The organism is Achromobacter dolens (assembly GCF_902859745.1).
GTDB classification, from domain to species: domain Bacteria; phylum Pseudomonadota; class Gammaproteobacteria; order Burkholderiales; family Burkholderiaceae_B; genus Achromobacter; species Achromobacter dolens.
This window is the reverse complement of the sequence record NZ_CADIJW010000024.1, coordinates 1-56149: the sequence shown is the minus strand read 5'-3', so window position 1 is coordinate 56149 and position 56149 is coordinate 1. Positions and strand designations below refer to the sequence as shown.

Annotated in this window: 54 protein-coding genes (1 of these 54 cut by a window edge); 14 read left to right on the top strand and 40 right to left on the bottom strand. The window is 67.9% G+C overall.

Annotated features, from left to right (window positions below):
* Nucleotides 1-341, bottom strand: the beginning of a protein-coding gene (locus HV783_RS17415; protein ID WP_175189563.1) for a VTT domain-containing protein. Its footprint begins 574 nt before the window's first position; 341 of the gene's 915 nt are visible here — the first part of the coding sequence; its start codon is at nt 339-341; its stop codon lies beyond the left edge, outside the window.
* Between the two features lie 449 nt (nt 342-790).
* Here HV783_RS17415 and HV783_RS17410 point away from each other — a divergent pair, with 449 nt between their 5' ends.
* From HV783_RS17410 to HV783_RS17375, 8 genes are all read left to right on the top strand, one after another.
* Nucleotides 791-1822: a BMP family protein gene (locus tag HV783_RS17410; RefSeq protein ID WP_175189562.1), complete on the top strand. Its 1032-nt coding sequence runs from the start codon at nt 791-793 to the stop codon at nt 1820-1822.
* Complete coding sequence (locus tag HV783_RS17405; protein WP_175189561.1) at nt 1819-3348, top strand: ABC transporter ATP-binding protein; 1530 nt, start codon at nt 1819-1821, stop codon at nt 3346-3348. Before HV783_RS17410 ends, HV783_RS17405 begins: the two co-directional genes overlap by 4 nt.
* 31 nt (nt 3349-3379) lie before the next feature.
* Nucleotides 3380-4453 carry an ABC transporter permease gene (locus HV783_RS17400; protein ID WP_049070390.1) on the top strand — a complete coding sequence of 358 codons (1074 nt, stop codon included), beginning with the start codon at nt 3380-3382 and terminating at the stop codon, nt 4451-4453.
* A 10-nt stretch (nt 4454-4463) separates the two neighbouring features.
* On the top strand, nt 4464-5414 hold the full coding sequence (locus HV783_RS17395) for an ABC transporter permease (protein WP_054418758.1): 951 nt from the start codon (nt 4464-4466) through the stop codon (nt 5412-5414).
* A gap of 16 nt (nt 5415-5430) precedes the next feature.
* Nucleotides 5431-6705, top strand: coding sequence for an amidohydrolase family protein (locus tag HV783_RS17390; protein WP_175189560.1), 1275 nt, complete (start codon nt 5431-5433; stop codon nt 6703-6705).
* A gap of 14 nt (nt 6706-6719) precedes the next feature.
* Nucleotides 6720-6938, top strand: coding sequence for a type VI immunity family protein (locus HV783_RS29660; RefSeq protein WP_144657069.1), 219 nt, complete (start codon nt 6720-6722; stop codon nt 6936-6938).
* Nucleotides 6939-7053: 115 nt separating this feature from the next.
* On the top strand, nt 7054-7416 hold the full coding sequence (locus HV783_RS17380; protein WP_049070384.1) for a hypothetical protein: 363 nt from the start codon (nt 7054-7056) through the stop codon (nt 7414-7416).
* Nucleotides 7416-8048: an ATPase gene (locus tag HV783_RS17375; protein WP_116791251.1), complete on the top strand. Its 633-nt coding sequence runs from the start codon at nt 7416-7418 to the stop codon at nt 8046-8048. Before HV783_RS17380 ends, HV783_RS17375 begins: the two co-directional genes overlap by 1 nt.
* A 214-nt stretch (nt 8049-8262) precedes the next feature.
* Here the strand turns inward: HV783_RS17375 and HV783_RS17370 are convergent, their stop codons facing one another.
* From HV783_RS17370 to HV783_RS17325, 10 genes are all read right to left on the bottom strand, one after another.
* Nucleotides 8263-8700: a hypothetical protein gene (locus HV783_RS17370; RefSeq protein WP_054504490.1), complete on the bottom strand. Its 438-nt coding sequence runs from the start codon at nt 8698-8700 to the stop codon at nt 8263-8265.
* Nucleotides 8701-9261: 561 nt separating this feature from the next.
* A complete protein-coding gene (locus HV783_RS17365) occupies nt 9262-9648 on the bottom strand; it encodes a RidA family protein (RefSeq protein ID WP_175189559.1) in 387 nt (128 codons plus the stop codon).
* Nucleotides 9645-10808, bottom strand: a complete 1164-nt coding sequence (locus HV783_RS17360; RefSeq protein ID WP_175189558.1) for an NAD(P)/FAD-dependent oxidoreductase — start codon at nt 10806-10808, stop codon at nt 9645-9647. The genes HV783_RS17365 and HV783_RS17360 overlap by 4 nt, the downstream gene beginning before the upstream one ends.
* 9 nt (nt 10809-10817) lie before the next feature.
* Complete coding sequence (locus tag HV783_RS17355) at nt 10818-12260, bottom strand: FAD/NAD(P)-dependent oxidoreductase (RefSeq protein WP_175189557.1); 1443 nt, start codon at nt 12258-12260, stop codon at nt 10818-10820.
* The gene (locus tag HV783_RS17350; protein WP_006389495.1) at nt 12257-12565 is read right to left on the bottom strand and encodes a (2Fe-2S)-binding protein; all 309 of its coding nucleotides are present in this window, start codon (nt 12563-12565) and stop codon (nt 12257-12259) included. The genes HV783_RS17355 and HV783_RS17350 overlap by 4 nt, the downstream gene beginning before the upstream one ends.
* The gene (locus HV783_RS17345; protein WP_054504486.1) at nt 12549-13706 is read right to left on the bottom strand and encodes an NAD(P)/FAD-dependent oxidoreductase; all 1158 of its coding nucleotides are present in this window, start codon (nt 13704-13706) and stop codon (nt 12549-12551) included. The genes HV783_RS17350 and HV783_RS17345 overlap by 17 nt, the downstream gene beginning before the upstream one ends.
* The gene (locus HV783_RS17340) at nt 13706-14506 is read right to left on the bottom strand and encodes an ABC transporter permease (RefSeq protein WP_054499250.1); all 801 of its coding nucleotides are present in this window, start codon (nt 14504-14506) and stop codon (nt 13706-13708) included. The genes HV783_RS17345 and HV783_RS17340 overlap by 1 nt, the downstream gene beginning before the upstream one ends.
* Nucleotide 14507: 1 nt before the next feature.
* Complete coding sequence (locus HV783_RS17335) at nt 14508-15374, bottom strand: ABC transporter permease (RefSeq protein ID WP_054504485.1); 867 nt, start codon at nt 15372-15374, stop codon at nt 14508-14510.
* Nucleotides 15371-16426: an ABC transporter ATP-binding protein gene (locus HV783_RS17330; protein WP_020925745.1), complete on the bottom strand. Its 1056-nt coding sequence runs from the start codon at nt 16424-16426 to the stop codon at nt 15371-15373. The genes HV783_RS17335 and HV783_RS17330 overlap by 4 nt, the downstream gene beginning before the upstream one ends.
* 56 nt (nt 16427-16482) lie before the next feature.
* Nucleotides 16483-17514, bottom strand: coding sequence for an ABC transporter substrate-binding protein (locus tag HV783_RS17325; protein WP_175189556.1), 1032 nt, complete (start codon nt 17512-17514; stop codon nt 16483-16485).
* A gap of 230 nt (nt 17515-17744) precedes the next feature.
* Here HV783_RS17325 and HV783_RS17320 point away from each other — a divergent pair, with 230 nt between their 5' ends.
* Nucleotides 17745-18542 carry a GntR family transcriptional regulator gene (locus tag HV783_RS17320; RefSeq protein WP_144656282.1) on the top strand — a complete coding sequence of 266 codons (798 nt, stop codon included), beginning with the start codon at nt 17745-17747 and terminating at the stop codon, nt 18540-18542.
* Here the strand turns inward: HV783_RS17320 and HV783_RS17315 are convergent.
* The 3 genes from HV783_RS17315 to HV783_RS17305 are packed head-to-tail and all read right to left on the bottom strand — an operon-like array spanning nt 18529 to nt 23330.
* Nucleotides 18529-20259 (bottom strand): hydantoinase B/oxoprolinase family protein, encoded by a 1731-nt coding sequence (locus tag HV783_RS17315; RefSeq protein ID WP_175189555.1) that lies wholly within the window; start codon nt 20257-20259, stop codon nt 18529-18531. The two genes, HV783_RS17320 and HV783_RS17315, sit on opposite strands and share 14 nt — an antisense overlap.
* Nucleotides 20252-22309 (bottom strand): hydantoinase/oxoprolinase family protein, encoded by a 2058-nt coding sequence (locus tag HV783_RS17310; RefSeq protein WP_175189554.1) that lies wholly within the window; start codon nt 22307-22309, stop codon nt 20252-20254. Before HV783_RS17310 ends, HV783_RS17315 begins: the two co-directional genes overlap by 8 nt.
* Nucleotides 22310-22349: 40 nt before the next feature.
* Nucleotides 22350-23330 carry a Bug family tripartite tricarboxylate transporter substrate binding protein gene (locus tag HV783_RS17305; RefSeq protein ID WP_254603928.1) on the bottom strand — a complete coding sequence of 327 codons (981 nt, stop codon included), beginning with the start codon at nt 23328-23330 and terminating at the stop codon, nt 22350-22352.
* A gap of 169 nt (nt 23331-23499) precedes the next feature.
* Here HV783_RS17305 and HV783_RS17300 point away from each other — a divergent pair, with 169 nt between their 5' ends.
* Nucleotides 23500-24396, top strand: a complete 897-nt coding sequence (locus HV783_RS17300) for a LysR family transcriptional regulator (protein ID WP_006389505.1) — start codon at nt 23500-23502, stop codon at nt 24394-24396.
* A gap of 73 nt (nt 24397-24469) precedes the next feature.
* On the opposite strand, the gene HV783_RS17295 is transcribed toward HV783_RS17300, so the two are convergent.
* The 9 genes from HV783_RS17295 to HV783_RS17255 all read right to left on the bottom strand — a co-directional run bounded on the left by HV783_RS17295 (nt 24470) and on the right by HV783_RS17255 (nt 33333).
* The gene (locus HV783_RS17295) at nt 24470-25303 is read right to left on the bottom strand and encodes an AraC family transcriptional regulator (RefSeq protein WP_064528360.1); all 834 of its coding nucleotides are present in this window, start codon (nt 25301-25303) and stop codon (nt 24470-24472) included.
* A gap of 242 nt (nt 25304-25545) precedes the next feature.
* The gene (locus tag HV783_RS17290; RefSeq protein ID WP_175189552.1) at nt 25546-26484 is read right to left on the bottom strand and encodes a 2-hydroxyacid dehydrogenase; all 939 of its coding nucleotides are present in this window, start codon (nt 26482-26484) and stop codon (nt 25546-25548) included.
* A 97-nt stretch (nt 26485-26581) separates the two neighbouring features.
* Entirely contained in the window at nt 26582-27649 is a 1068-nt protein-coding gene (locus tag HV783_RS17285; protein ID WP_054485421.1) for an ABC transporter substrate-binding protein, read from the bottom strand.
* Nucleotides 27646-28818, bottom strand: coding sequence for an NAD(P)/FAD-dependent oxidoreductase (locus tag HV783_RS17280; protein ID WP_175189551.1), 1173 nt, complete (start codon nt 28816-28818; stop codon nt 27646-27648). Before HV783_RS17280 ends, HV783_RS17285 begins: the two co-directional genes overlap by 4 nt.
* The gene (locus tag HV783_RS17275) at nt 28815-30200 is read right to left on the bottom strand and encodes an FAD/NAD(P)-dependent oxidoreductase (RefSeq protein WP_054504477.1); all 1386 of its coding nucleotides are present in this window, start codon (nt 30198-30200) and stop codon (nt 28815-28817) included. The genes HV783_RS17280 and HV783_RS17275 overlap by 4 nt, the downstream gene beginning before the upstream one ends.
* Nucleotides 30197-30526, bottom strand: a complete 330-nt coding sequence (locus tag HV783_RS17270; RefSeq protein ID WP_175189550.1) for a (2Fe-2S)-binding protein — start codon at nt 30524-30526, stop codon at nt 30197-30199. Before HV783_RS17270 ends, HV783_RS17275 begins: the two co-directional genes overlap by 4 nt.
* Nucleotides 30527-30563: 37 nt before the next feature.
* Complete coding sequence (locus HV783_RS17265) at nt 30564-31358, bottom strand: ABC transporter permease (RefSeq protein ID WP_054418835.1); 795 nt, start codon at nt 31356-31358, stop codon at nt 30564-30566.
* 15 nt (nt 31359-31373) lie between these two features.
* A complete protein-coding gene (locus HV783_RS17260; RefSeq protein WP_049070352.1) occupies nt 31374-32261 on the bottom strand; it encodes an ABC transporter permease in 888 nt (295 codons plus the stop codon).
* 1 nt (nt 32262) lies between these two features.
* Nucleotides 32263-33333, bottom strand: coding sequence for an ABC transporter ATP-binding protein (locus tag HV783_RS17255; protein WP_063584720.1), 1071 nt, complete (start codon nt 33331-33333; stop codon nt 32263-32265).
* Nucleotides 33334-33530: 197 nt separating this feature from the next.
* Between HV783_RS17255 and HV783_RS17250 the strand changes: the two genes are divergently transcribed.
* The gene (locus HV783_RS17250; RefSeq protein ID WP_116791263.1) at nt 33531-34373 is read left to right on the top strand and encodes an IclR family transcriptional regulator; all 843 of its coding nucleotides are present in this window, start codon (nt 33531-33533) and stop codon (nt 34371-34373) included.
* A gap of 471 nt (nt 34374-34844) precedes the next feature.
* Here HV783_RS17250 and HV783_RS17245 read toward each other — a convergent pair whose 3' ends face one another.
* The gene (locus HV783_RS17245; protein ID WP_054418839.1) at nt 34845-36008 is read right to left on the bottom strand and encodes an alpha-hydroxy acid oxidase; all 1164 of its coding nucleotides are present in this window, start codon (nt 36006-36008) and stop codon (nt 34845-34847) included.
* A 219-nt stretch (nt 36009-36227) separates the two neighbouring features.
* Nucleotides 36228-37124: a phytanoyl-CoA dioxygenase family protein gene (locus HV783_RS17240; protein WP_054504474.1), complete on the bottom strand. Its 897-nt coding sequence runs from the start codon at nt 37122-37124 to the stop codon at nt 36228-36230.
* Nucleotides 37125-37285: 161 nt separating this feature from the next.
* Between HV783_RS17240 and HV783_RS17235 the strand changes: the two genes are divergently transcribed.
* On the top strand, nt 37286-37570 hold the full coding sequence (locus tag HV783_RS17235) for an acylphosphatase (protein WP_054504473.1): 285 nt from the start codon (nt 37286-37288) through the stop codon (nt 37568-37570).
* A gap of 68 nt (nt 37571-37638) precedes the next feature.
* On the opposite strand, the gene HV783_RS17230 is transcribed toward HV783_RS17235, so the two are convergent.
* From HV783_RS17230 to HV783_RS17205, 6 genes are all read right to left on the bottom strand, one after another.
* Nucleotides 37639-38547 (bottom strand): EamA family transporter, encoded by a 909-nt coding sequence (locus HV783_RS17230; RefSeq protein ID WP_054504472.1) that lies wholly within the window; start codon nt 38545-38547, stop codon nt 37639-37641.
* Nucleotides 38548-38586: 39 nt separating this feature from the next.
* On the bottom strand, nt 38587-39645 hold the full coding sequence (locus HV783_RS17225; protein WP_116791265.1) for a threonine aldolase family protein: 1059 nt from the start codon (nt 39643-39645) through the stop codon (nt 38587-38589).
* A 5-nt stretch (nt 39646-39650) separates the two neighbouring features.
* On the bottom strand, nt 39651-40385 hold the full coding sequence (locus HV783_RS17220; protein WP_063580920.1) for an amino acid ABC transporter ATP-binding protein: 735 nt from the start codon (nt 40383-40385) through the stop codon (nt 39651-39653).
* Between the two features lie 51 nt (nt 40386-40436).
* Nucleotides 40437-41126, bottom strand: a complete 690-nt coding sequence (locus tag HV783_RS17215; RefSeq protein WP_049070337.1) for an amino acid ABC transporter permease — start codon at nt 41124-41126, stop codon at nt 40437-40439.
* 8 nt (nt 41127-41134) lie between these two features.
* A complete protein-coding gene (locus HV783_RS17210) occupies nt 41135-41887 on the bottom strand; it encodes an amino acid ABC transporter permease (protein ID WP_175146025.1) in 753 nt (250 codons plus the stop codon).
* Between the two features lie 103 nt (nt 41888-41990).
* A complete protein-coding gene (locus HV783_RS17205) occupies nt 41991-42899 on the bottom strand; it encodes an amino acid ABC transporter substrate-binding protein (protein WP_175189549.1) in 909 nt (302 codons plus the stop codon).
* Nucleotides 42900-43070: 171 nt separating this feature from the next.
* Here HV783_RS17205 and HV783_RS17200 point away from each other — a divergent pair, with 171 nt between their 5' ends.
* A complete protein-coding gene (locus HV783_RS17200) occupies nt 43071-44003 on the top strand; it encodes a LysR substrate-binding domain-containing protein (protein ID WP_006389526.1) in 933 nt (310 codons plus the stop codon).
* 73 nt (nt 44004-44076) lie between these two features.
* Here the strand turns inward: HV783_RS17200 and HV783_RS17195 are convergent, their stop codons facing one another.
* The 6 genes from HV783_RS17195 to HV783_RS17170 form a co-directional block, all read right to left on the bottom strand.
* Entirely contained in the window at nt 44077-44532 is a 456-nt protein-coding gene (locus HV783_RS17195) for a DoxX family protein (RefSeq protein ID WP_175189548.1), read from the bottom strand.
* Nucleotides 44533-44543: 11 nt separating this feature from the next.
* The gene (locus HV783_RS17190; RefSeq protein WP_217484235.1) at nt 44544-46439 is read right to left on the bottom strand and encodes an amidohydrolase; all 1896 of its coding nucleotides are present in this window, start codon (nt 46437-46439) and stop codon (nt 44544-44546) included.
* A 129-nt stretch (nt 46440-46568) separates the two neighbouring features.
* On the bottom strand, nt 46569-46829 hold the full coding sequence (locus tag HV783_RS17185) for a XapX domain-containing protein (RefSeq protein WP_054504466.1): 261 nt from the start codon (nt 46827-46829) through the stop codon (nt 46569-46571).
* A 22-nt stretch (nt 46830-46851) separates the two neighbouring features.
* Nucleotides 46852-47556 carry a pirin family protein gene (locus HV783_RS17180; RefSeq protein ID WP_175189546.1) on the bottom strand — a complete coding sequence of 235 codons (705 nt, stop codon included), beginning with the start codon at nt 47554-47556 and terminating at the stop codon, nt 46852-46854.
* A 42-nt stretch (nt 47557-47598) separates the two neighbouring features.
* Complete coding sequence (locus HV783_RS17175; protein WP_054504464.1) at nt 47599-49191, bottom strand: MFS transporter; 1593 nt, start codon at nt 49189-49191, stop codon at nt 47599-47601.
* A gap of 117 nt (nt 49192-49308) precedes the next feature.
* A complete protein-coding gene (locus HV783_RS17170) occupies nt 49309-49995 on the bottom strand; it encodes a hydrolase (RefSeq protein ID WP_047992354.1) in 687 nt (228 codons plus the stop codon).
* 315 nt (nt 49996-50310) lie between these two features.
* Between HV783_RS17170 and HV783_RS17165 the strand changes: the two genes are divergently transcribed.
* Nucleotides 50311-51234, top strand: coding sequence for a LysR family transcriptional regulator (locus HV783_RS17165; RefSeq protein WP_054418849.1), 924 nt, complete (start codon nt 50311-50313; stop codon nt 51232-51234).
* A 121-nt stretch (nt 51235-51355) separates the two neighbouring features.
* Here the strand turns inward: HV783_RS17165 and gyrB are convergent, their stop codons facing one another.
* The 3 genes from gyrB to dnaA form a co-directional block, all read right to left on the bottom strand.
* Nucleotides 51356-53803, bottom strand: coding sequence for a DNA topoisomerase (ATP-hydrolyzing) subunit B (gene gyrB / locus HV783_RS17160; protein ID WP_054504463.1), 2448 nt, complete (start codon nt 53801-53803; stop codon nt 51356-51358).
* Nucleotides 53804-53898: 95 nt separating this feature from the next.
* The gene (gene dnaN / locus HV783_RS17155) at nt 53899-55008 is read right to left on the bottom strand and encodes a DNA polymerase III subunit beta (RefSeq protein ID WP_024067306.1); all 1110 of its coding nucleotides are present in this window, start codon (nt 55006-55008) and stop codon (nt 53899-53901) included.
* Nucleotides 55009-55010: 2 nt separating this feature from the next.
* Nucleotides 55011-56149 (bottom strand): chromosomal replication initiator protein DnaA (gene dnaA / locus HV783_RS17150; RefSeq protein ID WP_241138089.1); only part of this gene is annotated, 1139 nt, incomplete at its 5' end.

The following is a 56149-nucleotide window of genomic DNA, read 5'->3' as shown; positions in this document are numbered from 1 at the left end:
CCGGGCAGGAACTTGCACACCAGCAGGGCGCGCACGCCGATGCGCAGGTACAGGCGCTGGGTCTGGCGGATGCAGGAATCCTGCGACAGCGACATCCTGCAGATCACGCCCAGCAGGCGCGAGCCGTAGCGCTGGCCAGCCGCGTACCAGAGCGAGTCGGCCAGCAGACAGGCGACGGTGGCCGCCAGCCACGGCACCAGCCAGCCGGCCGCGCCGGCCAGGGCGCCGGCGGCGATCAGCATGGGATAGGCGGGCACGGGCAGGCCCGCCTGCTCGACCAGCACGTTGGCGAAGACGAGCCAGCCGCCGTACTGCTCGAGCAGCAATTGAATGTCTTGCATGATGGATTCCGGCTTGCCGCGCACGGGCGCGGCGCTATGCGGGAATTTTAGGCCCGCGGCCGCGCCGATAGCCGCATGGCGATAGGCCTCCAGGGCCTTTCGGGCCCATTTCAGCCGCAACAGGCTGTTCCACGCCGAAAAGTGTCCACGCACCGCAACGGTGCGCACCATGCTGGTGCCACGCTTGGCCGCCAGGGTGCCTATAATCGCGCCCGGCCATCAGGATTCCCCCGACTTGTCGCGGGAATGCCGCATGGCATACAACTTGCTTCGCCAGGACTGGCCGCGAACCCGCCCATTCGGATGGGGCGCGCCGCCCCGGCGCTCCCCCATCCGATGACCGATCCCACGCCCTCGACCCCGCCCGCCCACGCGTGCCGCACCGCGACGCCCGGACATCGCCGCCATTCCTCCCATTCCCTTTCCATCCCCGCGAAGGAGACTTGCGCATGAAATCCCTTTCCCTCCCGGCCACCGGCGGCATCGCCCGCCGTGGCCTGCTGAAGCTGGCCGCGGCCGCCGCCGGCGCGCTGCTGCTGTCGGCTGGCGCCCAGGCCCAGGCGCCCGCCAAGACCAAGGTTGCCGCCATCTACACGGTGCCGGTGGAACAGCAATGGGTGTCGCGCATCCACAAGGCGCTGACCGCCGCGCGCGACCGGGGTGAAATCGAATACACGTTCTCGGAAAACGTCACCAACGCCGACTACGAGCGCGTCATGCGCCAGTACGCCGAGCAGGGCAACAAGCTGGTGGTGGGCGAGGCCTTCGCGGTCGAGGCCGCAGCCCGCAAGGTGGCCAAGGACTACCCGCAGACCGCCTTCCTGATGGGTTCGTCGGGCAAGCCGCAGCAGCCCAACTTCTCGGTGTTCGACAACTACATCCAGGAACCGGCCTACCTGACCGGCATGATCGCCGCCGGCATGAGCAAGACCGGCAAGATCGGCCTGGTGGGCGGCTACCCCATCCCCGAAGTGAACCGCCTGATGCAGGCCTTCATCGAGGGCGCCAAGGAAATAAACCCCAAGACCGAATTCACCGTGACCTTCATCGGTTCGTGGTTCGATCCCCCGAAGGCCAAGGAAGCCGCCTTCGCCATGATCGACAAGGGCGCGGACGTGCTGTACGCCGAGCGCTTCGGCGTGTCGGACGCCGCCAAGGAACGCGGCAAGCTGGCCATCGGCAACGTCATCGACACCCAGCCGCAGTACCCCGAGACCGTGGTGGCCTCGGCGCTGTGGAGCATGGAGCCGACCATCGACGAGGCGCTCAAGCAGGTCAAGGCCGGCACCTTCAAGGCCGCCGACTTCGGCCAGTACTCGCTGATGAAATACAAGGGTTCGTCGCTGGCGCCGCTGGGCACCTTCGAAAGCAAGATCCCCGCTGACCTGATCGCCAAGGTGCAGGCCAAGCAGAAGGCCATCCTGGACGGCAGCTTCAGCGTGCAGGTCAACGACAAAGAACCCAAGTCGTCGGCACGATGAATCAAGCGCCTCTCGCCCTGCGGCTGGCAGGGATCACCAAACGCTTCGGCAGCCTGACGGCCAATGACGATGTCTCGCTGACGCTGGCGCAAGGCGAAGTGCTGGCCCTGCTGGGCGAGAACGGCGCCGGCAAATCGACCCTGGTGTCGATCCTGTTCGGCCATTACGTGGCCGACGCCGGCAGCATCGAAGTCTTCGGCCAACCCTTGCCGCCGGGCCGGCCCGACGCCGCGCTGGCGGCGGGGGTCGGCATGGTGCACCAGCACTTCACGCTGGCCGACAACCTGACCGTGCTGGACAACATCATGGTCGGCACCGAGTCGCTGTGGAAGCTGGCCTCGGGCCGCGGCCCGGCGCGCCGCCGCCTGGTGGAACTGGGCCAGCGCTTCGGCCTGGGGGTGGATCCGGACGCGCGCGTCGGCAGCCTGTCGGTGGGCGAGAAGCAGCGCGTCGAGATCCTCAAGGCGCTGTACCGCGGCGCCAAGGTGCTGATCCTGGACGAGCCCACCGCCGTCCTCACGCCGCAGGAAGTGCAGGACCTGTTCGCCACGCTGCGCGGCTTCGTCGACGAGGGCCTGGCCGTCATCTTCATTTCGCACAAGCTGGACGAGGTCATGGCCGTGTCGCGCCGCGTCGCGGTGCTGCGCCAGGGCAAGCTGGTGGCCGAGCGCGACACCGCCGCCACCACGCCGGCCGAGCTGGCCGAGCTGATGGTGGGCCGCAAAGTCGCCATGCCGCGCGCCGAAGCCATGGCGGCGGCCGGCCAGGCCGCGCCGGTGGTGACGCTGTCGCAGGTCACCGTGCGCGACCCGCGCGGCGGCGCGCCGCGCCTGGACAGCCTGGACCTGGTGGTGCACAAGCATGAGATCGTGGCCATCGCCGGCGTCGCCGGCAACGGCCAGCAGGCGCTCGTGTCGGTGCTGACCGGCCTGCGCCAGCCCGCCGACGGCACCATCCGCCTGGGTCCGGAGCACGCGGCCGCCCCCACCACGCCGGCCGGCTGGACCGCCGCGCACGTGGGCCGCATCCCCGAGGACCGCCACGGCGAAGGCATGATCGGCGACAGCCCGCTGTGGGAAAACGCCATCGTCGAAGACCTGAAGGACCCGCGCTTCTCGCGCTTCGGGCTGATCCGCGCCAAGGCCGGCCGCGCCTATGCGGCGGCGCTGGCCAAGCAGTTCGACGTGCGCGCCGCCTCGCTGGATGTGCGCACCCGCAGCCTGTCGGGCGGCAACATGCAGAAGCTGATCCTGGGCCGCACCCTGGCGCGCGAACCGCGCTTCATCGTCGCCGACCAGCCCACCTGGGGCCTGGACATCGGCGCGGTGGCCTACGTGCGCGAACAGTTGCTGGCCGCGCGCCGGCGCGGCGCCGGCATCCTGCTGGTGTCGGAAGACCTGGAAGAGATTTTCGCGCTGGCCGACCGCATCGCGGTGCTGTGCGGCGGCAAGCTGGTCGCCGACAAGCCGGTCGCACAATGGACGCCCGCCACCGTCGGGCTGGCCATGACGGGCACGCGCGCCTGACGCCGTGCCCCCTCTACTGAGCATTTCTCGAATGAAACTGATCCTGGAACGCCGCCCCGAGCCCAGCCGCGCCGCGCTGGCCCTGGCCCCGATCGCGGCCATCCTCTTTACGCTGGCGGTGTGCACGCTGCTGGTGGCCTGGGCCGGCGCGCCGGTGGGCCGCACCTACGCGCTGCTGTTCGAAGGCGCGTTCGGCTCCAAGTTCGCACTGTCCGAAACCCTGACGCGCGCCACGCCGCTGATGCTGACCGGCCTGGCCTGCGCCGTGGCGTTTCGCGCGCGCTTCTACAACATCGGCGCCGAAGGCCAGTTGTACCTGGGCGCGCTGGCCGCGGTGGCGGTGGGCGGCCTGCATGACGGCACCGGCTTCGATCTGCCCCTGCCGGCGCTGTTCGGCGGCATGATGCTGGCGGCGGCGCTGGCCGGCGCCTTGCTGCTGCTGATCCCGGCGCTGCTCAAGACGCGCCTGGGCGTGGACGAAGTGGTGACCACGCTGCTGGGCAACTTCATCGTGCTGCTGTTCGTCTCGATGATGCTGGACGGCCCCATGAAGGACCCGATGGCGATGGGCTGGCCGCAATCGGTCGCGCTCAACCCCGACCTGGAGCTGGGCAAGCTGATCGAGCGCACCCGCGCCCACACCGGCCTGCTGTGGGCCGCCGGCCTGGCGCTGGGCCTGTGGCTGCTGAACCGCTACACGGTGTTCGGCTTCCAGATGCGCGCGGTCGGCGCCAACGCCCACGCCTCGCGCTTCCTGGGCCTGCCGGTCAACCGCGTGATGCTGGGCACGGCCATGCTGTCGGGCGCGCTGGCCGGACTGGCCGGCGCCATCGAGGTGGCCGGCCGCACCGGCTACGTCACGCTCGACATGTCGCCGGGCTACGGCTACACCGGCGTGGTGGTGGCCATGCTGGCCGGCCTGCATCCGCTGGGCGTGATCCTGGCCAGCGTCTTCGTGGCCGGCATGCTGGTGGGCGCGGACAGCATGAGCCGCGCCATCGCGGTGCCGAACTACATCGCCGACGTCATCGTCGCCACCTCGTTGCTCGCCATGCTGGTCGCGACGCTATTCGCGCAGTACCGCCTGCGCCGCAACCGGGCTTGAGGAGCACGCCATGGAATGGATGGACCTGTTGAGTTCCGCGGCCTTCTGGGTCGCGGTGTTGCGGCTGGCGACGCCGCTGATCCTGGGCACGCTGGGCGTGCTGCTGTGCGAGCGCGCCGGCGTGCTGAACCTGGGCATCGAAGGCATCATGGCCGCCGGCGCCTTCACCGGCTGGCTGGTGGTGTACCTGGGCGCGCCGCTGTACGTGGGCGTGCTGGCCGCCGCGCTGGCTGGCGCCGTATTCGGCCTGCTGCACGCGGTGCTGACGGTGCCGCTGGGCCTGTCGCAGCACGTCTCGGGCCTGGGCGTGACACTGCTGGCCACCAGCCTGAGCTACTTCGCCTACCGCGTCACGTTTCCCAGCGTGAACACGCCGCCCACCATCACGCCGTTCGCCGAAATGAAATTCCTGGACGGCATTCCGCTGATCGGCCCGGTGCTGGCCGGGCAGACGCCGATGACGCTGCTGGCGCTGGCCGCGGTGCCGATCCTGGCCTGGGTACTGAACCGCACCCCGGTCGGCCTGGCGATCCGCATGGTGGGCGAGAACCCCGCCGCCGCCGAGGGCCAGGGCCTGTCGGTGACCAAGCTGCGCATGGGCGCCATCGTCGCCGGCTCGGCGCTGATGGGCGTGGCCGGCAGCTTCCTGACGCTGGCGGCCTTCAACGCCTTCTTCTTCAACATGGTCAACGGCCGCGGCTGGGTCTGCGTGGCGCTAGTGGTGTTCGCCTCGTGGCGGCCTGGCAAGGCGCTGCTGGGCGCGTTGATCTTCGCCTTCTTCGACGCGCTGCAACTGCGGCTGCAGCAGGGTGGGGCGGCGCTGCCGGGGCTGCCCGAGCTGCCCTATCAGGTCTACCTGATGCTGCCCTATATTCTGTCCATCCTGGCCCTGGTGGTGATGGCGCGCCGCGCCGCCTACCCGCAGGCCCTGATGAAGCCCTACCGCAAGGGCGAACGGTGATCCACAAGGTTTGACTATGCTCGATCTGATCCTCAAGAACTGCACGCTGCCGGACGGCCGCCAGCACATCGACATCGGCGTGGCCCAGGGCCGCATCGCGGCGCTCGAACCGGCGCTGAAGGCCGAGGCCGCGCAGACCATCGACGCCGCCGGCCAACTGGTGACTTCGCCGTTCGTCGACGCCCACTTCCACATGGACTCGACCCTGTCGTTCGGGCTGCCGCGCGTGAACCAGTCGGGCACGCTGCTCGAAGGCATCGCGCTGTGGGGTGAACTCAAGCCGCTGCTGACGCAGGAAGCGCTGGTCGAGCGCGCGCTGGCCTATTGCGACTGGGCGGTGGCGCGCGGCCTGCTGGCGATCCGCTCGCACGTCGACGTGTGCGACCCGCGCCTGCTGGCGGTGGAAGCGCTGCTGCACGTGCGCGAGCAGGTCAAGCCGTACCTGGACCTGCAACTGGTCGCCTTCCCGCAAGACGGCGTGCTGCGCGCGCCTGGCGCGCTCGATAACCTGAAGCGCGCGCTGGACATGGGCGTGGACGTGGTCGGCGGCATTCCGCACTTCGAGCGCACCATGCAGGACGGCGCCGAATCGGTGCGCATCCTGTGCGAACTTGCGGCCGAGCGCGGCCTGCGCGTGGACATGCACTGCGACGAAAGCGACGACCCGCTGTCGCGCCACATCGAGACGCTGGCCTATCACACGCAACGCCTGGGCCTGCAGGGCCGCGTCACGGGCTCGCACCTGACCTCGATGCACTCGATGGACAACTACTACGTGTCCAAGCTGATCCCGCTGATGCGCGAGGCCGGCGTGTCGGCCATCGCCAACCCGCTCATCAACATCACGCTGCAGGGCCGCCACGACACCTATCCGAAGCGCCGCGGCATGACCCGCGTGCCCGAGCTGCTGGCCGCCGGCGTGCCGGTGGCCTTCGGCCACGACTGCGTGATGGACCCCTGGTACAGCCTGGGTTCGGGCGACATGCTGGAAGTGGCGCACATGGGCCTGCACGTGGCGCAGATGACCGGGCAGGACGCCATGCGCGCCTGTTTCCAGGCCGTCACGGCCACGCCGGCGAAGATCCTGGGCCTGGACGAGACCGGGCTGGAAGTGGGCAAGCGCGCCGACATGGTGCTGCTGCAGGCCCGCGACCCGGTCGAGGCGCTGCGCCTGCGCGCCACGCGCCTGATGGTGTTGCGCGCCGGGCAGGTGGTGGCGACGACGCCGCCGGCCACGGCGACGTTGAACCTGCCGGGGCGACCGGGGCAGGTGAGTTTTCAGGTGCGCTGAGGATGTAGGGGGGACTGGCCCATGGCGGCTTCGGCTTTGTGCTGTCCCCCTCCGAATGGAACAGCGACCAACCGACAGAAGCCTTTGCGTCAGAACAGGCCCGCGGCGTTGACGTGGGGGCACCCGTATTCTCCGCCATGGTGCTCAAACCCGACACGCTCAAGACGGTGTCTTGGGTCACCGCAACCAATCGCGACATGGTGACGCGGCACGGTTTATCCGTCCCCATATAAGAAGGGGTCCGCATGCGCGGTCCCAGAGGGCAATTAGTGATAAAAGGCCAAAAAGGGTAAAATTGACCAATAGGCCATCAAGGCCGATTCGAAAGCCCTCGTTGGGAGAACGATCATGGCTGCTTCCGCATTGCTCGCTGAACCTATCGCCCGCCTGCCGGCGAAGCCTGCTTCGGCAGTCAAGAAGGACGGCTGGCGGGGTGTCGTCCGCAGTCTTGCCGCCGCCGAAGGAAAGCTCGTCGTCACGAACCACGATGAGCCGGAGGCCGTGATCATGACGGTGGCCGAGTACACGCGCATCATAGACGCGCTGAACGCTGCCCAGGCCGCCGTGCCGGACCCGGTCGAAGAACTGCGCCGCAGCTTCGATCAACGACTTGCCGCGCTGTCCGCCCCCGACGCGGCTGAGCGCCTGCGAAGCGTTATGCGCAACCCAGGCCCGTTGGCTGGCCGAGTTAAGGCCGGCTCCACGTTTTGATGGAACGCCCAATTCTGTATGTGCTGGCGGGAGTGAATGGCGCCGGCAAAAGCTCAGTGGGCGGCCATATCCTGACTCAGGCCGGCATGGCCTGGTTCAACCCTGACACCTTCGCTCGTGAGCTTGTACAGCGCTTGGGCCGGTCCCAAGATCAGGCCAATGCGGAAGCGTGGGCGGAAGGGGTGCGGCGGCTGGACGCGGCAGTCGCGGCGGGCGGGTCGTTCGCCTTCGAGACCACCCTGGGCGGCCAGACTATCGTGGAAAAGCTCATCGCCGCGGCGTCGACCCACGATGTGCTGGTCTGGTACTGCGGCCTGCGCGACGCCGAGCACCATATTGCGCGTGTGCAGGCCCGGGTGGCGCGCGGTGGCCACGACATCCCCGAAGAACGCATCCGCGAGCGCTGTAAGACGTCCTACCGCAATCTGCTGAAATTGATGCCGCACCTGGTCAGTCTGCGGGTCTACGACAACAGCGTGGACGTAGAGCCTGGCGAGGCCGTACCTGAGCCGGCTCTGGTCCTCTACGTGGACGATGGCCAGGTGCTCTATCCCACTTCGCTAGCGGAGATGCGGGACACGCCCGATTGGGCGAAGCCGCTCGTTGAGGCCTCGTTGTCGGCCAGCGAGTAGTGCAGCCTGCGTACCGACGGTGGGGGGGCCGTGTTCTTTACCTCCCGAACATCCAGCGTGCCCGTCCCGAGCGCGTTTCGGCCTTCCAGCGCCGCGCGCTCGCTGCTGGATATCGCCGCGCCGACCAAGGTCGTGTTTCGCGCGATATCCAGTTGGAAGCCGCCGTCGCCCGCCTTCAGGCCGACCTGCTCGCTGGCGGATCGAAAGTCGCTGTTCATCCGGCCTTGGGCGACGTTGCCCGACACCGAATCCTGGCCCGCGTTTCCAGGAACTGCCCGACCTGCTTCTGAGCCTCCGACGCAATCTCGAACCCCGCCTCGATCTTCTCCTTGTCGAAGATCGGCTTGAGCGCATTCAACGTATCCGACGACGTGTCGCGATTCAGCGCGGCGACCGTTTGCACCGCCGTCATCCCCGTCAAATCCTGCTGCGCGGCCTCATCACGGATCACGACGCTGCCGCCGCTGATCGCGCTGCGCGTGGTCGAGCTGGCATTGCCGGAAGCGCGCGCGACAACAGGCAGGCCCGCCGACGCCCCGCTCTTGTCGCCCGGGTCCCGCGCCTTGTCGGCCCCGCCCGCCGCCTGGCCACCGAGATCGGCAGGGTCTGCGCCAGCACGGGAGTCCAGACCTGCGAGAAGACCACGGACCATACGATCAGGGAACGGAACTTGGACATCATGCGTACTCGGTTGAACCGAGGATGGGCTGGCGTTGTGAATGTCTCGACAACGCAAGGCGGCGGGGTTCCGGCGTCGTCCCCGCCCACATAGGCGCGCCAGCGCTTGCCCGTGCCGGGCTTGATGATGATGATGTCGGAGTCGCCCAGTTCAGGGCCGGGCGCGCGGCGGCGGCGAACCCAGGGCACAGCGTCAGGCTGGCGGCGCTGTGCGCGGCGGCCCGCTTGTGACGCCGCCAGCCTCGCCGCGCACCATGATGGCCGCGGCAAGAGGGCTCGATATTGCGGATGAAAACCTGACCGGCTGGCACGCTACGAATTCCCGAGGGCCGGACTTGCCGGCCCATCCAAAGCACTTCCTTGTCAACGCGCCGATTATCAACAGCGAGGAAGCGCAATACCGGGAAAATGCATCGCGGAGTAACGAAATAAGGCGTGTCCGAGGCCGGACCTCGCCTTCACCCGCCGCTGTCAGGGTCGCGACGGGAGGCCACTCGAAAGATCCGGCAGCACGCTGCCGGATCGTTGTGGCCGGTCAGGCTTCCGACGCCGGCCCGCCGACGTATCCCGGCCGCTTCGCGGCCGTGACGATGATCTCGACCAGCAGATCGGGCGAGGCCAGCTTGGCCTCGCAGGTCGCGCGCGTCGGCAGCGCATTGGCCGGGGCCCACTCGGCCCACACCGCGTTCATGCCGGCGAAATCGCGCTCGATGTCCTGGAGCCAGATCTGCACCGACAGCAGCCGGGTCTTGTCCGAATCGGCCCGCGCCAGATAGCCGTCGATCTTGGCCAGCACGTCGCGCGTCTGCGCGGCGATGCCGCCTTCGGCCGACGAGGTCACGCCCGCGACGTACACGGTGTTGCCGTGAATCACGATGCGGCTCAGGCGCTCGTTGGAATCCTTGCGCACGATGTCATTCATGAGTGCTGCTCCTTTGAAGTGGATGCCGGCGCGCCCGCGGCGCCGGCGAAACGATCGATGGCGAACGGCGCGATCGGTAGATCGGTCACGCCAGTGGTGATCAGATCGGCCATGATACGGCCGACGATCGGGCCCAACTCGAAGCCGTGGGCCGAGAAGCCGAAGGCGTGGAAGGCGCTGTCGTAACGCTGGCTGCGCCCGATCACCGGGATCTCGTCGGGCATGGCGGCCTCGATGCCGGCCCAGCCGCGGTTCACGACCGCTTGCCGCATGTGCGGAAACAGGTCGCAGACGGTGCGCGCGCCCTCGGCCAGTGAACGGAAGTCCAGCTCGGTCCATTCCGCGTCGCGATCGACCCAGGCGCGGCGGCCACCGCCGATCAGCACGGTGCCGTTGGCGCGCTGCTTGAACGACAGCGGCCGGCCGGTGCCCAGCACCACCGCATCCAGGAAATGATCCATGCGCAGCGTCACCAGCATCATCGGGCTGATTGCGATTAGCGGCACCGGCTCGCCCCATTCGGCGGCGATGCGGTCCGCCCAGGCGCCGGCGCAGTTGAGCACCTGCGGCGCGGTGTAGACGCCGGCGTCGGTTTCGACCCGCCATTGCCCATGCTCATGCACGGTGCGCAGCACGCGCACGCCTTCCACGAAGCGCGCCCCCAGGCTGGCGGCCTTGCGGCGGAACGCCAGCGTGGTGCGGTAGGGATCGGCGGCGGCGTCCTCGCGCGCGATCAGGCCGCCTTGCACCGTGGGCGTCAGCGCGGGAATCATCGCCAGCAATTCGTCACGGTCGATCCATTGTTCATGCGTGTAGCCATGCTGTTGCATGGTCGCCAGGCGCGCGCGCAGCGCCGCCGCGTCGGCCTCGTTCTCGGCCACGCGCACCTGCCCATGCTGTTCGAAACCGCAATCGTCATCGACCAGCTCGCCAATGCGATACCAGAGCTCGCGCGAGGCCAGCGCCAGCGGCACTTCGGCCAGGTGCCGCGCCAGGGTGCGCACGCCCCCGGCGTTCACGCCCGAGGCGTGGCGGCCGACGTAGTTCTTTTCGATCACCAGCGCCGGCACGCCGGCGCGCGCCAGGTGCAGCGCCGCCGAACTGCCGTGCAGGCCGCCGCCGATGATGATGACGGCGGCCGAGCGCGAAGCGTCCGTCATGGCGGGCTCCTATTTCTTCAGCCGCACCACCGCCTGGCGCGATTCGTCGGTCTGCGGCAGCGAGGCCAGCTCGCCCAGCGTCAACGGCTTGGTCGGGAAGCGCAGGCGGTAGTAGCCGACCTCGGGCACCGGCACGCCGCGTTCCTCGGCGATGATCTCCGACACCGTCAGGCCGCAGAAGCGGCCCTGGCACGGGCCCATGCCGCAGCGCAGGAAGGCCTTCATCTGGTTCGGGCCGCTGCAGCCGAGCTTGACGGTGTCGCGCACCTGCGCCGCCGTCACTTCCTCGCAGCGGCAGACAATCGTGTCGCCGGTGGGGCGGCGGAAAGCCTCGGGCACCTTGTACAAGGCATCGAAGAAATCGCGTCCGCGCACCGCCCGCGCCAGCGCGGCGCGGGGCGCGGCGGCCTCGCTGTCGCGCCGCGCCGCGTCGATGCGGCCCAGCAGATGCGCGGCCTGCAATGCCGCCAGCCGGCCGCGCTGTTCGGCGGCCAACGCGCCCGCGATGCCGGCGCCGTCGCCCGCCATGCCGACGCCGTCCACCGAGGTCAGGCCCCAGTCATCCACGTCCGGTTCCCAGCAATCGAGCGCCGCGTTCCAGCGATGCTCGGCGCCGATGGCGCGCGACAGGTTGACGTTGGGCACCACGCCCTGATGCAGCATCAACTGTTGCACCGGCAGCGTCTTGGTGATGCCGCCGGCGGTGTAGCGCAGGCTTTCCAGCTTGTCCTGCCCCAACGCTTCCAGCGCCGTCACGCCCTTGATGATGGGTATTGCCGCCTTGACGGCGCGCAGCAGCGACAGCCCCTTGCCCAGATAGGGCGAGCGCAGGAAGTCCCACACCTTTGGCAAGGCCTGACGCAGGCGGCCCGGCGGCGTGGTTTCGAGCAGCGCGTCGACCTTGACGCCGGCGTTCAGGTATTGCCAGGCCACCAGGTACAGCAGCGGGCCGCAGCCGGCCAGCACGGTACGGTCGGCCGGCACCACGCCGGCGGACTTCAGCAGGATCTGCGCCGCGCCGGCGGTGATGACGCCGGGCAGCGTCCAGCCCGGAATCGGGAACGGCCGTTCCTGCGCGCCGGTGGCCAGCAGCAGGCGCCGCGCATGCAGGATGCGCGCCTCGCCCGCCACCGAATACGCCACCTCGAAACCGCGCTGCGGTTCGGGCGCGGTGCGCTCGGCCACCGCCCACACGGTCGCGCCCGGCACATAACGCGCGCCCGACTGCCGGAACGGCTCGACCAGGGAGGCGCCGTGCCAGTAATCCGGTCCCAGCACCGCGCGGTCGGTGACCGGCGTGGTTGTGATGGCGCGGTAGATCTGTCCGCCCGGCGCCGCCTGTTCGTCCAGCAGCACCGTGTCCACGCCCAGCCGCGCGGCCGTGGTGGCGGCTGCCAATCCGGCGGGGCCGGCGCCCACCACCAGCAAATCGCATTGCGTCGTCTCGATCATGCCTGCACCTTGCGCGCGCCAAGCTGGCGCTCGATCTTCATGCCGTCACGCACGGCCGTCATGCAGCCCTGCTGGTTGGCCTGGCCATCGATCGTGACCAGGCAGTCGTAGCACACGCCCATCATGCAATAGGGGCCGCGCGGCACCTCACCCACCGCGGTGTCGCGACAGGCCTGCATGCCGCCGGCGAACAATGCCGCGGCCACGCTGTCGCCGGCGCGGCACTGCAGTTCGGCGCCATTCACCGTCACCCGCACCGGCGCGCCCTGCGCCTGGCGCTGCGCCTCGTCAAGCCTCTTGAACATGAAACCTCCGGGTCGAGAAGGGCGCCATGTCGTCGGCCAACTGGCCGGCGGCGATCATGGGCGCCAGTTTGAGCGCGTGCGCGGCCGCCAGGGTGACGCCGCTGTGACAGGTGGCGACGAAGGCGCCAGGGCACGTCTCGGATTGTTGATAGATGGGGAAACCGTCCTTGGACATCACCCGCAGCGCGGCCCAGCTACGCACCACCCGCACCTCGCGCAGGGCGGGCAGGGTGCGCACGGCGCGGTCGGCCAGCGTGCCCAGGATCGGCAGGCCCACCTGGTTGTCCACATAGCCGGCCTCTTCCTGCGAATCGCCGATCAGCCAGGTGCCTTCGTCGGTCTGGCGCAGCGTGGACAGTGGCGTTTCCAGCAGGCGTCGGGTGCGCTCCAGCACCACGATCTGGCCGCGCTGCGGCCGCACCGGCACCGTCAGGCCGACCTGTTCGCCCAGCGCCTTGTTCGACAGTCCACTGGCCAGCACCAGCTTGCGCGCCCGCACCGTGCCGGTGGGCGTGGTCACCTCGAACACGCCATCGCGCTGGCGGATCTGCTGCGCCGGGCAGCGCGGCAGGTAATCCACAGCCCGCTGTGCAAAACTCATGTGCAGGGCCCGCAGCAGCTTGAGCGGATTGGCGATGCCGTCGACCGGCGTCCAGGTGGCGCCGCGCACCTCGGGGCCGATGCCGGGCACCATGTCGGCAAGCTCGTGGCGGTCCAGCATTTTCCAGTCGTACTGCGCCATGCCGGGCTGCGCCAGCAGCGTGCGCATGAAGTTGGCGCGCGCTTCCATTTCCTCGTCGCTCAACAACGCGTGCAGGCCGCCGCGCTGCTCCAGGTGCACGTCCACGCCGGTCTGCTCCCGCAGCTCGGCCGCCAGTTGCGGCCAGGCGCCGGCCGAGGTCATGGTCCACACGCCGTAGCGCGGCAGGCCCATGCCCTTGCTCTGCACCCAGACCAGCCCGAAGTTGCCGCGCGAGGCGCGATAGGCCACGTCGCCTTCGTCCAATACCGCGACGTGGTCCAGTTCGCGCCGCAGCCCGTAGGCCACGGCCGAGCCGACCAGGCCGCCGCCGATCACCACGGCGTCGTAGACGCCGCGATGCGCCGGCGCGCGCGGCGCCTGTTGTATTTCTTCCGTCATTAGCGTCCCTTTCCGACAAACAGCTTTTCCAGGCCGACCAGGCGGTCCAGGATGAAGATGGCGATGATGGTCACATAGATCAGCACGGCCGACACCGCCGTCACCAGCGGGTCGATGGTGTCCTCGATGTGCAGGAAGATGCGCACCGGCAGCGTGGTGGTGGACGGCGAGGCGATGAAGATCGACATGGTCAACTCGTCGAAGCTGGTGATGAAGGCGATCACCCAGCCGCTGACCACGCCCGGCAGCAGCAACGGCAGCACCACGCGCCGGAATGCCGTCCAATGTGAGGCGCCCAACGACTGCGCCGCGCGCTCCAGCGCCGGATCGATGCCGGTGGCCGAGGCCAGCACCAGCCGCAGCGCATAGGGCATCACCAGGATCACGTGCGCCACCACCAGCCCCACGTAGGTGCCGGCCAGGTCCACCGTGGTGAAGAACTTCAGGAAGGCCAGCCCCAGCACCACGTGCGGAATCATCAGCGGCGACAGGAAGAACGCCACCAGCGCCTCGCGGCCGCGGAAGCGGTTGCGCGACAGCGCCAGCGCGCTCGGCACCGCCAGCGCGATCGCCAGCGTGGCCGACAGCGTGCCCAGCCCCAGGCTGAACCAGAACGCCTCGATGAAGCGCGGGTTGTCGAGAATGGCGCGGAACCAGCGCAGCGACAGCCCCCCGCTGGGCAGCGAAATGAAGCCTTCGGACGTGAACGCCACCGCGCACACCATCACGATGGGCGCCAGGATGAACAGGATGAAAAGCGTATGGAACAGCAGGCCGATGGGACCGTTGCGGAAGTTCATGTCAGGCCCCCGACGGATTGAAGACCGCGCCATAGCGGCGCTCGATCAGCCGGTTGGCCGACAACAGCACCACCACGGTCGCCACCAGCAGCACCACCGCCAGCGCCGCGCCCAGCGGCCAGTTGAGTGTGTTCAGGAACTCGTCGTAGGCCGCGGTGGCCACGTTCTTCAGGCGCCGGCCGCCAATAATGGCGGGCGTGGCGAAGGAACTGGCGGCCATCGCGAACACCATGATCGACCCCGACAGGATGCCCGGCATGACCTGCGGCACGATCACGCGACGGATCACGGTGAACTGGCTGGCGCCCAGCGACAGCGCGGCGGCCTCGGTCGACGGATTGATCCGCTGCAACGACGCCCACACCGCGATCACCATGAACGGCACCAGCACATGCGTGAGCGCGATGCCCACGCCCAGGTTGCTGTACATCAGGTCGATCGGCGTGGCGATCAGGCCGATGCCCATGAGCGCCTTGTTGATGAGTCCGGTGGACCCGAACAGCAGCGCCCAGCCCAGCGTGCGCACCACCACCGAGATCAGCAGCGGCCCCAGCACCACCATCAGGAACAGGCCCTTCCACGGATTGGCCATGCGCGACAGCACGTAGGCCTCGGCCGTGCCCAGCACCAGGCAGGCCAGCGTCACCAGCGCCGCCACGCCGAAGGTGCGGGCGTAGATCTCGTAGTAATAGCCGTCGCTGAAAATCTCGATGTAGTTCTTCCAGGTGAAGGTGACCTGCATGCCGCCGTAGAACTGGAAGTCGAAGAAGCTGATCAGCAGCACCAGCGCCATCGGCACCACCAGGAAGGTGGCGTACACCGCCAGCGCCGGCGCGCTCAGCAGCCAGGGGTTGGCGCGCGCGCTCATTTTGCCGGCTCCTGGCCGGCCACCGCGCACATGTCCTGCGCGCGCCAGCGCAGGTGCACGGTCGCGCCTTCGGCAGGCACCGGCACGCCATCGTTCTGGCGGATCACCATGACTTCGCCCACCGAGGTCTCGACCTGGCACAGCCAGTGGTTGCCCTGGAACACGCGCGTCTTCATGCGGCCGGGCAGGGCACAGGCGCCGGCCTCGGCGAACAGGATCTTCTCGGGCCGCACGATCACCGCGCCCTGCGGCACGGGCTGCCCGTCCATGGCGATGTGGGCCTCGCCGATGCGCGCCCGCACCTCGCCGTCATAAGACTGCGGCGTGGGCGTGAACACATTGGCCTTGCCCAGGAAGCCGCCGACGAAGCGGTTCGACGGCCCTTCATACGCGGCGAACGGCTCGGCCACCTGCTCGACCCGGCCCTGGTTCATCACCACGATGCGGTCGGACAGCGCCAGCGCTTCGGACTGGTCGTGCGTCACCAGGATGGTGGTGGTGCCGACGGTGCGCTGGATGCTGCGCAGCTCCAACTGCATTTCCTCGCGCAGCTTGGCGTCCAGGTTCGACAGCGGCTCGTCCAGCAGCAGCACGCTGGGGCGGATCACCAGCGCGCGCGCCAGCGCCACGCGCTGCTGCTGGCCGCCCGACATGCGCGCCGGATGGCGGTCGGCCAGATGCGACAGGCCCACCAGCTTGAGCGCCTCGGCCACCCGCGCCTGCCGCTCGTCCTTGCCGACCCGCTGCATCTCCAGGCCGAACGACACATTCTCGGCCGCGGTCATGTGCGGGAACAGCGCGTAGTTCTGGAACACCATGCCCAGCCCGCGCTTGTTCGCGGGCGTGCGGCTGACGTCCTTGCCGTCCAGCACGATGCTGCCGCCGCTGGGCTCGACGAACCCGGCGATCATCTGCAGCGTGGTGGTCTTGCCGCAGCCGGACGGCCCCAGCAGCGAGATGAACTCGCCGCGTTCGACCGACAGACTCAGGTCCTCGACCGCCGTCAGGTCGCCGTAGCGCTTGGACAGGCGGTTCAATACGAGATAACTCATGGATGCTCCCGCTGGCGGCGCGCCCGCGCCGCCGTTGCGTCCTGGTGTACGAAACGTCAACGCTCGATTTCACGCGTCCAGCGCTTGTTCCAGTCGTCCCGGTTCTGGTTGACCGTGTCCCAGTCGATCACGATCAGGTCGGCGGCGCGCTTGCCGATCGGCAGCGGCACGCGCGGATCGTCGGCCACCTTGGCCTGCTTGTTGACCGGGCCATAGCCGTAGGCGCTGGCCAACTGCTCCTGCACCTTCGGGCTGACCAGGTAGTTGACGAAGGCCTGCGCCAGCGGATTGGCATTGGCCTTGGCCACCGGGCATACCGACGACAGCAGCGCGTAGGCGCCTTCCTGCGGATAGACGAAGCCCACCGGGAAGCCAGTGTCGGCGAAGGCCTTGACGCGGCCACTGCCCCACACGGCGATGGTGGCCTGGCCACTGGAGAACAGCTCGGTCATCTTGCCCGGCGACGGTTCGTACACCAGCACGTTGGGGCCGACCTCGTCCTTGAAGGTCTTGAAGCCGGCGTCGATCTTCTTCTCGCCGCCGCCGCCCTCCCGGGCGTATTCCACCAGCGCGTGCAGGCCGTAGGTGTTGTTCAGCGGCGGCACCACCAATTGCTTTTTGTACTTGGGATCCTTCAGGTCCTTCCACGAGGTGGGCGCGGCCCACTTGCGCTCGTCGAAGACCTTCTTGTTGTACATGATGCCGGTGGCGACGATGCCGATGGCAACCGCCTTGTCGTCCTTGTAGCGCGCGGTGCCGTAGATGTCGTCGGCCGGCAGGCCCTGGATGGGCGCGCAGAATCCCAGCGCGATGGCCTGGTACATGGGACCGTCGTCGATGATGGCGACGTCGATCTGCTGGTTGCTTTTCTGCGCCTGCAGGCGCGCCACCGTATTGGTGGAGTTGCCGGCCACGTAATCCAGCTCGACGCCGTGCTGCTTGGCGAAGGGCGGGAAGATGTCCTTGCGCATGATGTCTTCGAACGAGCCGCCGTAGCCGGCCACCACCAACTTCTGCTGCGCCTGCGCCGTGGCGCTTACACCGACGGCCACTGTGGCCGCCGCCAGGACTGCGAGTACCTTGCCCATGAAAACCCCCGTTTATTGGAAGAGAACTGCAAGAACTGCCGGTGCTGCCTGAATCCGGGGATGGACTCGCCGCAGAAAAAAATGCGGACCCGCTTGCCCCGCGACCTCATGTCCGCCGTACAATTTGTCCGTACATGAATGTCCGGACAAATAATGGATCCGCGAGGCGGGCCCTGTCAATGGGTTATTGTCCGTACAAACCCCGATAGAACGAGAAAAGGAGCCACCCCATGACCCGATCCTCCGAACGCGCGCCCGACCCGGCCGCCGCGCGCGAGGCCCGCGGCCAGGCCACGGGGCCGGACGACGAGGCTGGCGGTCCACGCTACAAGAGCATCTACCAGCAGTTGGCGCGCGACATCGGTAGCGGCCGCTACCCGGTCATGACGTTGCTGCCGACCGAACACGAACTGTGCGAACAATTCGGCGCCAGCCGCCACACCATCCGCGAGGCCATCCGCATGCTGACGGTGGCCGGCATGGTGTCGCGGCGACCCGGCGTCGGCACGCGCGTCGAGACCGCCCACGCCAGCACCCGCTTCACCCAACGCATCTCGCAGTTTCCCGACCTGCTGCAGTACGCGCGCAACGCCGCGCTGCTGGTGCAGGACGTGCGCACCATCAAGCTCACCAAGCGGCTGGCCGAGAGCCTGGGCGCCGAAGCCGGCCAGCCGTGGCTGCACATCAACTCCATCAAGACGCTGGGCGACCAGGACACACCGGTGGCGTGCACGCTGATCTACGCCGATCCGGCGCATTCCGATCTGCGCGCCGACATCCAGCCGCGCATTTCGCTGCTGCGGCTGATCGAAGATCATTTCGGCAACCGCATCCACGAGGTCAACCAGGAATTCTCGGCCACGCCCATCGCGGCGGGGATCGCCAGACAGCTCCAGGTCGAACCGCAGACGGCGGGCTTTGTCATCACCCGCCGCTACTACGGCAGCGGCGGGGTGCTGCTGCTGGCCACGATCACCACTTTTCCGCATGACAAGATGAAGTACTCGATGTCGCTCAACGTGGCGTAGCGGGGGCTTCGTAGCCATAGGCCGCGCGCGCCGCTTCCGGGCTGATCTTGCCGTCGGCCAGGTCGCGCTCGATGCGGTTGCGGGCCCGCTCGGCCGCGGGGCCGTAGCCGCCCGCACCCGGGGTCTCGATGCGCACGCTCTCGCCCGGCGCCAGCGTAATGTTGGCGGTCTTGGAGAACAGCTCCTCTTGGGCGGGCGTGCCGAAATTGCGCACCAGCCGCGCTCGGCGGCCGTCGGCGCCGCCATCGACACCGGCGGCCACGCCCACCGTGTGGCTGTCCGAGCGCGCCGAGAAGACGATGCCGGGTCCGACCGCGCGGATCTGCTTGGCGATACCCATGCCGCCGCGGGTGCGGCCGGCGCCGCCGGAATCGGGGATCATGGCGTACTCGTCCATCAGCAGCGGATACTCGTTTTCCAGCGCTTCCACCGGCAGGTTGGACGTGTTGGTCATGTGCACGTGCACCGCGTCCATGCCATCGCTGTCGTAGCGCGCGCCGGCCCCGCCGCCCAGCGTCTCCAGGTAGACGAAGTGCCCGGCGCGCTCACGCCAGCGGCCCGAGAACACGATGGCCGGGCAGCAGTCGTTGCTGGACGCCATGGTCTTTTCCGCCGGCAGCAGGCCGCGGAACGCGCCGAAGATGGCGCCCGCGACCTTCTGCGCGGTGATCGAGCGCGCGCCCACCGCCGCCGGATGCTCGGGGTTGGTGATGGTGCCCACCGGCGCCGATACGCTGATCGGGTCGAACAGGCCGGCGTTGGGCGCCAGGTCCGGATCCAGCAGCGCCTTGACCGCGTAATACACGCAGGCCCGCAGCGCGTTGAACGGCAGGTTCATGGCGCCGCGCGCCTGCTTGCCGGAACCCTCGAAATCGAAATGCAGGCGGTCGCGGCTGACCGTCAGCGTCACCTGGATCGGCACCGGATCGCCGCCCATGCCGTCATCGTCCAGGTCGCTGCGGAAGGTGTAGCTGCCCTGCGCCAGCTCGCCGATGCGGTTGAGCAGGCGGCGGCGCGTGTAGGTGATGACGTCATCGACCGAGCGCAGCACCGCCGCCAGCCCCATCTGCCGGATCAGGCCCTGCACCGCGGCCGCGCCACGGCGGTTGGTGGCCATCTGCACGCGCAGGTCCAGCACCCGTTCCTCGGGGTCGCGGGTGTTGGCGCAGATCAGGCGCAGCAAATCCTCGTCCACCTCGCCGGCGCGCGCGATGCGGCTGGCGGGAATGCGGATGCCCTCCTCGAAGATCGACTTCAGGCCGCCGGCGATCGAGCCGGGCACCGCGCCGCCCACGTCCGAATGGTGCGCGATGTTGGCGGCGAAAAAGCGCAGCGTGCCTTCCCAGAACACTGGCGTGACGATGTTGATGTCGGGCAGGTGGCTGCCATCGGCCAGGTAGGGGTCGTTGCAGATGAACACGTCGCCGTCGCGGATCTGATCGAGCGGGAAGGCGCGCAGTATCGCGCCCATGGCGCCGTCCAGCGAGCCCAGGTGCAGCGGGATCTGCGTGCCCTGCGCCACCAGCCGGCCGGCGGCGTCGAACAGCGCCACCGAGCAGTCCTTGCGTTCCTTGATGTTGGTCGAGAACGAGGCCCGCACCAGCGTGTTGTTCATGTCTTCGGTGATCGACAGCAGGCGGTTGCAGAACACCTCCATGCCGACCGGATCGGCCAGGGCCACGCCGGTGTCTTGATTGGCTTCATGGGCTTCACGCATGCGAGCCTCCTTGCAAATGGATGATCAGGTTGCCGTAGGCGTCGACCTCGACGTCCTGGCCGGCGCCGACCACGGTGGTCGAACTCATTTCCTCCAGCAGCGCCGGGCCGCGGAAGCGCGCCCCGGTGGGCACGCGGTCGCGGTCATAGACCGGCGTGTCCAGCCAGCCGTGGCGCTCGCCGAAATAGGCGCGGCGTTCGCCGATGCGGGCGCCGTCCAGCGTGCCATCGACCTGGCGCGGCGCCAGCGGCGCCTTCACCACCTGGCCCACCGCCTGCATGCGGCAGTTGATGATCTGCACCTTGCGGTCGTCGACGGTGTAGCCGTACTCGCGCTCGTGCGCCTCGGCGAAGCGGCGCGCGAACTCGGCGTAGCCGCCGGCGCCGGTGTCGTCCAGCGCCACCTGCACCTCGAAGTTCTGGCCCTCGTAGCGCGCGTCGATGGCGCTGCGGTACAGGCGCAGCGCCGGTTCCACGCGTTCCTCCTCCAGCCAGCGCTCGGCCTGATCGCGCAGCCCGTCGAAGATCGTCGATACGCCGTCCCAGCTTTCCGCGCTGGCCAGCGCGATCTCGCTGCGCACGAAGTCGAACGAGATGTCGCTAAGCAGGATGCCGCGCGCGCACATGGTGCCCGGCTCCTGCGGCACGATCACCGTGGGGATGCCGCATTCCTCGGCCACCTCGACCGCGTGCAGCGGGCCCGCGCCGCCATAGGCATACAGGGCGAATTGCGACAGGTCGTGGCCGCGCTCGGTCGACACGGCGCGGATGGCACGGCTCATGTTGGCCGCCGCGATGCGCAGGATGCCTTCGGCCGCGGCCTCGCGCGTCAGGCCCAGCAGCCGCGCCACGCGTTCGTCGATCACCTGGCGCGCGGCCTCGGCGTGCACCGGCATGCGGCCATTCAGCAGCGCCACCGGATTCAGGCGCTGCAAGGCGATCTCGGCATCGGTGATGGTCGGCTCGGTGCCGCCGCGGCCGTAGCCCACCGGCCCCGGCACCGCGCCGGCGCTGTGCGGCCCGACCTTCAGCGCGCCCGCGTCGTCGAGCCAGGCGATGCTGCCGCCGCCCGCGCCGATCACGTGGATGTCCACCATCGGCGTCTTCACCGGATAGCCCGCCACCTGGCGGTGCGAGGTGAACAACGGTCGGCCATCGCAGATCAGCGACACGTCGGTGCTGGTGCCGCCGACGTCGAACGTCACCAGGTTCAGGCTGCCGATGGCGCGACCCACCGCGGCCGCGCCCACCACGCCGGCGGCCGGCCCCGACAGGCAGGTGCGCACCGGATACTGGCGCACCGTGGCGATCGACATCAGGCCGCCGTTGGAATGGATGGTGTGCGGCTCGTGGCCGATATCCAGCTCGCGCACGCGCTGCAGGAAGCGTTCCAGGTAACGCGCCATCTTCGGCCCCACCGCCGCGTTCAGCACCGTGGTCGACAGGCGTTCGTATTCGCGGAACTCCGGCAGCACGTCCGACGACAGGCTGATGTAGGCGTCGGGCATTTCCTCGGTCACGATGCGCGCGGCCTGCTGCTCGTGCGCGGGGTTGCGGTAGGCATGCAGGAAGCAGATCGTGACCGCGTCGATGCCGGCGGCGGCAAAGCGCCGCGCCGCCGCGCGCACCGCGTCCGCATCCAGCGGCGCCAGCACCTCGCCCTGCGCATTGACGCGTTCATTGACCTCGGCGCGGAACTCGCGCGGCACCGCCACCGGCGGCTTGCCGACGCTGTAGTCGTACAGGTGCGGCCGCGTCTGCCGGCCGATCTCCAGCACGTCGCGAAAGCCTTGCGTGGTGATCAGGCCGACGCGCGCGCCCTTGCGCTCGATGATGAGGTTGGTCGCGACCGTGGTGCCATGGCCCACGTGCGACACCTGCGACGGCGAAACGCCATGGTCCTTGAGCATCTGCCCGATGCCGGTGGCGATGGCTTCCGACGGATCGGACGGTGTCGACGGCACCTTGTGAAAATGCACGATGCCTTGATCTTCGTCGATCATCGTGAAGTCGGTAAACGTGCCTCCGACGTCTATCCCTATGCGATACATGCTTGTGCTTCCCTGAAAGAAAAGAAGGGCGCGGCGGCGCTCAGTCCAGCTTGATGCCGGCCTGCTTGACCACGCCGCACCATTTGTCGATTTCGCTCTTGATCATGGTGTCGAAGGCCGGGCCGGCCACGTCCGAGACCTGCGCGCCCTGTTGTTCCAGATAGGTCTTCATGGCGGGCGCGTGCAGCGTCTGCACCAGCGCGTCGGTGAGCTTGGCGCGCAGCGGCTCGGGCAGCTTGGCCGGCGCCAGCATGCCGAACCACACCATGGCCTCGTAGCCGGGGTAGCCGGACTCGGCCACCGTCGGCACGTCGGGCAGCATGGGCGAGCGCTGCGGCGAGGTCACCGCCAGCGCCTTGATCTTGCCGTCCTTGATGTACGGATAGGACGTCATCACCACGTCCATCATCATGTTGATCTGGCCGCCCACCAGGTCGATCAGCGCCGGGCCCGAACCGCGGTAGGGCACGTGCACCATCGACACGCCGGCGGTGCTCTTGAACAGCTCGGCGGCCAGATGGTTCGATGTGCCCTGGCCATTGGAGGCGAACGAGTATTTCTCGGGCTCCTTCTTGAGCAGCGCCACGAATTCCTGCAGGTTGTTGGCCGGCACCGACTGGTTCACCGACATGACGTTGGGAATGGTGGCGACGACGGTCAGCGGCGTGAAATCCTTGAGCGCGTCGTACGGCAGCTTCGAATACACGCAGGGCGCGCTGCCGTGCGTGCTGACCGAACCCATCAGGATGGTGTAGCCATCGGCCGGCTGGCGCGCCACGTACTCGGTGCCGACGGTGCCGCCCGCGCCGGGCCGGTTCTCGACAATGACATTGGCCGACAGGCGCTGGCCCAGGCCCTCCGCGATCTTGCGCGCGATCAGGTCGGTGGACCCGCCCGCCGCGAACGGCACCACGATGCGGATCACCTTGTCGGGCCACTCGGCGCGGGCCGGTAGCGCGGCGGCGGCCAGCGCGGCCGCCCCGAATGCAAGACAGCAACTGCGAATGAACGCTGCGTTCATGACTTCCCCTTGTTGATAGAACTTCCTTGCGGCCCGATCATGGACGCCGGACCTGAGAGGCATTGCCTCGGGTTCACTGCAACAACGGGAACATCCTAGGCCTGGCCGGCGCGCGCCAGCAGTCCTTGCGGTTTATATTGATATAGATGCCATTTATAGGTGGGCGGCGGTGAAGCATCCGGACCTGAATCTGCTTGTGCATTTCGACGCGTTGATGACCTGCCGCAATGTGTCGCGCGCGGCCGAGCAACTCGGCATCAGCCAACCCGCCATGAGCGCCGCGATGAACCGTCTGCGGCAACTGTTCGGCGATCCGCTGCTGGTGCGCGAAGGCGGCGCGTGGCAGCCGACGCAGCGCGCGCACGAACTGCACCAGGGCTTTCTGCCGCTATTGGAAGGTTGGCGCCGCGCCACCCGCACGCGCGAGGTGTTCGACCCGGCACACTCGGCGCGCAGCCTGTCGTTCTACGCCACCGATTACGTGCAGTACACGCTGCTGCCCAAGCTGATCCCGCGCCTGGCGGTGGATGCGCCGCACTTCCAATTGCTGATCGTGCCGGCGCGGCCGCAGCACGGCCTGAGCATGCTGGACACCAATCATGTCGAACTGATCGCTGGCTATTTTCCGGATCCGGCGCCGGATCTGCGCACGCGCTTCCTGTACCAGGAACCGGCGGTGTGCATCGTGCGCGAAGGCCATCCCTGTCTGCGCAAGCGCTGGAACCTGGACGCCTACCTGAGCTACGGCCACCTGGACCTGGCGGCCCACACGCGCTACTTCAGCAAGGCCATCGACCGCATCCTGATGGGACAGAACCGCAGCCGCCGCATCGTGGCGACGCTGTCGAGCTACATGGTGTGCCCGTTCATCGTCGAGGCCTCGGACCTCATCGCCACGATGCCGGTGAGCATCGCCAAGGCCATGTCGGGCAGCGCGCGCATCGTCACGCTCAAGGCGCCGCTGAGCCTGCCGGCGATCACCGTGTCGCTGTACTGGCACGAGCGCTACCAGGATGACCCGGCGCATGCATGGCTGCGGCAGTACCTGGCGGGCGTGCTGGGGTAGCGGCGGCGCGAAGCCAAGCCCGTGCCGCGCGCGACGGCCACGTCAACGCGGGCCATCGCGCGGCTTGCGGCGCTTACTTCAACGGCATGCAGATGCGCGTCTGCAATTGCGCGGGCGGCGTGGTGCGCGGATCATTCAGGTACTGCTCGAACATGGGGAAGTCCGCCGGCACCATGCCGCTGGCGGGCAGCCATTCCGAGAACATCCAGTTGTAGGGCTTGTCCATCTCGTTGTACGGGCCGGTGTAGGTCAGCATCGCACAACGGGTGGCGGGGATCTCGAAGCGTTCCAGTTCGTCGCCCAGCTCGGCGTCGGGCGCGACCGATACGCCTGCCATCGAACGCAACTGGGCCGGCGGCACCTGCTCGGGGTCGTCGAAGTAGATGCCGAAGCCGATGGCCTCGGGACGCGCCAGGCCGCGGCTGGCGGCGAGCATGAAAGCGCGGGAGAAGACCGGGCCGATTTCCTGGTAGCTGCCACGGTGCGGCAGGGCGGCCAGCACGGCGCCGGGGAAAGTCTCGATGGTGATGGGGTACATGCCTGGCTCCTTGGGGTCGAAGGGTCGGGAGCGGGTCGCGCGGTAGCGCCCCGGCGGGATGCCGAAGGTCGCGCCGAACGCGCGGTTGAAGGCGGCGTCCGACTCGTAGCCGGCGCGCTGCGCAACGTCACGCAAGGAATCCCCGGTGCTGCCCAATGAAACGGCCGCGCGGTGCATGCGGATGCGCTGCACGGTGGCGTTCACGGTTTCGCCCATCACGGCGCGGTAGACGCGGTGGAAGTGATAGGGCGAGAGGCAAGCCAGATCGGCCAACTGATACAGGTCGGGGTCGGCGTCGGGGTGGCTTGCCAGCCAGCGCAGGACGGGGTCCAGGCGGTGGGCGTAGGTGGTGCGGGTTTGGGGTTTCAAGTGCGTGGCTCCTTGGGGAGCAAATGTAGGCGGCCTTGGTTTGCAGATTTTGCGGTTTTTTTGTTGAACCGTTTTTTGCTGGCGGGGAACGGGGTTCTTTAGACGCCCGGGGCGCCGTGGCATGGCGGTGCGGGGCTACGATTGATTTCACTTCGCGGATGCTGGGGACGAAATCGAGTTTTCCACAGGCCTTGGGATTTTGGCGCAAAGCGCAAGCTGTGGACAACTGCTTTGCGGTGTTTTCAGTAGCCGCGAACGGGGTCGTAGATGTTGGGTAAGGCCTCGCCGCGTTCGTTGGCGGTGATGAGCCAGGCGGTGTGGCGGGCGCGTTCCTGGCGGTCGGGGATGGCGGCGCAATGCGGGGTGATGATGATGTTGGGGTGGGTCCAGAGGGGGGATTCGGGCGGCAGGGGTTCGGGGTCGAAGACGTCCAGCAGGGCCTGGTGCAGGTGGCCGCCGTCCAGGGCGTCGAGGAGGTCCTGCGTGACCATGTGGCTACCGCGGCCGGCGTTGATGAGGCTGGCGCCGCGTGGGAGGCCGGCAAAGGTGTCGCGGTTGAGGATGCCGCGGGTGGCTTCGGTGGCGGGCAGCAGGCAGACCAGCAGGTCGGTGCGGGACAGGAATTCGGGGAACTGGTCGGGACCGGCGTAGGAGGGCAGGCCGTCGGGCAAGGTGGTCGCGCCGCGCGACCAGCCGCTGACGGGGAAACCGACCTTGGCCAGCAGGCGGGCGGCGGCGATGCCGAGGTGGCCCAGGCCCATGATGCCGACGCGCATGTCGGCGGCCACGCGCAGCGAGTCGTACAGTTCCCAGTGGCGACGGGCCTGCTGGTCGATGGCGCGCTTGAGGTCGCGGGTCAGCATCAGGGCGCTGGTCAGCACGAACTCGGCCATCTCGGTTTCGGTGCGCGGGGTGACCATGCGCGCGATGCGCAGGTGGCGCGGCCAGGCGGGGTCGGAGACGATGTGGTCAACGCCGGCGCCGGCGCTGATGATGAGCTTGAGGTTGGGGAAGGTGGCCAGGCGGCCAGGCTCGGGCGCCCAGACCAGGGCGTAGTCGATCGAGGCGGGGTCGACGTCGTCGAACCAACTGACGATCTCCAGATCGGGCGCGTGGCGCTTGAACTGCTCGCGCCATTCTTCCATGGCCGAGTGGCCGCCAGACCTGATGATGAGCCGCATGCCTCGCTCCTGCGTGAAGGGCGCGCGCGCCCTGGGTGTGATCGGTGCCTTGCCGTCCGCGACGCGCGCAGCGTCGCGGACGAAGGCGTGCCTGTCCTCAGCGTTCGACCGTGCGGTTCCAGCGCGCGTTGAAGGCGGGACGGGTGGCGTTGATCTGGTCCCAGTCCAGGATCTTGGCGTTGGCCATGTAGCCCTGGAAGCGCTTGAGCGCCTCTTCGGTGCCGGCCGGCGGTTGAACGTTCTTATTGGACGGGAAATGGCCGCCCATTTCCAGTGCCTTGGCCTGCGCCTGCGGCGACAGCAGGTACAGCGCCAGCTTCTGCGCCAGTTCCGGCTCGCTGTTCTTGGCGATGACGCACTCGGCCACCATCAGGATCACCGAGCCTTCCTTGGGCTGGGCGTATTCCACCGGGATGTCGCGCTTCTTCAGGCGGGCGATGGCGGTGGGCGTGAGCGGGAAGATGGCGGCTTCGTTGGACTGGATCATCTCGGCCAGCTTGGCCGAGTTGGGGATGTATTCCAGCACGTTGGGGCCGATGGTGGACGGCCACTGCTTGAAGCCGGGCTCGGTGTTCTGGTCATTGCCGCCCTGGATGCGGTTGAACATCAGGAAGCCGTGCAGGCCGAAGGTGCTGCCCGAGGCCGACTGGAACACCACCTTGCCCTTGAACTTGGGATCGGCCAGGTCCATCCACGAGGTCGGCGCGGCCCAGCCTTTCTCCTTGAACAGGCGGGTGTTGTAGCCCAGGCCGGTCATGCCGATGTCGATGCCGGCGGCCATGCGGTCCTTCATGACGGCGGTGGGGTACAGGTCCTTGAGCACCGGATCGTCGTTGAGCGGCTCGCACAGGCCCATGGAGATGGCGCGCGCCATGATGCCGTCGTCCAGGAACATGACGTGCATCTGCGGCTTGTCCTTGAACGCCTGGGCCTTGGCCAGCACGTCGGTGGACGTGCCGGGCACCACCACGATCTTGACGTTGTTGGCCTTCTCGAAATCCGGGAACACGTACTGCGTGAAGGCGCGCTCCATGTCGCCGCCGTTCATGCCGACGTACAGCGTCTTCTGCTGCGCCATGGCGCCCGCCGACAGCGCGGCCAGCGCCAGGCCCAGCAGCCACTTCCCCTTGGACGGGCGGCGAACGCCCTGTTTGTTGTGCTTCATGGTGACTCCAGCGTTTGCTCACGAACAGGCCCCAACCGAGCCACGGGGCCGTGAGCGGCCCCCGTGTATCGTCCGATGCCGAAGGCGTCGATGGGAATGGAAGACCGGCCGTTAACGACCAGTTCGGAAAGCACTTCGCCCACGGCGGGGCCGATCTGGAAGCCCGCGCCGGACAGGCCGAAGGCATGGAACAGGCCCGGCACGGTGGCGCTGGGGCCCAGCACCGGGTTGTGGTCGGGCATGTTGCCCTCGACCCCGGTCCAGAAGCGGATGACCTGCGCGCCGCGCAATGGCGGCAGCAGGCGCGCGGCGTTGGCCATCAGCGGGCCCAGCGCCTCGCGGCCGGGACGGGCGTAATCGGGGCCGGCGGACACGGCGCGGCCCCCACCGATGACGCAGTTGCCGCGCGCCACCTGGCGCGCGTAGATGCCGCCGCCCTGCATGCCGAGGCTGACATCCATGAACAGCGGCAGCGGCTCGGTCACCATCATCAGCGGATGGATCGCGGTCTCGGGCACGGTTTCGCCGAAATCCTGCGCGAAGCGTCCGGCCCAGGCGCCGGCGCAATTGAGCAGGAAGCGCGAACGCACCTCCAGCGCGTCGCCGGCGCGCAGGATAAAGCGGTCGCCGTCGTGGATGGCCTGCGTGACGGGGGTGCCTTCGCGCACATCGGCGCCCAGCGCGCGGGCGGCGCGGCCGAAAGCCGGCGACACCAGGCGCGGGTTGGCGTGGCCATCCTCGGGGCAGAACGAGCCGCCCACCACGTGCGCGCCCAGCCAGCCGAAGCGCCGCGCCAGGGCGGCGCGGTCCAGCATTTCGAGGTTCATGCCGAAGCCACGGGTCTGCGCGCGATAGGCGTGCAAGGCGTCCAGGTCCGCATTCGAGCACGCCAACTTCAAGTGGCCCGAGCGCACGTATTCGCCGTCGATGCCGATCAGTTGCGGCAACTGGCCCCAAAGCTCGTGCGCGCGGCGCGCCAGCGGCATCTGCTCCAGGCCACGGCCCTGGCGGCGCACGCCGCCGTAGTTGACGCCGCTGGCGCGGGCGCCGCACAGCGCGGCCTCCAGCAGCACCACCGGCACGCCCAGCCGGCGCAGGAACAGCGCGGCGCTGCCGCCGACGATGCCGCCGCCGAGAATGGCGACTTCGGTGTCGATGCGTTCGGTCATGGCGCGGCCTTCTCCGTGCGGTCGAGACAGACGATATCCACAGGGATCGGCTTGACCGGCGGCTGGCCACGCAGGCGGCCGACGCCGTCTGGCCCGGCGCCGCAGGCCTGCGCCAGCACTTCGGCCGCGCCGGCGCCGCACATGCGGCCCTGGCAGCGTCCCATGCCGACACGCGTCAGCGCCTTCAGGCGGTTCAGTTCGCGCGCGCCGGTGCCGTGGACCGCCGCGCGCAACGTGCCGGCGGTGACTTCCTCGCAGCGGCACACCACGGTGTCGTCGGCGATGTCGGCGGCCCAATCCTCGGGAAACGGAAAGGCGCGTTCGAGCGCGTCGCGCACGCGGCCGTTGGCGGCCAGGCGGGCTTCGAGTTCGCGCGCCCGCTGCGCCGGCTGCGCATGGCCCGCATCCTCCAGCAAGGCGAGCGCGGCGCGCTCGCCGGCGAGCTCGGCCGCGTCGGCGCCGCCGATGCCGGCGCCGTCGCCGGCCACGTACACGCCGGCCACGCTGCTGCGTCCAGCCGCGTCCAGGCGCGGCGTCCAGGCACGGTCACGCGCGTTGAAAATGAACTGGCAGCCCGCCAGGCTGGCCAGTTGCGTTTCGGAGCGCAGCGACAGGCCGTAGCCCAAGGCATCGCAATCGACGCGCCGCTGCCGCGATCCCTGGCGGTAGACCAGCCCGGTGACGCGCGTCTCGCCCTCGGCCCGCACCGGCCGCACGCCGCTGGCCATCGGCACGCCATGCGCGCGCAGCCAGGCCATGTAGTACAGCCCCTTGGCCAGCAGGCCCGGCGCGCGCAACATGGCGGGCAAGGCCGCCAGGCGGTCGGCGAAGCGCGAGGTATCCAGCACCGCGACAACACGGGCGCCGGCCTTGGCGTACTGATAGGCGACCAGATAGAGCAGGGGGCCGGTGCCCAGGAACGCGACGCGCTCGCCGATGGCGCAGCCCTGGTGCTTCAACGCCACCTGCGAACCGCCCAGCGTGTACACGCCCGGCGTCAGCCAGCCCGGGAACGGCAGCACGCGGTCGGTGGCGCCGGTGGCCAGGATCAAATGGGTGTAGGGCACGGGCGCGCTCTTGCCGTCGCGCAGCACATCGAGCGTCTTGCCTTCGGCGTTCCACACCAGGCTGCCGGGCCGGTAGTCCAGTTGCGGCGCCAGCTCGTCCATCTTGCGGTGCAGCGCATCGGCCTTGCGGTGCTCGAAGCCGTACAACGCCGCCTTGGATCGCGCGAAGCCCGGCGGCGGCTGGCGGTAGATCTGGCCGCCGGCGCGCGGCGCCTCGTCCAGCACCACCGGCCGCAGGCCCTGGGCCGCCAGCGTCTGCGCGGCGCGGATGCCGGCGGGGCCGGCGCCCACGATCACGGGCAGGATCAGGTTCATGATGCCTCGCCCTCCGCCGCCAGCGTGCCCGGCACCTGCTCGGCGCGCGGCGGCGCGCTGCGCAGGCGCATGCCCGCTTCGATGTAGGTGGAACAGGCGCGCAGCCGCGTGCCGTCCTCGCGCTGCATCCAGCAGTCCTGGCAGGCGCCCATCATGCAGAAGCCGGCGCGCGGCCCGCCGCCGAATTCCGAGACGCGCAGGCGTTCGGCCTGCGTCAGCACCGCCGTCAGCACGGTATCGCCGGCCAGCGCGCTGCAGGGTTTGCCGTCCAGCGTGAAGGCGACGGCGGGCCGGGCCGATTCGGCCAGGCGTTTCAGTATTGCCATGATGGCGGGGTCTCCCGTTGCGTACCCGGCGTGATCGTCATTTCTGTCCCACCAGCACGCGGTCCAGGCCGTAGACACGGTCCAGCAGCAGCATGGTCACCGCGGTCAGGCCGATCACCAGCGCCGACACGGCCGCCATCATCGGGTCGATCGACTCGGTGGCGTACATGTACATGCGCACCGGCAGCGTGATGGTCGACGGCGCGGTGATGAACACCGACATGGTCAGCTCGTCGAAACTGTTGATGAAGGCCAGCAGCCAGCCGCCCGACACGCCCGGAATGATGAGCGGCAGCGTCACCTGGAAGAACACCGTGGCGCGGCTCGCGCCCAGCGACAGCGCGGCATGCTCGACCGAGCGGTCAAAGCCCACCAGCGCGCCGATCACCAGCCGCATCACATACGGCGTGATCACCACCACGTGGCTGAACACCAGCCAGCCGAAGCTGCCGGTCGTGCCCAACAGCGCGAAAAAGCGCAGCAGCGCCACGCCCAGCACCAGGTGCGGGATCATCAGCGGCGACAGGAACAGGCCGTTGAGCGCATCGCGTCCCGGAAAGCGGTAACGCGTAATGGCGATGGCCGCCGGCACCGCCAGGCACACGGCGATGCTGGCCGACAGGAACGCCAGCCACAGGCTGTTCTTGAACGCCTGCATGAAGTTGGGATGCTCGAACACCGCGTGGAACCAGCGCAGCGAAAACTGCGTGGTCGGCACCGTCAGCGTCGACTCGGGCGTGAACGCCACCAGGCACACGATGGCCAGCGGCGCCAGCACGAACAGCACCACCAGGGCATTGAAGAGGAGAGCGAAGGGACCGTTTTTCTGCATGATCGCTGTCCTCGCTCAACCCAGGCTGCGCCGGTAGGAACGTTCCACCACGCGGTTGTACGCCATCATGATGACGACGTTGACCACCAGCAGCACGATGGCGATGGCCGCGCCCAGCGGCCAGTTCAATTCGGTCAGGAATTCGTCGTAGACCACCGTGGCCACCATCTTCAGGCGGCGTCCGCCCAGCAGCGCGGGAATCGCGAACGAACTGGCCGACAGCCCGAACACGATCAGGCTGCCCGACAGGATGCCCGGCATGGCCTGCGGCAGCACGATGCGCAGCAGCGTCTGCAAGCGCGAGGCGTTGAGCGACAGCGCCGCGTGCTCCACGGTCGGGTCCAGCTTCTGCAGCGAGGTCCACACCGGGATCACCATGAACGGCAGCATCACGTGCACCAGGCCGATGATGACGGCGGTAGGCGTGTACAGCAACGGCCCCAGGCCCAGCGCCGCGGCCGCGCGGCCGATGGCCCCGCCCGGCCCCAGCAGCATGCTCCAGCCGAAGGCGCGCACCACCAGCGAGATCAAGAGCGGCGACAGCACCACCAGCAGGAAGATCGAGCGCCACGGCTTGCCCATGCGCGACAGGATGTAGGCCTCGGGCGCGCCGATCAGCACGCAGATCAGCGTGGTCACGCCCGCGATCCAGAACGTGCGCCAGAAGATCTCCAGGAAATAGCCGTCGGTCACCACCGCCAGGTAGTGTTCGAAGGTGTGCCCGGGCAGGATGCCCGCGCTGTAATCGAACGGACGGAACGACAGCACCAGCGTCAACGCCAGCGGCGTCAGCACCAGCGTCAGGAACACGATCGCCAGCGGAATCGAACCGAGGATGGCCAGCAGCCCGTCGGTGCGCGGCTTGGGCGCGCTGGCGGCGCCGGGTTGGGTCAGCGTCGCCATGTCAGGCCTCTTCGGCAACGGCCGCGACGGGCAGCACGCGCAGCACCCCCTCGGCCCAGTCCAGGCCGATCTGTTCGCCATCGTCGTGCGGCGGGCGGCCGTCGTTGGGCGTCAGCACCGTCAGCGCCCCCACCGGCGAATCCAGCCCGTACATCCACTGGCTGCCCAGGAAGTAGCGGGTGCTGACCACACAGGACAGCTTGCCCTGGCCCGCCGGCACCGGCACCAGCTTCTCCGGCCGCAGCGACAACTGCACACTGTCGCCATGGCGCAGCCCCGCGCCGTCGACCAGCACGCGCAGCGCGCCGGTCTCCACCTCGGCCTGCGCGCCGCAGCGCGTCACGCGGCCCGGCAGCAGGTTGGTCTTGCCGACGAAACGCGAGATGAACTCGCTCTGCGGATGCTCGTACATGCGGTAGGGCGCATCCACCTGCGTGGCGCGGCCGTCCTGCATCACCACCACGCGGTCGCTGATCGACAGCGCCTCCGCCTGGTCGTGCGTCACCATCACGGTGGTGGTGCCGATCTGCTTCTGGATGCTGCGCAGCTCGAACTGCATGTCCTCGCGCAGCTTGGCGTCCAGGTTCGACAACGGCTCGTCCAGCAGCAGCACCGGCGGCCGGATCACCAGCGCGCGCGCCAGCGCCACCCGCTGCCGCTGCCCGCCCGACAGCTCGCGCGGAAAGCGGTCGGCGTGCTTGTCCAGCTTCACCAGCGCCAGCGCCTCGCGCACCCGCGCCTGGCGCTCGGCGCGCTCGACCTTGCGCATCTTCAGCCCGAACGCCACGTTGTCCGCCACCGTCAGGTGCGGAAACAGCGCATAGCTCTGGAACACGATGCCCAGCCCGCGCGTGTTCGGCTTGGCATGGGTGATGTCGCGGCCATCGAGCGTGATGCTGCCGCGCGTCACGTCGGCAAAGCCCGCGATCATCTGCAGCGTGGTGGTCTTGCCGCAGCCCGACGGCCCCAGCAAGGACACGAATTCCCCTTTCTCGACCGCCAGGCTCAGGTCCGAGACCACCCGCAGGTCGCCGTAATTCTTGGAGACGTTGTCCAGCCGCAGAAATGACATATTCCAACCCCCTGCCCGGTAAGGCGCGGTGCGCGGGACCCGCCCGCGATGCAATCGATGCAGGGCAGTCTAGGAGGGGCCGAAAAGGCCGGTCAATTAGGGTTTTCCGAACAATCGAATTTTTTACTTATTATTTCCGTATAACTGAATTTTCTGATAAAAATACAGTCGTATATTTTGATTATCGGAATTGAACAATGAAGAAATCAGAAGCCGCCGACGACGCCGGCGCCCAGGGCGTCCTGCAACGCGCCTTCGCCGTGCTGCGTGTCCTGTCCGACGCCAAGGGCGAAAAATTGCGCCTGACCGACATCGCCGCCCGCACCGGCCAGGCCCAGGCCACCGTGCACCGCGTGCTGCAGGGCCTGGTGCAGGAGGGCATGGTCGAACAGCCCGCGCAGAGCAAGGGCTACCAACTCACCGTCGCCTTCTTCTCGCTCGCGGCCAACGCCGGCAACCACCAATCGACCCTGCGTTCGATCTACCGTCCCGCCATGCTGCGCCTGAGCGGCATGCTCAACGACACCATCTTCCTGCTGGTGCGCAGCGGCTTCGACGCCGTCTGCCTGGACCGCATCGACGGCGCCTTCCCGGTCCGCTCGCACACCGGCGACATCGGCGGCCGCGTCCCGCTTGGCCTGGGCCAGGCCGGCCTGCTGCTGCTGGCCAACCTGCCCGAAGCCGAACGCGAGGAAGTCCTGCGCTTCAACATCCCGCGCCTGCACCACCTGGGCTTCGTCGACGAAATCTCGATGCGCGCCGGCATCAAGGAATGCCAGGAACTCCAATACGCCCGCAGCAAGGGCCAGGGCATCTTCCCCAACATCGCCGGCCTCGCCGTCCCCGTGCACGACCCCAACGGCGTCACCGTCGCCGCCCTCAGCATCGCCGCCCCCGTCGAACGCATCAGCGACGAACGCCTGCCCCTCATCGTAGAGATCCTGCGCCGCGAAGCCGCCGGCATCAGCGCCCAACTCAACCCCTTCGACCCGGCGCTAAGACGCCCCAGCCAATTCCTTGGAACCGGCAACCGCGACTGAAACGGCCAGCCAAACCGCCCCCTCTCCCCCCCAAGGCCGGGCCAACCCAGCCCCGCGTCAACGCCGCGCAGCGCACATCGCGCCACCACAAGACACCGCGTAAGTCATGGCCGGCTGCCCGCGCAGCCGGCCATGACGGGCAACACACACTCTTCATGCCCCCTCCGCTCCAACAACGCCTCAACTCTCGACACCCGCAGGCCGGCGCGGCGAGGGGCGGGCGGGGCGCGCCGTGTAGATGCGCCCGAGGGAATCCGTAGGCAGCCGCCTCAGGCGGCAACGAGGATGACGATGGGGCAGTCCGGAGCGAAAGCTCCGGACCGCAATCGTAGGCGCGCCCCGCCCGCCCCTCGCCGCGCCGGCCGACCTACGAAGCACGACTCGCCAAGCAAAAACCCCAAAGCAAGAAAACAAAAAAGCCGGCAAGCCGCAATCCGCGACCCACCGGCTTCCAGCCGATCAGAGAAACGCTCAAACGGGATAAGTCCCCGGCAGCAAGATGCTCCGATCCCCGACTTCGATATTGCGCCGCCCGCAAAGCGCCATCGTCGTATCCATTTCCTTGTACAGGATCTCCAGCACGCGCTTGACGCCCGCCTGCCCATATGCGCCCAGGCCGTAAAGGAACGCCCGCCCGATCATCGCCCCGCGCGCGCCCAGCGCCACCGCCTTGAGGATGTCCTGCCCCGAGCGCACACCGCCATCCATCCACACTTCGATCTTCGACCCCACCGCATCCGCGATCGACGGCAGCGCCGCGATCGACGACATCGCGCCATCGAGCTGGCGCCCGCCGTGGTTGCTGACGATCAGCGCATCCGCGCCGCTGTTGGCCGCCAACTGCGCATCCTCGACATCCAGGATGCCCTTGATGATCAGCTTGCCGCCCCAACGCTGCTTGATCCATTCCACATCGTCCCAGCTCAACCGCGGATCGAACTGCTCGGCCGTCCACGACGACAGCGACGACAGGTCGCTCACGCCCTTGGCGTGGCCGACGATGTTGCCGAAAGTGCGGCGCTTGGTGCCCAGCATGCCCAGGCACCAGCGCGGCTTGGTCGCCAGGTTGATCAGGTTGCGGATCGTCGGCTTGGGCGGCGTCGACAGCCCGTTCTTGATGTCCTTGTGGCGCTGGCCCAGGATCTGCAGGTCCAGCGTCAGCACCAGCGCCGAGCAGCCCGCCGCCTTGGCCCGGTCGATCAGGTTGCCGACGAACTCGCGGTCGCGCATCACGTAGAGCTGGAACCAGAACGGCTTGCCGGTGGCCGCCGCCACGTCTTCCAGCGAGCAGATGCTCATGGTCGACAGCGTGAACGGCACGCCGAAATCGGCCGCCGCCTTGGCCGCCAGGATCTCGCCATCGGCATGCTGCATGCCGGTCAGGCCCGTCGGCGAAATCGCCAGCGGCATCACCGCGTCCTGGCCCACCAGCGTGGTGCGCAGCGAACGGCCTTCCATGTTCACCGCCACGCGCTGGCGCAGCTTGATCTTCTGGAAATCGCTTTCGTTGGCGCGGTAGGTGCCTTCCGTCCAGGCGCCCGAATCGGCGTAGTCGTAGAACATGCGCGGCACGCGCTTGCGCGCAATCGCACGCAGGTCTTCGATGCAGGTGATCGTGGAGAGGTCAGCGGTCATGGTTATTTTTCTGGGGAAAGTGGGACGCGATCCCGCGGCGGCCAGCCCCGCGCGAACCCGCATGCGTCGTCCAGACACCCGCCGTTCACGCCGGGCGGCAAGGCCCGCGGCGCCGCCCAGTATACGCGCCGGGGCCGGCAAGCGCCCCTTGCCGGCCCCGGTTCCCCCCTTCATCGCGACCGCTTTGCGCCGCTGCCGACGCGGCCGCCGTCCCTGCCGCTAGCGCGGCCAGACCTTGCTCACCGCCCGGATCGTGGCCCATGCCACCCAGCGCGGGCTGGTCAGGCGCGCCCCCGGCAGGCGCCGCAGCACGTCCACCGCCAGGCCGCCGCGCCGGTGCCATTCCTTCTTGCGGGTCTGGCTGTCGGTCCAGCGGCCTTCGAGCCACGGAAATTCGCGCCGCCCCGGCTTGTAGACCGGCGGCGTGTTGTAGATCAGGATGTACGCCAGCCGCGGCTGCGGCGAGGTATTGGCGCCCGTGAAATGCAGCGTGCGCGCATCGTGCACGGTGCAGCCGCCGGGTTGCAGCGGCTCGGCCACCGCCTGCTCGCGCGGAAAATCGGCGCAGCATTCAAGCGGGTGCAGCGTCTTGTCGCCGCCGGGCGAGCGGTGCTCCAGCACCTCGCCTTTGTTCGAGCCCGGGATGAACTGCATGCAGCCGTTCTCCAGCGTGGCCGGCTGCAGCGCCAGCCAGATGCTCAGTTCGTTGTAGACGAAATCGGGCGAGCGGAACGCCTCGTCCTGGTGCCACGGCGTCTCGGGGCCGACCAGCGCCGGCTTGAGCAACGCGTGCTCGCCGTACAGCGCGGCGTCCTCGCCCAGCAACTGGCGCGCCAGCTCCAGCGTGCGCTCGTGATAGGTGGTCTTCAGCAGGCCCGGGGCATAATGGCGCGGATCGTGCAAACTGGGAAACTTGGCCGGCTTGGACGGGTCGTCGCGGCTGATGAAGTCGTATTGCGCCCCCTCGTTGTAGCCCGTCTTGTTCGCGAACAGTTCCAGCAGCGTGCGCCGGATATAGCCCACTTCGTCCTGCGGGCACATATCTTGCAGAGCCAGGTATCCCTGGTCCCTGTAGCGCGCTGTTTCTGCTTCCGACAACAAACTGGTCTCTTCCATAATGGCTTCTCCAAGCTTTGCTTGCGGGCGTTCCCGTTGGCACGTTTTGACATGTGCTCTAACGTATCGCTTCGATGCCCGAGGGGCCTATCGACCATCCGCTGTAGCCGGAACCGCCTAGGTCACCCGCGCGCCGCGGCGCATCATCCGAAGGAAAACCAATGCAAGACACCCATATCGAGACCGTCCACGTCACCGTCAGCGGTACCGTGCAGGGCGTGGGCTACCGCCATGCGGCGGTGCGGCGCGCGCACCTGCTGGGCGCCCGCGGCTGGGTGCAGAACATGCTGGACGGCACGGTCGAAGCCCTGGTGCAGGGCACTCCCGACCAGGTCGATCACATGCTGGAATGGCTGCGGCGCGGCCCGCCCGGGGCCGAGGTCGTCGAAATGGTCACGCGACGGGAGTACACCGATAAGCGCTATGCCCATTTCGAACAGCTGTAGGGCGCGCGCCGCGGCCTGCGACGCTCATCCGAAAGCGGGTAGGAGACGCGGCGCGAAGAAGGATGAGCTCAGCGGTTGCGCAGCCAACGCCCGCCGACCTGGTTGATGATCAGGCCGGCGAGCACGCAGCCCGCGCCCAGCCATTGCAGCGGCTGCAGCCGCTCGCCGAAGGCGGCCGACGCCGCCCACAGGCCCACCACCGGCACCAGCAGCGAGAAGGGCGCGATCTTGGCGGCCGGATGACGCGTCAGGAGCTGCGTCCACAGCGTATACGCCAACAGCGTGGCCAGCACCGCCAGGTACAGCACCGACAGCGCCTCGCCCCAGCCGATCCCCAGGATCATGCCCGCCACCGCGTCCCAGCCGTCGGCCAGCACCGCCAGTCCCACGAACGGCAGCACCGGCGCGGCGCTGCTCCAGGCAATGAAGGCAAACGGGTCGTAGCCGGGCGCCGTGCGGCTGGCCAGCCGCACGATGATGTTCGACACCGCCCACATCGAGGCGCCGCCCAGCGTCAGCACGAATCCCAGCATGGGCATCTGGCCCGGCCCCTCGCCACGGCCGGCGGCAATCACCGCCAACCCCAGCGCAGCCACGCCCAGCCCAATCCAGTGATGCGGCCGCGCGCGCTCGCGCAGCACCGGCGCGGCCAGCAGCAGCGTGAAGAAGGCTTGGGTCTGGATCACCAGCGAGGCCATGCCCGCCGGCATGCCGAATTTCAGGGCCGTGAACAGCAGGCCGAACTGGCCCAGCCCCTGCACCAGCCCGTAGGCGGCGATCCACTGCCACGGCAGGCGCGGCGGACGCACGAACAGCACCAGGGGGAAGGCCGCCAGGGCGAATCGCAGGGCGCCCAGCATCATGGGGGAGAGGCCCTTGAGGCCGATCTTCATGATGACGAAGTTCAGGCCCCAGATCACCACCACCGTCAGGGCGCAGAGATAGTCTTTCTTGGAAAGTGGGGTAGCGGCGGACATCGCCCATTATCGCATTGCCCGCCCCCGAAAAACGCCGATTCAGCGGCTTGCCAGCACCTTTTTGAAGGCCTCGATGGCGCGGTCGATATCCTCGTCGTCGATATGGCGATGCGTCACGCAGCGCAGCCGCGTGCGGCCCCACGGACGGGTCAACAGGCCCGCGGCCTCCAGCGCGGTGACCCAGTGCGCATTGGTCATGCCGGTATCGGCGGTCTCGACCTGCACGATGTTGGTCTGCGGCACCGTCGCCGCCAAGGACGGGTCGAGCCGGTTCAGGCCATCGCTCAGGCGACGCGCGCGCGCGTGGTCCTCGACCAGGCGGTCGCCCATGGTCTGCACGCCTTCCAGCCCGGCCGCGGCCATGATGCCGGCCTGGCGCTGGGTGCCGCCAAGCATGCGGCGCAGCATGCGGGCGCGCGCCATCACCGGCCGCGCGCCGGTCAGCACCGCGCCCACCGGCGCGCTCAGGCCCTTGGACAGGCACAGCGACACCGTGTCGGCATGGCGCGTGATCTCGGCCGGCGCCACGCCCAGCGCCACCGCGGCGTTGAACAGGCGCGCGCCATCCAGGTGCACCGGCACGCCGCAAGCCTGCGCCATGCCGTGAACCGCCTGCATGTGGTCCAGCGGCAGCACCGTGCCACCGGCGTTGTTGTGCGAGGTCTCCATTGCCACCAGCGCGGTCTTGAGCTTGTGGCCACCGGACTGCAGCGCCTCTTCCAGGCGGTTCAGGTCCATGGCGCCATCGGTGCCCGGCACGCCCTGGTAGAACAGGCCGGTGAAGGTGGCGGCGCCGCGCTCGGACGTATACATGTGCGCGGCCGATTCCAGCACCACCTGCTCATTGCGCTGGGTCTGCGCCAGCACCGCCAGCAGGTTCGCCATGGTGCAACTGGGCACGAACAGCCCGGCTTCCTTGCCCAGGCGCGCGGCAACGTGGGCCTCCAACGCGCGCACGCTGGGGTCGCCATCGAGCCCGTCGTCACCGATCGGGGCGGTGCGCATGCGCTCGTACATGGCGGCGGTGGGGTGGGTCACCGTGTCGCTGCGCAGGTCGACGAGTGCGCTGGAGGAGTCGACGGAAATCCGCTGGGTCATAACAATCAGTGCTGCAGAATTTTGGAAAGAAACTGGCGCGTGCGCGGCGCGCGCGCCTCGACATCGTCGAAGAAGGCCGTCTTCGGGCAGTCTTCGACGATCTTGCCGCCGTCCATGAAAATCACACGGTCGGCGACGCGGCGGGCGAACCCCATTTCATGGGTCACCACCATCATCGTCATGCCTTCGCCGGCCAGGTCGGTCATCACGTCCAGCACTTCGTTGACCATCTCCGGATCCAGCGCCGAGGTCGGCTCGTCGAACAGCATCACCACCGGATCCATCGACAGGGCGCGGGCGATCGCCACGCGCTGCTGCTGGCCGCCGGACAGCTCGCCCGGATGCTTGTCCTTGTGCGCCGACAGGCCGACCCGCTCCAGCAGCGCCAGGGCGCGTGCGCGCGCCTCGTCCTTGCCGCGCTTGAGCACCTTGAGCTGGCCCAGGCACAGGTTCTCGGTCACCGTCAGGTGCGGGAACAGTTCGAAGTGCTGGAACACCATGCCGGCCACCGAACGCAGCTTGGGCAGGTCGGTGCGTGGATCGCCCACATGGATGCCGTTGACCACGATGTCGCCCTTCTGGAAGGGTTCGAGCGCGTTGACGGTCTTGATCAGGGTCGACTTGCCCGACCCGGACGGGCCGCACACCACCACGACCTCGCCCCGGCCAACGGTGGTGGAGCAGTCATCCAGCACCTGGAAGTCGCCATACCACTTGCTGACCTGCTTGATCTCGATCATCGGGGGTTTCGAAGAGAGTTGCATCGTTGGACCTGTGGATAACCTGGGCGCCTAGCGCAGCACCCGCACGCGCTTTTCCAGCCGTTTGACCAGACGGGATGCCGTGAAGCAGATCACGAAATACACCACCGCCACGAAGAGATAGAGTTCCACCAGCCGGCCGTCGCGCTGGCCGATCTTGGACGCCGCGCCCAGGAAGTCGGTCAGCGACAGCACGTACACCAGCGAGGTGTCCTGGAACAGGATGATGACCCGCGTCAGCAGCGCCGGCACCATGTTGCGGATGGCCTGCGGCAGGATCACGTAGCGCATGCCCTGCCAGTGGTTCAGGCCCAGCGCCATGCTGGCCGAGACCTGGCCGCGCGAGATCGACTGGATGCCGGCGCGCATGATCTCGCAGAAGTACGCGGCCTCGAACAGCGTGAACGTGACCACCGCCGAATTGAACGCTCCCACCCGCAGCGGCGTGGGCGAACCCACGATCCAGGCGGCGATGTAGGGCACCAGGAAGTAGAACCAGAAGATCACCAGCAGCAGCGGCACCGAACGCATCACGTTCACGTAGATGCCCGCCGGCACCGACAGGATCCGGAAGCGCGACAGCCGCATCATGGCCAGCACCGTGCCCAGCGCCAGCCCCATCACCGCCGCCAGCAGCGTCAGGGTCAGCGTGAAGGTCATGCCGGTCTGGAACAGGTACGGCAGCGCGCTGCCGATGACGTCGAAATCGAATTTGCCCATGTCGATTCCTAGCGCCCGTTCCTGGCCGCCGCGCCGATCAGGCCGGGAACCGCCACATGGCGTTCAAGCAGGCGCATGCCCAGGACCACGATGCCGTTCAGGATCAGGTAGATCACGGTCGCGGCCGTGAAGGCCTCGAAGATATGGAAGCTGAACTCGGCCATCGAGCGGGTCTGGCCGGTCAGTTCCAGCAGGCCGATGGTCAGCGCCACCGACGAATACTTGATCGTGCCCATGAACTCCGAGGTCAGGGGCGGCAGCACGATGCGATAGGCCTCGGGCAGGATGATGTAGCGGTACACCTGCGTCTCGGTCAGCCCCAGCGCCGTGCCCGCCTGGAACTGGCCGCGCGGCAGCGACTGGATGCCGGCGCGCAGCTGCTCGGCCACGCGCGCCGAACCGTAGAAGCCCAGGCACAGCACCGCCGGCAGGAACTGCCCCCAGGGCTGCGGCATCTGCTTCATGGCCAGCCCCCAGGCGTGCGGCAGCAGCTCGGGCAGCACGAAGTACCACAGGAACATCTGCACCAGCAGCGGCACGTTGCGGAAAATCTCGACATAGGTCGCGCCGACGGCATTGGCCAGGCGCGACGAGGCGGTGCGCATCACGCCCAGGCACGACCCCAGCAACAGCGAGAACACCCACGCCGTCAGGGCCAGCGCCAGGGTCCAGCCCACGCCGATCAGGATCGTCTCCAGGAAGGTATGCACGCCGTCGGGCGACATCTCCAGGAAGATGCTCCAGTTCCAGTTGTAATTCATGCTTCAGGACCTGTGGACAACCAAAGAAGAGGGCGCCGGCGGGCGGCGCCCCGGGTCGCGCGGCGCCGCGACGCCCATGACAGGGCCGCCGCGGCGGGCCGGCTTACTCGTAGGCCTTGGGGTCGCCGGAGTCGGTCGGATGCGCCAGCGCGCGCTTGAGCGCGTCGCTCATCGGGTACTTCAGGTTGATCTGCTTGGGCGGGATCGGCGAGTTGAAGTACTTGTCGTAGATCGCGGCGACGCGGCCGCTCTTCATCAAGTCCAGCACGGCCTCGTCCACCACTTTCTTGAAGGCCGGATCGTCCTTGGGCTGCATGATGCCGTAGGGCGCCAGTTCCAGGCCCTTGGTGCCGATCACGAAAGCGTCCGGGTTCTTGGACGAGGCCACCACGCCATAGGCGATGCCGTCATCGTTGGCCGACCCGGCGGCGCGTCCGGATTCCACCATCAGCAGCGTTTCCGCCGTATCCTTGGTGGGCGCCATGCTGATGCCCAGGTTGCCCTCGGCGTTCAGGCGCGAGATCAGCTTGAAGGTCTGGCCGCCGGCCTGCGCGGCGATGGTCTTGCCGCGGAACGACGCCAGGTTGTTGGGATCGACGCCGCCGTCCTTGCGCGCCACCAGCACCACCTGCGCCACGAACGTGGTGGGCGCGAACGACACCAGCTTGTGGCGTTCGAGGTTGTTGGTGGTGTTGCCGCATTCCAGGTCGATGGTGCCGTTGGCCAGCAGCGGGATACGGGTGGCGGACGTGGTCGGGTTGTAGCGCACGTCCAGCTTGGGCAGTTTCAGCGCGGTCTTGATGTGCTGGGCGATTTCCTGGCAGATCTCGACGGTATAGCCGATCGGCTTCTGGTTGCCGTCCAGGTAGGCGAACGGCACCGAGGTCTCGGGGTGGCCGATGGTGATCACGCCGGTGTCGCGGATCTTGTCCAGGCGGCTGGGGCCTTCGGCGTGGGCGGCGGCGCTGCCGAACAGGGCGGCGGCGACCGAAATCGCGGCAAATGCTTTCATCGTATTCCCTTGGCGCCGGTCGTGCGGCGCGTGTTTATGTTCACGAACAGCGGTGCCGGATTGCATGCGAACCGCCGCGTCCCGCGATGAGCCCCGCGGCTGGCAAAAAGTATCAACTAGCGTTATGGTTTTATCCAGTTCCAATCGGGTATTCCTCTATACGGATTTGATATGGCCATTACACGAATGGGCTTGCGACACATCGAGGCTTTCCGTGCTGTCATGATGACCGGATCCATGACGGCGGCGGCGCGACGAGTGCACACCTCGCAGCCGCACGTTAGCCGCTTAATCGCGCAATTGGAAGCAATCACCCAGTTTCCCCTGTTCGACCGCAATGGCAGCCGCCTGACCCCCACCCAGGACGGCTCGCGCTTCTTTCAAGAGGTGGAAAAGACCTTCATCGGCCTGGCCGGCCTGGAATCGGCGGCGGCCAGCATCCGCTCGTTCAGCGCCAGCCGCCTGAGCGTGGCCGCCATGCCGCGCCTGGCCGGCGGCCTGCTGGCGCGCATCGTGGCCGCCTTCAAGACCGAATACCCGGACGTCATGGTCTCGATCCACTCCGGCAACGCCAGCGCGGTGCACAACTGGATCAGCTCGGGCTTCTGCGACACCGGCCTGGCCATGCTGTCGGGCGACAGCCCCGGCATCCAGGTCGAACCGGTGCTGACCATGAACTGCGTGGCGGTGCTGCCCAAGGGCCACCGGCTGACCAAGCTGAAAAAGCTCAAGCCCGCCGACTTCGCCGGCGAACCCTTCATCGCCTTCCCCAGCGCCACGCCGCTGCGGGAGAAGATCGACGCGGTCTTCAAGGCCGCCAAGGTCGAGCGCCAGACGGTGGCCGAGGCCGGACTGGGATCGTCGGTCTGTGCGCTGGTCGGCGCCGGCCTGGGCGTGGCGCTGATCAACCCGCTGGCGGCGCGCGAGGAATACGAAGCCAACGGCGTCGAGGTCCGCCCCTTCAGCCCGGCGGTGCCGGTCACGGTGGCGCTGCTGTACCCGCCGTACCATACCCGTACCCGGCTGGTGAGCGTGTTCTCGCGCTATGCGCACCAGCTGATGCAGGAGGAAATGGCGGACCTGAAGGCGCGGCCGGGGCGGTGAGGGCAGCGGCCCCTCGCCTGGAAACGACAAGGCCCCGGAATCGGGGCCTTTTTTTGCCCACGGCGGCCCGCCGTCAGGCGGTCGCGCCTTCCGGGCGCGGCTCGCGCAGATCCAGCCACGCCACCAGCAGCAATCCCCCCGCCAGCCCAAGATGCTCATAGAACGCATTGGCGGCCATGAAGCGCTCCTGCCCGGGCGCCATTTCCCAATAGCGCAACGCAATGCCCGTGGCCACCAGCGTGAAGGCGGCCAGCGCCAGCGCCCCCAGCCAGCGCAGGCGGCCGCTCAGGATCATGGCGGAGGCCGTCAGTTCCAGCGCGATCACCAGCACCGCGAACAACGGTCCGGGCGCCAGCCCGAAATGCGCCATCTCCGCCAGCGCGCCGGGAAAGTCGGTCAGCTTGACCAGCCCGCCCTGCAGGTACGCGGCGCACAGGCCCAGGTAGGCCAGGAACCGCACGGCGCAGGAGCCGAACAGCGGCCGGGCCAGGCTGGCCAGCCGCCGCTCCCATTGAAAGGTCGCGTTCATGGCCGGCCCCCTCAGACAGCCCAGCAGGAACAACCCAGGGCGCCGAAGAAGCCCTGGAGGTCGGAACTGGGCGCGTTCGAGGCCCAGGCCTTGGCATGGTCATGCCCGTGCAGTCCGCAGTTGGTGGCGCACGCGCAGGCCGCCATGTTGCGATAGCCCAGCGAATTGCGGCCGGCGCCGTCAGGGTCGCCCCAGGCGGCATAGCCGCCGAACAGGCGCGTGGGCGACCAGTCCGGCATGGCCGGCGGCAGCGCGTTGTCGTCCTCGGCCCCGAATTCGCCCGCGCCGTAGACCACGCGGCCGCCGACCACCGTCAGGTCCGAGGTCAGGAACGAGATCTCGTCCTCGCTGCACCGGAAGTAATCCTTGCTCGGCACGATGAAGTCGGCCAACTGGCCCGGCTGGATGCGGCCGCGCTTGCCTTCCTCGTTGGCGAACCAGGCCACGTTCTCGGTCCACATGCGCAGCGCGGTCTCGCGGTCCAGGCAGTTGCGCGCCGGGTAGAGGCGGGTGCCGCCCACGGTCTTGCCCGTCACCATCCACGACAGCGACACCCACGGGTTATAGGACGCGACCCGGGTGGCGTCGGTGCCGGCCGAGACCTTCACGCCGCGATCCAGCATCTTGGCAATGGGCGGCGTGGCCTCGGCCGCGACCGCGCCGTAGCGCTCGATGAAATACTCGCCCTGGTAGGCCATGCGGTGCTGCACGGCGATGCCGCCGCCCAGCGCGGCGATGCGATCGATCGACTTGTCGGAAATGGTCTCGGCATGGTCGAAGAACCAGTTCAGGCCGGTCAGCGGCGTGTCCTGGTTGACCTTCTCGAACACGTCCAGCGCGCGCGAAATGGTCTCGTCATAGGTGGCATGCAGCCGCCACGGCCACTTGTTCTGCACCAGCACGCGCACCACTTCCTCCAGCTCGCCTTCCATCTCGGGCGGCATGTCCGGGCGCTCGACGCGGAAGTCCTCGAAGTCGGCGGCCGAGAACACCAGCATCTCGCCGGCGCCGTTGTGGCGGAAGTAGTCGGTGCCCTGCTTGTACTTCACGCTCGAAGTCCACTTGAGGAAGTCTTCCTTTTCCTGCTTGGGCTTCTGCGTGAACAGGTTGTAGGCCAGCCGCACCGTCATCTGGCCCTCGTCGGCCAGCTTCTGGATCACGGCGTAGTCGTCGGGATAGTTCTGGAAGCCGCCGCCCGCGTCGATCACGCCGGTCACGCCCAGGCGGTTCAGCTCGCGCATGAAATGGCGCGTGGAATTGACCTGGTAGTCGAACGGCAGCTTGGGGCCCTTCGCCAGCGTGGCGTACAGGATGGTCGCATTCGGCTTGGCCAGCAGCAGCCCGGTGGGGTTGCCCTGCGCATCGCGGATGATCTCGCCGCCCGGCGGATTGGGCGTGGTCTTGGTGTAGCCCACCGCGCGCAGCGCGGCGCCGTTGAGCAGGGCGCGGTCATACAGGTGCAGCAGGAACACCGGCGTGTCGGGCGCGATGGCGTTGATTTCTTCGATCGTGGGCAGGCGCTTTTCGGCGAACTGGTGCTCGGTGAAACCGCCCACCACCCGCACCCATTGCGGCGCCGGCGTGATGGCGACCTGGCGCTTGAGCATCGCCATGGCGTCGGCCAGCGAGCGCACGCCGTCCCAGCGCAGTTCCATGTTGTAGTTCAGGCCGCCGCGCACCACGTGGGTGTGGTTGTCGAACAGGCCGGGCAGGGCGCTGCGCTGCTTGAGGTCGACGCGCCGGGTGCCGGGCCCGGCCAGCGCCATGACCTCGGCGTCGGTGCCGACGGCGACGAAGCGGCCGTCCTTGATGGCCACGGCGCTGGCCAGCGGCTTGGCGCGGTCCAGCGTGGTGATGCGGCCGTTGTGGAAGATGACATCGGGAGTGGCGTTCGAGGCATTTGACATGGGGGGTTCTCCTTTGGAACGGGCAGTGGCACATCCGCCCAACAGGCTGTTCAGAGCAAGCGTGGAAGCAACACCGATAAGGTCGCGGCGGGTCGGCATACGATTATCTCCTCTGGTGCGGGAAGGGAATCAGCTATGGTCCTTGTCTTTCCCCTGTCGGCCGGGCAGTTGCCCGAATACGTGGCTGACCGCCTTCTCCTTGTCGCAGGCGGCAACGAACGCCGTGCCGTTGAGCAGTTGCTTGCCTACCGGCACGATCTGCTCGCCGACCAGGATGCCGAGCAGGCCGATCAGCGCCACCAGCGGCGGCGCGGGCGAACGCACCTGCAGCAGGCTGTACACCACGCCGACCAGCAGGCCGGCGCCCAGGGAAAGTAGATAGATCTTCATGTACGTCCTCGTGTGTGATGGGTCATGCATGGGTATCGGCCAACAGCAGCTCGGCATCGTCCAGCGCGGTGATGCGCACGTCGGTCTCGTCCAGGATCGCGGCGCCGTCGCCGCTGCCGATCTCGACATCGTTGATGGTCAGCCGTCCCTTGGAAGACACCAGGTAGCCACGGCGCCGTCCGTGCGCAAAGCGATACGTGGCGGCTTCGCCGGCCTTGAGCGCCACGGCCAGCAGCCGCGCGTCGCTGCGGATCGGCAGGGCGTCGTCGTCACCCTCGATGCCGCTGGCCAGCGTGACGAAGCGGCCGTTGCAGGCCTCGCGGGCGAACGACTTGCGGCCCCAGCTAGGCGGCACGCCGCGGCGGTCCGGCTCCAGCCAGATCTGGAACACCCGCGCGGGGCCGCCTTCCATATTGAATTCGGCGTGCGTCACGCCGCTGCCGGCGCTCATGACCTGCACGTCGCCGGCACGCGTGCGGCCGCGGTTGCCCAGGTCATCCTCGTGCGTCAGCGCGCCTTCGCGCACGCAGGTAATGATTTCCACATCCGTGTGCAGCAACGGTTCAAAGCCCGCGCCTGGCGCGATGGTCTCGTCGTTCCAGGCCCGTACCGCCCCCCAGCGCATGCGCGCGGGATCCTGGTAGTTGGCAAAGGAGAAATGGTGCTTCACGTCGAGCCAGCCACGGCGGGCATGGCCCAGGGTAGTAAGGGGACGGCGCTCGATCATGACGAGACTCCAGGTCGGGTGGATGGGTGCGGCGCGATGCGGTCAGCGTTTCAACGCCAGGAAGTGATGGACTTCGGGCTTGTCGGGGCCGATATGGAAGCGCAGCGCCTCGGCCTGCAGGTCGGCGTCGGCATGCGAGACGCGGTGATGCTGGCGCAGATGCTCGGCCCACGACTCCACGAAGAACCACTCCATCACGCGCTCCGGGTCGCCGGTATGCTCGACCACGCCCCAGGCGTAGGCGCCGTCGCGCAGTCGCTCCTGCGACAGGCGCTGCATCGCCTCCAGGAAGGCGGGACGATCCGCCTGCCGAACGCGATACTCGACCTGGATCAGCACCGGACCGCGGTCATTGGCCACCGGCGCGGACACCAGCGGCTCGGGCCAGTGGTTCGACGCCTGCAGGTCGGCCTCGCCCACCGGCAGCCGCGCCCGGTGGAACAGCAGCGCCACGGCCACCAGGCCGACCGCGCTCACCACCAGCGCATACGGCACGCCGATCTCCCGCGCCACCAGGCCCCAGCCCAGGCTGCCCGCCGCCATCGCGCCGTTGAACACCATCAGGTACACCGCCAGGCCGCGGCCCCGCACCCAGTTGGGCAGAATCGCCTGGGCCACGCCATTGAACGTGGTCAACGCGGTAATCCAGCCCATGCCCAGCAGCACCAGCATCAGCACCGCCAGCCACTTGGGCGGCGCGAACACCAGCACGCCCATCACCACCGCGCTGACGACCGAGGCCAGCAACACCAGGCCGTCCGCATTGAGCTTGGCGCCCAGCTTGGGCATGACCAGCGCGCCGATGATGGCCCCCGCGCCCACGGCGCCCAGCAGCACGCCATAGAAGCCCGAGGAGCCGCCCAGCATCTGCCGCGCCACCAGCGGCAGCAGGGCCCAGACCGCGCTGGCGAACAGGAAGAACACGGCGGCGCGCAGCAGCACGCGATGCAGTTCCTTGCTGGCCCGCGTGTAGCGCAGGCCGGCACGGAACGCGCCGAAGAAATTCTCTGACAGGGCGCTATCGACCTTGGCCGGCCGCTTCCACCACAGCAGGGCCGCGATCACGAACACATAGCTCAAGACGTCCATCCCGTAGGTCACCGCCGCGCCGAAGCTGGCCAGGATCAGGCCGCCCGCCGCCGGACCGATGGCGCGCGCGATGTTGATGCCCAGGGAATTGAGCGCCACGGCGCCCTTGAGGTCCTCGCGCGGCACCAGCTCCGGCACGATCGACTGCCACGTCGGGCCCATCAGCGCCGCGCCGATGCCGCCGACGAACGTCAGGGCGATCAGGTAGTCCACCGTCAACGCGCCAAAGTGCGACAGCAGCAGCAACGTGCCGCTGACCGATGCCAGCAGCAACTGCACGAAAATGAGGAAACGCCGGCGGTCCAGGATGTCCGACAGCACGCCGGCGGGAATCGCCAGCAGGAAGATCGGCAGCGTCGCCGCCGTCTGGATCAGCGCCACCGCCGCCGGGCTGGCCGACAGATCGGTCACCAGCCAGGAGCTGGCGACGTCGCGCATGAAGCTGCCGACGTTGCCCAGCACCGCGGCCGCCCACAGTACGGCGAAGACGGGTTGGCGCAGCGGCGCGAAGCCGCTGCCCGGGGAATGGGGGGGGTTGTTCGGCATGGAACGCTCCTGGATCGCTCGGGCTCGCCAGGGGCGTTCATCATGCCGCCTGCCGTGTTCGAAAGAGAATCACGCCGGGCCGGCCGGGGCGCTACCGCCGCCGGCCCGGCACGCGGCTTACTTGGCCGGGTTGGGGCCGATGCGTTCGCCGTGCGTCACGCGCTCGGCCAGCTTGTGCACATGGGTGACGGCGTAGTCGATGCCCATGCCGTAGGCGCCCGAGTGTTCCTTGGCGATGCCGGTCACGGCGTCATAGGTCTCCTTGCGGGCCCAGTCGCGCTGCCATTCCAGCATCACCTGCTGCCAGGTCACCGGCACCACGCCGGCCTGGATCATGCGGTCCATCGCGTACTTGTGCGCGTCGGCCGAGGTGCCGCCCGAGGCGTCGGCCACCATGTAGATCTCGTAGTCGCCTTCCAGCATGGCGCACAGGGCGAAGGTGGTGTTGCAGACTTCGGTCCACAGGCCCGCCACCACGATCTTCTTGCGGCCGTTGGCGGCCAGCGCATCGCGCACGTTCTGGTCGTCCCACGAATTCATCGAGGTGCGTTCCAGGATCTTGTTCTCGGGGAACACGGCCAGCAGCTCGGGAAAGGTGTTGCCCGAGAAGCCGTCGGTTTCCACGGTGGTGATGGTGGTCGGGATGTTGAAGGTGCGCGCGGCCTTGGCCAGGCCCACCACGTTGTTCTTGAGCGTCTGGCGATCGATCGACTGCACGCCGAAAGCCATCTGCGGCTGCTGATCGATGAAGATGATCTGGCTGTTTTGCGGGGTCAGGACTTCGAGGTACTTGTTGGCGGACATGGTGGCTCTCTCTTTCAAGGAATCGTTCAAGGAAATGCGGCTAGGTGAATTCGGGCACTGCGCAAACCGTTCCGGCCTGCCCCGCTGCCGTCGTGTCCGAATGCCGCTTGAGGGGTTTCGTTCACGTCGTCTGTCGGTATGGGCATATTAGGGATCCGCCCTTCGCCTGAGAATCCGCAACCGGGAATTGCATCCTTTCCATTTTTTGCATGATCCCCATGACCCGGGTGTTTCCGGCCCGGCCTTCCCCGGGCGTTCTTGTTCGTCACATAGCCAGCCGCTATCATCGACGCCACTTTCTTTGCGAGAATCATCATGAACAAACTGCCGGATCTGGAAGGCTGGGCGATCTTCGCCAAGGTCGCCGACACGGGCTCGTTCGCCAAGGCGGCGGCCGAACTGTCCCTGTCCCAGGCCACGGTGTCCAAGACCATCACCCGTCTGGAAACCAAGATGAAGACCATGCTGTTCCACCGCACCTCGCGCAGCATGTCGTTGACGGAATCTGGCTACGCGGCGCTGGAGCGCGCCGCCCGCATCCTGGAAGAGGGCGAGGCGGTCGAGGCCGAGGTCACGGAAAAATCCACCAGCCTGCGCGGCAAGATCCGCCTGGCCGCGCCCATGTCCTTCGGCGTCACGCACCTGGCGCCGATGCTGCCGCCCTTCATGCAGGCGCATCCCGACGTGGACCTGGAGATCGAATTCAACGACAAGCAGTCGGACCTGGTGTCCGAACGCTTCGACCTGGCCCTGCGCATCTCCAACCTGGTGGACTCGACGCTGCTGGCGCGGCGGCTGTGCTCGGTGCGCATCCTGCTGGTGGGCGCGCCCAGCTACTTCAAGCGCGCGGGCAAGCCCAAGCATCCGCGCGACCTGGCGCAGCACACCGCGCTGCAATACATGTACGCGCGCAACGGCTCGAGCTGGCGCTTCCGCCACGACAAGCACGGCGAGTTCTCGCAGTCGCTGCCGGTGCAGTTGAACGTCAACAACGCAGAAGCCCTGTCACCCGCGCTGCAGGCCGGCCTGGGCCTGGCGCTGCAACCGGAATTCCTGGCCTGGGAAGACCTGCAATCGGGCGCGCTGGAAACCGCCATGGACGACTGGCGTGTCGACCCCATCGCGCTGCACATCGTCACGCCGCCGGGCCGCCGGCGGCCGGCGCGGGTGCAGGCGCTGATCGAATACCTGGCGGAACGATTGACGGCGGAACCTTGGGCGAGTGACGTGCAGGGCTAGGCAACGGGCCGGGCTGGCGCCCCATGCAAAGGCGCCGGCAAATAAAAAAGGGGCTGCGCAAGGCAGCCCCTTTTTCATGCACGCCGCGAAGCCCCGTCGGGCTTGCGGGCAACCCTGCCGATCAAACGTCGATATTCCCCGCCGACAGCGCATGCGCCTCGATGAAGTTGCGGCGCGGCTCGACGTCGTCGCCCATCAGCGTGGTGAAGACCTCGTCGGCCGCGATGGCGTCCTCGATCTGCACGCGCAGCAGGCGGCGCACCTTCGGGTCCATGGTGGTTTCCCACAACTGATCGGGGTTCATTTCGCCCAGGCCCTTGTAGCGCTGCTTGGAGATGCCGCGTTCGGCTTCGCTGCGCAGCCACTGCATGGCCTCGCGGAAGTCGGAGACGCTTTGCTCCTTGCGCTTGTCGCCTTCGCCACGGGCGACCAGCGACTGCGGGCCGACCTTGCCGGAGAAGCTCTTGGCGGCCTTGGACAGGATGGCGTAATCCGAACCGCCAATGAAGTCGGCGTCGATGATGCTGACGCGCACGTTGCCGTGATGCATGCGCTGGATCGACAGGCGATGGCGTTCGGTGGCCGCGTCGAATTCGGGCACGACTTCGACGCCATTGCCGCTGATCGGATCGCGCATGGCATCGGCCAGGCGCTTGGCCGAATCGGCGGCGGCCTCGGCCGTGTCCAGATTGATCTCGACGCCCTCGGCCATGGCCGACAGCGCGGCCACGTCGAACACGCGCGACAGGCGCGCGATGACGCCGTCGGCGGCCACGTACTGGCGCGCCAGTTCGTTGAGCTCATCGCCGCGGATGATGTTGCCGCCCGCGATGATCTCGGCATCCTTCAGGGCCAGTTGCAGCATGAACTGCGCTTCTTCCTGGTCATCCTTCAGGTAGCGCTCTTCGCGGCCGACCTTGACCTTGTAGAGCGGCGGCTGGGCGATGTACACATAACCGCGCTGCACCAGCTCGGGCATCTGGCGGTACAGCAGCGTCAGCAGCAGCGTGCGGATGTGCGCGCCGTCCACGTCCGCGTCGGTCATGATGATCAGGCGGTGGTAGCGCAGCTTGTCGACGTTGAAGTCCGGGCCGATGCTGGTGCCCAGCGCGGTGATCAGCGTGGCGATCTGCTCGCTGGCGATCAGGCGGTCAAAGCGCGCCTTCTCGACGTTCAGCACCTTGCCGCGCAGCGGCAGGATGGCCTGGAACTTGCGGTCGCGGCCCTGCTTGGCCGAGCCGCCTGCCGAGTCGCCCTCGACGATGTACAGCTCGCACAGCGCCGGATCCTTTTCCTGGCAGTCGGCCAGCTTGCCGGGCAGGCCGGCGCCTTCCAGCACACTCTTGCGGCGCGTCATTTCGCGCGCCTTGCGGGCGGCTTCGCGCGCGCGGGCGGCTTCGACGATCTTGCCGCACAGCGCCTTGGCGTCGTTCGGATGCTCCAGCAGCCAGGTTTCGAGCGTGCGAGCCACGGCCTCTTCGACCGCGGGACGCACTTCGCTCGAGACCAGCTTGTCCTTGGTCTGGCTGCTGAACTTGGGCTCGGGCACCTTCACCGACAGCACGCAGGCCAGGCCTTCGCGCATGTCGTCGCCGGAGGTCTCGACCTTGGCCTTCTTGGCCAGTTCGTTGTCGGTGATGTACTTGTTGATGATGCGGGTCATCGCCGCGCGCAGGCCGGTCAGGTGCGAGCCGCCGTCGCGCTGCGGGATGTTGTTGGTGAAGCACAGCACGCTTTCGCTGTAGCTGTCGTTCCACTGCATCGCCACTTCCACGCCCACCGGCACGCCGCCGGCGGTGGACTCGGTGGTGACCGAGAACACGTTCGGGTGCAGCACCGTCTTGGCGCGGTTGATGTATTCGACAAAGCCCTTCACGCCGCCGGAGAAGGCGAAGTTCTCTTCCTTGCCCTGGCGCTGGTCGATCAGGCGGATCTTGACGCCGTTGTTCAGGAACGAGAGCTCGCGCAGGCGCTTGGAGAGGATCTCGTAGTGGTATTCGACGTTGGTGAAGATGATCGGGTCGGCCAGGAAGCGCACTTCGGTGCCGCGCTTGTCGGTCGTGCCGGTCACGGCCAGGGGCGCGACGCGCTCGCCCTGGCGGAATTCCATCTGGTGCACTTCGCCGTTGCGGCGGATGGTCAGGCGCAGCCACTCGGACAGCGCGTTCACGCACGACACGCCCACGCCGTGCAGGCCGCCGGACACCTTGTACGAGTTCTGGTCGAACTTGCCGCCGGCGTGCAGTTCGGTCATGACGATTTCCGCCGCACTGCGGTGGAATTCGTCGTCCTTGTGGATATCCGTGGGAATGCCGCGGCCGTTGTCGGTGACCGAGATCGAGTTGTCGGTGTGGATGGTGACGACGATGTCGTCGCAATAGCCAGCCAGAGCTTCGTCAATGGCGTTGTCGACGACTTCGAACACCATGTGGTGCAGACCGGTGCCGTCCGATGTGTCGCCGATGTACATGCCGGGGCGCTTGCGCACGGCCTCCAGCCCCTTGAGCATCTTGATCGAGTCGGCGCCGTAGCCGCCGTTCTCGGGAGTGGTGTTCTGCTGATCTGACATGTCTGTATCGATAACGCTTTAAAGAACGGCCTGGCGGCCGGACCGCCGGCGGGCCATCGGGCCCGCAGGCGGCACAAACCCACGGTTGCGCGGACTCAGATCCGCATGGGCATGACGACGTACTTGAACTGGTCGTCTTCGGGCAGGGTGATGAGCGCCGACGCGTTGGCATCGGGCATGACCGACCACTGGATGTTGTCCACCTTGACGTTGGACAGCACGTCGAGCAGGTAGCCGACGTTGAAGCCCACGTCCAGCGGCTCGTGGCCGTAATCGATGTCGATTTCTTCCTGCGCCTCTTCCTGCTCGGCGTTGGAAGAAGAAATCTTCATCTGGTTCTGCGCCAGTTGCAGGCGCACGCCCTTGAACTTGTCGGTGGTCAGGATGGCGGCGCGCTGCAGGCTGCCCTGCAGGGCTTCGCGGCCCACCAGGAAGTGGCGCGTGTAGTTGGTCGGGATGACGCGGGTGAAGTCGGGGAACTTGCCTTCGACCAGCTTGGACACCAGCTCGACGTCGCCGAAGCGGAAACGGATCTGGCCCGGCGCCACGTCGATCGAGACGGGTTCGTCGGAGTCTTCCAGCAGGCGCTGCATTTCCAGCACGGTCTTGCGCGGCACGATCACTTCGTGGCGCTCGCTGATGCCGTCGGCTTCGGTGGAGCAGTGCGCCAGGCGGTGGCCGTCGGTGGCGACCGCGCGCACGCGGCCCGGTTCGAACACCAGCAGCATGCCGTTCAGGTAGTAGCGGATGTCCTGTTGCGCCATGGCGAAGTGCACCATGTTGAACAGGTGTCGCAGCGTGCGTTGCGGCATGGTCAGCGACACGTCCCACTGCTCGGGCTGGGCCACGGTGGGGAATTCGCTGGCGGCCAGCGTCTGCAGCGCGAAGCGGCTCTTGGCCGACTGCACCGACAGCTTGTTGCTGGCCAGCGCCAGGCGCACGTCGCCGGTGTCCGGCAGGGCTTTCAGGATGTCCAGCAGCTTGCGCGCCGCCACCGTGGTGGACTCGTTGTCGTGACCCACGCCGAAGTCGGCGTGCGTGGTGATCTGCACTTCCAGGTCGGTCGCAATGAAGGCAACCTTGTTGCCTTCCTTGCGCATCAGGATGTTCGCCAGGATGGGCAGGGTATGGCGTCTTTCGACGATGCCCGCCACGGTCGACAGCGGTTTCAGCAATGCATCGCGTGTGGTTTGTACGAGTTGCATGGTCATCCTTTTAGAGTTTGTTCCAACACGTGCAGGGTATGGTTGAGCTCCGCTTGCTTGGCGCGGGCGTCGGAAATCTTGCGTACGGCGTGCAGCACGGTGGTGTGGTCACGGCCACCGAACAGATCGCCGATTTCCGGCAGGCTTTTCTGGGTCAGCTCCTTGGCCAGGTACATGGCGACCTGGCGCGGCAAAGCGATATTGGCCGGCCGGCGTTTCGAATACATGTCGGCCACCTTGATCTTGTAGAAATCCGCCACCGTCTTCTGGATGTTCTCGACGGTGATCTGGCCGTTGGACACGGACAGCAGATCCTTCAAGGCTTCCTTGCAGACGTCCACGGTGAGCACGTCGCGGCCATGGAAGCGGGCGTAGGCCAGCACCTTGCGCAACGCGCCTTCGAGCTCGCGCACGTTGCTGCGCAGGTGCTTGGCGATGAAGAACGCCACTTCCTCGGGCATCGGCACGCCCTCGGACTCGGCCTTGCGCAGCAGGATCGCCACGCGCATTTCGAGTTCGGGCGGCTCGATCGCGACCGTCAGGCCGGAATCGAAGCGCGAGATCAGGCGGCTGTCGATGCCCGACAGTTCCTTCGGATAGGTATCGCTGGTGATGATGATCTGCTTGCGCTGCGCCACCATCGCTTCGAACGCATAGAAGAATTCTTCCTGCGTGCGGTTCTTGCCGGAGAAGAACTGGATATCGTCGATCAGCAGCAGGTCGAGCGAATGGTAGTAGCGCTTGAAGTCATCGAACGCCTTGCGCTGGTACGCCTTGACCACGTCGGACACGTACTGGTCGGCATGCACGTAGCGCACGCGCACCCCGGTGCCCGCCGCCACCATGGCGTTGCCGATGGCGTGGATCAGGTGGGTCTTGCCCAGGCCCACGCCGCCGTACAGGAACAGCGGGTTGTACGACGTGCCCGGGTTCTCGGCCACCTGCAGCGCGGCGGCGCGCGCCAACTGATTGGCCTTACCCGTCACGAAGTTCTCGAACGTCAGGTCGGTGTTCAGGCGCGAGCGCTCGTACACGATGTTGGCGGCGTCCGCGTTCACGGCCGCGGCCGCCGCGGTGGTCGCGACGGGGGCGGGCGCGGCGGGCTGCGCCGGCATGCCTGGCGGTGGCGCGCCGCCCAGGG

Excerpts from the sequence above, each read along its gene's own strand:
- HV783_RS17395 (WP_054418758.1), top strand. The coding sequence starts at position 4,464 with ATGGAATGGATGGACCTGTTGAGTTCCGCGGCCTTCTGGGTCGCGGTG.
- HV783_RS17370 (WP_054504490.1), bottom strand. The coding sequence starts at position 8,700 with ATGGTCCGTGGTCTTCTCGCAGGTCTGGACTCCCGTGCTGGCGCAGAC.
- HV783_RS17305 (WP_254603928.1), bottom strand. The coding sequence starts at position 23,330 with ATGAACGCAGCGTTCATTCGCAGTTGCTGTCTTGCATTCGGGGCGGCC.
- HV783_RS17180 (WP_175189546.1), bottom strand. The coding sequence starts at position 47,556 with ATGATCGAGCGCCGTCCCCTTACTACCCTGGGCCATGCCCGCCGTGGC.
- HV783_RS17285 (WP_054485421.1), bottom strand. The coding sequence starts at position 27,649 with ATGAAGCACAACAAACAGGGCGTTCGCCGCCCGTCCAAGGGGAAGTGG.
- HV783_RS17355 (WP_175189557.1), bottom strand. The coding sequence starts at position 12,260 with ATGATCGAGACGACGCAATGCGATTTGCTGGTGGTGGGCGCCGGCCCC.
- HV783_RS17170 (WP_047992354.1), bottom strand. The coding sequence starts at position 49,995 with ATGTCCGCCAACAAGTACCTCGAAGTCCTGACCCCGCAAAACAGCCAG.
- HV783_RS17215 (WP_049070337.1), bottom strand. The coding sequence starts at position 41,126 with ATGGGCAAATTCGATTTCGACGTCATCGGCAGCGCGCTGCCGTACCTG.
- HV783_RS17345 (WP_054504486.1), bottom strand. The coding sequence starts at position 13,706 with ATGACGGAAGAAATACAACAGGCGCCGCGCGCGCCGGCGCATCGCGGC.
- HV783_RS17185 (WP_054504466.1), bottom strand. The coding sequence starts at position 46,829 with ATGAAGATCTATCTACTTTCCCTGGGCGCCGGCCTGCTGGTCGGCGTG.
- HV783_RS17220 (WP_063580920.1), bottom strand. The coding sequence starts at position 40,385 with ATGATCGAGATCAAGCAGGTCAGCAAGTGGTATGGCGACTTCCAGGTG.
- HV783_RS17280 (WP_175189551.1), bottom strand. The coding sequence starts at position 28,818 with ATGACCGAACGCATCGACACCGAAGTCGCCATTCTCGGCGGCGGCATC.
- HV783_RS17205 (WP_175189549.1), bottom strand. The coding sequence starts at position 42,899 with ATGAAAGCATTTGCCGCGATTTCGGTCGCCGCCGCCCTGTTCGGCAGC.
- HV783_RS17365 (WP_175189559.1), bottom strand. The coding sequence starts at position 9,648 with ATGAATGACATCGTGCGCAAGGATTCCAACGAGCGCCTGAGCCGCATC.
- HV783_RS17320 (WP_144656282.1), top strand. The coding sequence starts at position 17,745 with ATGACCCGATCCTCCGAACGCGCGCCCGACCCGGCCGCCGCGCGCGAG.
- HV783_RS17380 (WP_049070384.1), top strand. The coding sequence starts at position 7,054 with ATGGCTGCTTCCGCATTGCTCGCTGAACCTATCGCCCGCCTGCCGGCG.
- HV783_RS17210 (WP_175146025.1), bottom strand. The coding sequence starts at position 41,887 with ATGAATTACAACTGGAACTGGAGCATCTTCCTGGAGATGTCGCCCGAC.
- HV783_RS17410 (WP_175189562.1), top strand. The coding sequence starts at position 791 with ATGAAATCCCTTTCCCTCCCGGCCACCGGCGGCATCGCCCGCCGTGGC.
- HV783_RS17330 (WP_020925745.1), bottom strand. The coding sequence starts at position 16,426 with ATGAGTTATCTCGTATTGAACCGCCTGTCCAAGCGCTACGGCGACCTG.
- dnaN (WP_024067306.1), bottom strand. The coding sequence starts at position 55,008 with ATGCAACTCGTACAAACCACACGCGATGCATTGCTGAAACCGCTGTCG.
- gyrB (WP_054504463.1), bottom strand. The coding sequence starts at position 53,803 with ATGTCAGATCAGCAGAACACCACTCCCGAGAACGGCGGCTACGGCGCC.
- HV783_RS17335 (WP_054504485.1), bottom strand. The coding sequence starts at position 15,374 with ATGAGCGCGCGCGCCAACCCCTGGCTGCTGAGCGCGCCGGCGCTGGCG.
- HV783_RS17405 (WP_175189561.1), top strand. The coding sequence starts at position 1,819 with ATGAATCAAGCGCCTCTCGCCCTGCGGCTGGCAGGGATCACCAAACGC.
- HV783_RS17310 (WP_175189554.1), bottom strand. The coding sequence starts at position 22,309 with ATGTATCGCATAGGGATAGACGTCGGAGGCACGTTTACCGACTTCACG.
- HV783_RS17240 (WP_054504474.1), bottom strand. The coding sequence starts at position 37,124 with ATGGAAGAGACCAGTTTGTTGTCGGAAGCAGAAACAGCGCGCTACAGG.
- HV783_RS17235 (WP_054504473.1), top strand. The coding sequence starts at position 37,286 with ATGCAAGACACCCATATCGAGACCGTCCACGTCACCGTCAGCGGTACC.
- HV783_RS17270 (WP_175189550.1), bottom strand. The coding sequence starts at position 30,526 with ATGGCAATACTGAAACGCCTGGCCGAATCGGCCCGGCCCGCCGTCGCC.
- HV783_RS17350 (WP_006389495.1), bottom strand. The coding sequence starts at position 12,565 with ATGTTCAAGAGGCTTGACGAGGCGCAGCGCCAGGCGCAGGGCGCGCCG.
- HV783_RS17200 (WP_006389526.1), top strand. The coding sequence starts at position 43,071 with ATGGCCATTACACGAATGGGCTTGCGACACATCGAGGCTTTCCGTGCT.
- HV783_RS17165 (WP_054418849.1), top strand. The coding sequence starts at position 50,311 with ATGAACAAACTGCCGGATCTGGAAGGCTGGGCGATCTTCGCCAAGGTC.
- HV783_RS17360 (WP_175189558.1), bottom strand. The coding sequence starts at position 10,808 with ATGACGGACGCTTCGCGCTCGGCCGCCGTCATCATCATCGGCGGCGGC.
- HV783_RS17225 (WP_116791265.1), bottom strand. The coding sequence starts at position 39,645 with ATGACCCAGCGGATTTCCGTCGACTCCTCCAGCGCACTCGTCGACCTG.
- HV783_RS17290 (WP_175189552.1), bottom strand. The coding sequence starts at position 26,484 with ATGCGGCTCATCATCAGGTCTGGCGGCCACTCGGCCATGGAAGAATGG.
- HV783_RS17230 (WP_054504472.1), bottom strand. The coding sequence starts at position 38,547 with ATGTCCGCCGCTACCCCACTTTCCAAGAAAGACTATCTCTGCGCCCTG.
- HV783_RS17195 (WP_175189548.1), bottom strand. The coding sequence starts at position 44,532 with ATGAACGCGACCTTTCAATGGGAGCGGCGGCTGGCCAGCCTGGCCCGG.
- HV783_RS17245 (WP_054418839.1), bottom strand. The coding sequence starts at position 36,008 with ATGACCGCTGACCTCTCCACGATCACCTGCATCGAAGACCTGCGTGCG.
- HV783_RS17340 (WP_054499250.1), bottom strand. The coding sequence starts at position 14,506 with ATGAACTTCCGCAACGGTCCCATCGGCCTGCTGTTCCATACGCTTTTC.
- HV783_RS17315 (WP_175189555.1), bottom strand. The coding sequence starts at position 20,259 with ATGCGTGAAGCCCATGAAGCCAATCAAGACACCGGCGTGGCCCTGGCC.
- HV783_RS17175 (WP_054504464.1), bottom strand. The coding sequence starts at position 49,191 with ATGCCGAACAACCCCCCCCATTCCCCGGGCAGCGGCTTCGCGCCGCTG.
- HV783_RS17390 (WP_175189560.1), top strand. The coding sequence starts at position 5,431 with ATGCTCGATCTGATCCTCAAGAACTGCACGCTGCCGGACGGCCGCCAG.
- HV783_RS17190 (WP_217484235.1), bottom strand. The coding sequence starts at position 46,439 with ATGTCAAATGCCTCGAACGCCACTCCCGATGTCATCTTCCACAACGGC.
- HV783_RS17265 (WP_054418835.1), bottom strand. The coding sequence starts at position 31,358 with ATGCAGAAAAACGGTCCCTTCGCTCTCCTCTTCAATGCCCTGGTGGTG.
- HV783_RS17375 (WP_116791251.1), top strand. The coding sequence starts at position 7,416 with ATGGAACGCCCAATTCTGTATGTGCTGGCGGGAGTGAATGGCGCCGGC.
- HV783_RS17260 (WP_049070352.1), bottom strand. The coding sequence starts at position 32,261 with ATGGCGACGCTGACCCAACCCGGCGCCGCCAGCGCGCCCAAGCCGCGC.
- HV783_RS17255 (WP_063584720.1), bottom strand. The coding sequence starts at position 33,333 with ATGTCATTTCTGCGGCTGGACAACGTCTCCAAGAATTACGGCGACCTG.
- HV783_RS17275 (WP_054504477.1), bottom strand. The coding sequence starts at position 30,200 with ATGAACCTGATCCTGCCCGTGATCGTGGGCGCCGGCCCCGCCGGCATC.
- HV783_RS17400 (WP_049070390.1), top strand. The coding sequence starts at position 3,380 with ATGAAACTGATCCTGGAACGCCGCCCCGAGCCCAGCCGCGCCGCGCTG.
- HV783_RS17325 (WP_175189556.1), bottom strand. The coding sequence starts at position 17,514 with ATGGGCAAGGTACTCGCAGTCCTGGCGGCGGCCACAGTGGCCGTCGGT.
- HV783_RS17250 (WP_116791263.1), top strand. The coding sequence starts at position 33,531 with ATGAAGAAATCAGAAGCCGCCGACGACGCCGGCGCCCAGGGCGTCCTG.